At 56.9% G+C, this 56810-nt stretch carries 58 protein-coding genes and 2 tRNA genes (1 of these 60 only partly in view); 18 read left to right on the top strand and 42 right to left on the bottom strand.

Going from position 1 to position 56810, the window contains the following annotated elements; all coding sequences use genetic code 11:
• Window positions 1-178 precede the first annotated feature (178 nt).
• The 9 genes from MDHKLMBL_RS03470 (at window position 179) to MDHKLMBL_RS03430 (ending at window position 8551) form a co-directional block, all read left to right on the top strand.
• Complete coding sequence (locus MDHKLMBL_RS03470; RefSeq protein ID WP_104270109.1) at window positions 179-1459, top strand: ABC transporter substrate-binding protein; 1281 nt, start codon at window positions 179-181, stop codon at window positions 1457-1459.
• 135 nt (window positions 1460-1594) lie between these two features.
• Window positions 1595-2491: a branched-chain amino acid ABC transporter permease gene (locus tag MDHKLMBL_RS03465; protein ID WP_014577369.1), complete on the top strand. Its 897-nt coding sequence runs from the start codon at window positions 1595-1597 to the stop codon at window positions 2489-2491.
• On the top strand, window positions 2491-3441 hold the full coding sequence (locus MDHKLMBL_RS03460; protein WP_104270108.1) for a branched-chain amino acid ABC transporter permease: 951 nt from the start codon (window positions 2491-2493) through the stop codon (window positions 3439-3441). The genes MDHKLMBL_RS03465 and MDHKLMBL_RS03460 overlap by 1 nt, the downstream gene beginning before the upstream one ends.
• A complete protein-coding gene (locus tag MDHKLMBL_RS03455; RefSeq protein WP_104270107.1) occupies window positions 3438-4241 on the top strand; it encodes an ABC transporter ATP-binding protein in 804 nt (267 codons plus the stop codon). The genes MDHKLMBL_RS03460 and MDHKLMBL_RS03455 overlap by 4 nt, the downstream gene beginning before the upstream one ends.
• Entirely contained in the window at window positions 4228-4884 is a 657-nt protein-coding gene (locus tag MDHKLMBL_RS03450) for an ATP-binding cassette domain-containing protein (protein WP_104270106.1), read from the top strand. Before MDHKLMBL_RS03455 ends, MDHKLMBL_RS03450 begins: the two co-directional genes overlap by 14 nt.
• A gap of 9 nt (window positions 4885-4893) precedes the next feature.
• Window positions 4894-6051, top strand: coding sequence for an iron-containing alcohol dehydrogenase (locus tag MDHKLMBL_RS03445; RefSeq protein ID WP_014577373.1), 1158 nt, complete (start codon window positions 4894-4896; stop codon window positions 6049-6051).
• A 33-nt stretch (window positions 6052-6084) separates the two neighbouring features.
• Window positions 6085-7554, top strand: a complete 1470-nt coding sequence (locus tag MDHKLMBL_RS03440; RefSeq protein WP_104270105.1) for an NAD-dependent succinate-semialdehyde dehydrogenase — start codon at window positions 6085-6087, stop codon at window positions 7552-7554.
• A 71-nt stretch (window positions 7555-7625) separates the two neighbouring features.
• On the top strand, window positions 7626-8066 hold the full coding sequence (locus MDHKLMBL_RS03435) for an acyl-CoA thioesterase (RefSeq protein ID WP_115483686.1): 441 nt from the start codon (window positions 7626-7628) through the stop codon (window positions 8064-8066).
• 20 nt (window positions 8067-8086) lie between these two features.
• Window positions 8087-8551, top strand: a complete 465-nt coding sequence (locus MDHKLMBL_RS03430) for a DMT family transporter (RefSeq protein WP_104270103.1) — start codon at window positions 8087-8089, stop codon at window positions 8549-8551.
• Window positions 8552-8907: 356 nt separating this feature from the next.
• Here MDHKLMBL_RS03430 and MDHKLMBL_RS03425 read toward each other — a convergent pair whose 3' ends face one another.
• Genes MDHKLMBL_RS03425 through dapA form a run of 6 tightly spaced genes read right to left on the bottom strand, consistent with a single transcriptional unit; the run spans window position 8908 to window position 14083 of the window.
• Window positions 8908-9447: a lipocalin family protein gene (locus MDHKLMBL_RS03425; RefSeq protein ID WP_104270102.1), complete on the bottom strand. Its 540-nt coding sequence runs from the start codon at window positions 9445-9447 to the stop codon at window positions 8908-8910.
• Between the two features lie 60 nt (window positions 9448-9507).
• Entirely contained in the window at window positions 9508-10515 is a 1008-nt protein-coding gene (locus MDHKLMBL_RS03420) for an NAD-dependent epimerase (RefSeq protein ID WP_104270101.1), read from the bottom strand.
• Window positions 10516-10543: 28 nt separating this feature from the next.
• Entirely contained in the window at window positions 10544-11281 is a 738-nt protein-coding gene (locus MDHKLMBL_RS03415) for a TIGR04219 family outer membrane beta-barrel protein (RefSeq protein WP_014577378.1), read from the bottom strand.
• A gap of 32 nt (window positions 11282-11313) precedes the next feature.
• Window positions 11314-12027 carry a phosphoribosylaminoimidazolesuccinocarboxamide synthase gene (purC, locus tag MDHKLMBL_RS03410; RefSeq protein ID WP_092029755.1) on the bottom strand — a complete coding sequence of 238 codons (714 nt, stop codon included), beginning with the start codon at window positions 12025-12027 and terminating at the stop codon, window positions 11314-11316.
• 44 nt (window positions 12028-12071) lie between these two features.
• On the bottom strand, window positions 12072-13169 hold the full coding sequence (gene bamC / locus MDHKLMBL_RS03405) for an NlpB/DapX family lipoprotein (RefSeq protein ID WP_104270100.1): 1098 nt from the start codon (window positions 13167-13169) through the stop codon (window positions 12072-12074).
• A gap of 35 nt (window positions 13170-13204) precedes the next feature.
• Window positions 13205-14083, bottom strand: a complete 879-nt coding sequence (gene dapA / locus MDHKLMBL_RS03400; RefSeq protein WP_053112172.1) for a 4-hydroxy-tetrahydrodipicolinate synthase — start codon at window positions 14081-14083, stop codon at window positions 13205-13207.
• 74 nt (window positions 14084-14157) lie between these two features.
• Between dapA and MDHKLMBL_RS03395 the strand changes: the two genes are divergently transcribed.
• On the top strand, window positions 14158-14625 hold the full coding sequence (locus tag MDHKLMBL_RS03395; RefSeq protein ID WP_053112173.1) for a peroxiredoxin: 468 nt from the start codon (window positions 14158-14160) through the stop codon (window positions 14623-14625).
• A 7-nt stretch (window positions 14626-14632) separates the two neighbouring features.
• Here the strand turns inward: MDHKLMBL_RS03395 and MDHKLMBL_RS03390 are convergent, their stop codons facing one another.
• Both MDHKLMBL_RS03390 and MDHKLMBL_RS03385 read right to left on the bottom strand, forming a co-directional pair.
• The gene (locus MDHKLMBL_RS03390; protein WP_008169115.1) at window positions 14633-15712 is read right to left on the bottom strand and encodes an AI-2E family transporter; all 1080 of its coding nucleotides are present in this window, start codon (window positions 15710-15712) and stop codon (window positions 14633-14635) included.
• A 16-nt stretch (window positions 15713-15728) separates the two neighbouring features.
• The gene (locus tag MDHKLMBL_RS03385; RefSeq protein WP_008169116.1) at window positions 15729-15956 is read right to left on the bottom strand and encodes a sulfurtransferase TusA family protein; all 228 of its coding nucleotides are present in this window, start codon (window positions 15954-15956) and stop codon (window positions 15729-15731) included.
• Between the two features lie 203 nt (window positions 15957-16159).
• On the opposite strand from MDHKLMBL_RS03385, the gene MDHKLMBL_RS03380 reads away from it, so the two are divergent.
• Complete coding sequence (locus MDHKLMBL_RS03380) at window positions 16160-17593, top strand: M48 family metalloprotease (protein WP_104270144.1); 1434 nt, start codon at window positions 16160-16162, stop codon at window positions 17591-17593.
• Here the strand turns inward: MDHKLMBL_RS03380 and nadA are convergent, their stop codons facing one another.
• From nadA to aspS, 15 genes are all read right to left on the bottom strand, one after another.
• Window positions 17594-18655: a quinolinate synthase NadA gene (gene nadA / locus MDHKLMBL_RS03375; RefSeq protein ID WP_014577384.1), complete on the bottom strand. Its 1062-nt coding sequence runs from the start codon at window positions 18653-18655 to the stop codon at window positions 17594-17596. It abuts the gene before it with no gap.
• 191 nt (window positions 18656-18846) lie between these two features.
• Window positions 18847-18922 (bottom strand) — tRNA-Lys (locus MDHKLMBL_RS03370).
• 68 nt (window positions 18923-18990) lie between these two features.
• Window positions 18991-19066, bottom strand: a tRNA-Lys gene (locus MDHKLMBL_RS03365).
• Between the two features lie 85 nt (window positions 19067-19151).
• Window positions 19152-19898 (bottom strand): tol-pal system protein YbgF, encoded by a 747-nt coding sequence (gene ybgF, locus MDHKLMBL_RS03360; protein ID WP_104270099.1) that lies wholly within the window; start codon window positions 19896-19898, stop codon window positions 19152-19154.
• A gap of 16 nt (window positions 19899-19914) precedes the next feature.
• The gene (gene pal, locus MDHKLMBL_RS03355) at window positions 19915-20487 is read right to left on the bottom strand and encodes a peptidoglycan-associated lipoprotein Pal (protein WP_008169120.1); all 573 of its coding nucleotides are present in this window, start codon (window positions 20485-20487) and stop codon (window positions 19915-19917) included.
• A 67-nt stretch (window positions 20488-20554) separates the two neighbouring features.
• Window positions 20555-21868, bottom strand: coding sequence for a Tol-Pal system beta propeller repeat protein TolB (tolB, locus tag MDHKLMBL_RS03350; RefSeq protein WP_104270098.1), 1314 nt, complete (start codon window positions 21866-21868; stop codon window positions 20555-20557).
• Between the two features lie 16 nt (window positions 21869-21884).
• Window positions 21885-22865 carry a cell envelope integrity protein TolA gene (tolA, locus tag MDHKLMBL_RS03345; protein WP_104270097.1) on the bottom strand — a complete coding sequence of 327 codons (981 nt, stop codon included), beginning with the start codon at window positions 22863-22865 and terminating at the stop codon, window positions 21885-21887.
• A 79-nt stretch (window positions 22866-22944) separates the two neighbouring features.
• Complete coding sequence (gene tolR, locus MDHKLMBL_RS03340) at window positions 22945-23391, bottom strand: protein TolR (RefSeq protein WP_104270096.1); 447 nt, start codon at window positions 23389-23391, stop codon at window positions 22945-22947.
• A gap of 46 nt (window positions 23392-23437) precedes the next feature.
• On the bottom strand, window positions 23438-24127 hold the full coding sequence (gene tolQ / locus MDHKLMBL_RS03335; RefSeq protein ID WP_014577389.1) for a protein TolQ: 690 nt from the start codon (window positions 24125-24127) through the stop codon (window positions 23438-23440).
• Between the two features lie 3 nt (window positions 24128-24130).
• A complete protein-coding gene (locus MDHKLMBL_RS03330) occupies window positions 24131-24592 on the bottom strand; it encodes a YbgC/FadM family acyl-CoA thioesterase (protein WP_014577390.1) in 462 nt (153 codons plus the stop codon).
• Window positions 24585-25616 (bottom strand): Holliday junction branch migration DNA helicase RuvB, encoded by a 1032-nt coding sequence (ruvB, locus tag MDHKLMBL_RS03325; protein WP_008169131.1) that lies wholly within the window; start codon window positions 25614-25616, stop codon window positions 24585-24587. The genes MDHKLMBL_RS03330 and ruvB overlap by 8 nt, the downstream gene beginning before the upstream one ends.
• 132 nt (window positions 25617-25748) lie before the next feature.
• Window positions 25749-26378 (bottom strand): Holliday junction branch migration protein RuvA, encoded by a 630-nt coding sequence (gene ruvA / locus MDHKLMBL_RS03320; protein WP_104270095.1) that lies wholly within the window; start codon window positions 26376-26378, stop codon window positions 25749-25751.
• A 30-nt stretch (window positions 26379-26408) separates the two neighbouring features.
• Entirely contained in the window at window positions 26409-26936 is a 528-nt protein-coding gene (gene ruvC, locus MDHKLMBL_RS03315) for a crossover junction endodeoxyribonuclease RuvC (RefSeq protein WP_014577393.1), read from the bottom strand.
• An 18-nt stretch (window positions 26937-26954) separates the two neighbouring features.
• A complete protein-coding gene (locus MDHKLMBL_RS03310; RefSeq protein WP_104270094.1) occupies window positions 26955-27698 on the bottom strand; it encodes a YebC/PmpR family DNA-binding transcriptional regulator in 744 nt (247 codons plus the stop codon).
• A gap of 25 nt (window positions 27699-27723) precedes the next feature.
• Window positions 27724-29532 (bottom strand): aspartate--tRNA ligase, encoded by a 1809-nt coding sequence (gene aspS, locus MDHKLMBL_RS03305; RefSeq protein WP_104270093.1) that lies wholly within the window; start codon window positions 29530-29532, stop codon window positions 27724-27726.
• 208 nt (window positions 29533-29740) lie between these two features.
• Here aspS and fabR point away from each other — a divergent pair, with 208 nt between their 5' ends.
• A complete protein-coding gene (gene fabR / locus MDHKLMBL_RS03300) occupies window positions 29741-30358 on the top strand; it encodes an HTH-type transcriptional repressor FabR (protein ID WP_008169141.1) in 618 nt (205 codons plus the stop codon).
• Window positions 30359-30371: 13 nt separating this feature from the next.
• Here the strand turns inward: fabR and MDHKLMBL_RS03295 are convergent, their stop codons facing one another.
• From MDHKLMBL_RS03295 to guaB, 6 genes are all read right to left on the bottom strand, one after another.
• A complete protein-coding gene (locus MDHKLMBL_RS03295; RefSeq protein ID WP_104270092.1) occupies window positions 30372-30812 on the bottom strand; it encodes an HIT domain-containing protein in 441 nt (146 codons plus the stop codon).
• Window positions 30813-30829: 17 nt separating this feature from the next.
• Complete coding sequence (locus MDHKLMBL_RS03290; RefSeq protein WP_104270091.1) at window positions 30830-32173, bottom strand: UDP-glucose dehydrogenase family protein; 1344 nt, start codon at window positions 32171-32173, stop codon at window positions 30830-30832.
• A 30-nt stretch (window positions 32174-32203) separates the two neighbouring features.
• Window positions 32204-33199, bottom strand: coding sequence for a UDP-glucose 4-epimerase GalE (gene galE, locus MDHKLMBL_RS03285; RefSeq protein ID WP_104270090.1), 996 nt, complete (start codon window positions 33197-33199; stop codon window positions 32204-32206).
• 9 nt (window positions 33200-33208) lie between these two features.
• A complete protein-coding gene (tadA, locus tag MDHKLMBL_RS03280; protein ID WP_008169147.1) occupies window positions 33209-33712 on the bottom strand; it encodes a tRNA adenosine(34) deaminase TadA in 504 nt (167 codons plus the stop codon).
• A gap of 20 nt (window positions 33713-33732) precedes the next feature.
• Complete coding sequence (gene guaA, locus MDHKLMBL_RS03275; protein ID WP_053112197.1) at window positions 33733-35310, bottom strand: glutamine-hydrolyzing GMP synthase; 1578 nt, start codon at window positions 35308-35310, stop codon at window positions 33733-33735.
• 62 nt (window positions 35311-35372) lie between these two features.
• Entirely contained in the window at window positions 35373-36836 is a 1464-nt protein-coding gene (gene guaB, locus MDHKLMBL_RS03270; protein ID WP_008169151.1) for an IMP dehydrogenase, read from the bottom strand.
• 192 nt (window positions 36837-37028) lie between these two features.
• On the opposite strand from guaB, the gene xseA reads away from it, so the two are divergent.
• The 3 genes from xseA to MDHKLMBL_RS03255 all read left to right on the top strand — a co-directional run bounded on the left by xseA (window position 37029) and on the right by MDHKLMBL_RS03255 (window position 40921).
• Window positions 37029-38417, top strand: a complete 1389-nt coding sequence (gene xseA / locus MDHKLMBL_RS03265) for an exodeoxyribonuclease VII large subunit (RefSeq protein WP_104270089.1) — start codon at window positions 37029-37031, stop codon at window positions 38415-38417.
• Between the two features lie 94 nt (window positions 38418-38511).
• Window positions 38512-40395: a propionyl-CoA synthetase gene (locus MDHKLMBL_RS03260; protein ID WP_338063629.1), complete on the top strand. Its 1884-nt coding sequence runs from the start codon at window positions 38512-38514 to the stop codon at window positions 40393-40395.
• 316 nt (window positions 40396-40711) lie between these two features.
• Complete coding sequence (locus tag MDHKLMBL_RS03255) at window positions 40712-40921, top strand: cold-shock protein (protein WP_008169155.1); 210 nt, start codon at window positions 40712-40714, stop codon at window positions 40919-40921.
• A gap of 92 nt (window positions 40922-41013) precedes the next feature.
• Here MDHKLMBL_RS03255 and leuA read toward each other — a convergent pair whose 3' ends face one another.
• Window positions 41014-42708: a 2-isopropylmalate synthase gene (leuA, locus tag MDHKLMBL_RS03250; protein WP_104270087.1), complete on the bottom strand. Its 1695-nt coding sequence runs from the start codon at window positions 42706-42708 to the stop codon at window positions 41014-41016.
• Window positions 42709-42853: 145 nt separating this feature from the next.
• Here leuA and MDHKLMBL_RS03245 point away from each other — a divergent pair, with 145 nt between their 5' ends.
• Window positions 42854-43351, top strand: a complete 498-nt coding sequence (locus MDHKLMBL_RS03245; RefSeq protein ID WP_008169158.1) for an Lrp/AsnC family transcriptional regulator — start codon at window positions 42854-42856, stop codon at window positions 43349-43351.
• 1 nt (window position 43352) lies between these two features.
• Here MDHKLMBL_RS03245 and MDHKLMBL_RS03240 read toward each other — a convergent pair whose 3' ends face one another.
• Window positions 43353-43967: a TetR/AcrR family transcriptional regulator gene (locus tag MDHKLMBL_RS03240; protein WP_041646252.1), complete on the bottom strand. Its 615-nt coding sequence runs from the start codon at window positions 43965-43967 to the stop codon at window positions 43353-43355.
• 127 nt (window positions 43968-44094) lie between these two features.
• On the opposite strand from MDHKLMBL_RS03240, the gene MDHKLMBL_RS03235 reads away from it, so the two are divergent.
• The gene (locus MDHKLMBL_RS03235) at window positions 44095-45828 is read left to right on the top strand and encodes a proline--tRNA ligase (protein ID WP_104270086.1); all 1734 of its coding nucleotides are present in this window, start codon (window positions 44095-44097) and stop codon (window positions 45826-45828) included.
• 55 nt (window positions 45829-45883) lie between these two features.
• Here MDHKLMBL_RS03235 and murB read toward each other — a convergent pair whose 3' ends face one another.
• The 9 genes from murB to MDHKLMBL_RS03190 all read right to left on the bottom strand — a co-directional run bounded on the left by murB (window position 45884) and on the right by MDHKLMBL_RS03190 (window position 54808).
• Window positions 45884-46930 (bottom strand): UDP-N-acetylmuramate dehydrogenase, encoded by a 1047-nt coding sequence (gene murB, locus MDHKLMBL_RS03230; protein ID WP_104270085.1) that lies wholly within the window; start codon window positions 46928-46930, stop codon window positions 45884-45886.
• Window positions 46927-47406 carry a low molecular weight protein-tyrosine-phosphatase gene (locus tag MDHKLMBL_RS03225; RefSeq protein ID WP_053112211.1) on the bottom strand — a complete coding sequence of 160 codons (480 nt, stop codon included), beginning with the start codon at window positions 47404-47406 and terminating at the stop codon, window positions 46927-46929. The genes murB and MDHKLMBL_RS03225 overlap by 4 nt, the downstream gene beginning before the upstream one ends.
• Entirely contained in the window at window positions 47399-48193 is a 795-nt protein-coding gene (gene kdsB / locus MDHKLMBL_RS03220) for a 3-deoxy-manno-octulosonate cytidylyltransferase (RefSeq protein ID WP_104270084.1), read from the bottom strand. The genes MDHKLMBL_RS03225 and kdsB overlap by 8 nt, the downstream gene beginning before the upstream one ends.
• 26 nt (window positions 48194-48219) lie before the next feature.
• Window positions 48220-48408, bottom strand: coding sequence for a Trm112 family protein (locus MDHKLMBL_RS03215; protein ID WP_008169170.1), 189 nt, complete (start codon window positions 48406-48408; stop codon window positions 48220-48222).
• A gap of 19 nt (window positions 48409-48427) precedes the next feature.
• Window positions 48428-49474: a tetraacyldisaccharide 4'-kinase gene (gene lpxK / locus MDHKLMBL_RS03210; protein ID WP_104270083.1), complete on the bottom strand. Its 1047-nt coding sequence runs from the start codon at window positions 49472-49474 to the stop codon at window positions 48428-48430.
• Window positions 49471-51249 carry a lipid A export permease/ATP-binding protein MsbA gene (gene msbA, locus MDHKLMBL_RS03205; protein WP_082220527.1) on the bottom strand — a complete coding sequence of 593 codons (1779 nt, stop codon included), beginning with the start codon at window positions 51247-51249 and terminating at the stop codon, window positions 49471-49473. The genes lpxK and msbA overlap by 4 nt, the downstream gene beginning before the upstream one ends.
• Window positions 51246-51671 carry an ExbD/TolR family protein gene (locus MDHKLMBL_RS03200; RefSeq protein ID WP_014577411.1) on the bottom strand — a complete coding sequence of 142 codons (426 nt, stop codon included), beginning with the start codon at window positions 51669-51671 and terminating at the stop codon, window positions 51246-51248. The genes msbA and MDHKLMBL_RS03200 overlap by 4 nt, the downstream gene beginning before the upstream one ends.
• 5 nt (window positions 51672-51676) lie before the next feature.
• Window positions 51677-52303 carry a flagellar polar localization protein PocA gene (gene pocA / locus MDHKLMBL_RS03195; protein WP_008169179.1) on the bottom strand — a complete coding sequence of 209 codons (627 nt, stop codon included), beginning with the start codon at window positions 52301-52303 and terminating at the stop codon, window positions 51677-51679.
• Between the two features lie 72 nt (window positions 52304-52375).
• The gene (locus tag MDHKLMBL_RS03190; RefSeq protein ID WP_241956162.1) at window positions 52376-54808 is read right to left on the bottom strand and encodes a DNA internalization-related competence protein ComEC/Rec2; all 2433 of its coding nucleotides are present in this window, start codon (window positions 54806-54808) and stop codon (window positions 52376-52378) included.
• A gap of 81 nt (window positions 54809-54889) precedes the next feature.
• Between MDHKLMBL_RS03190 and MDHKLMBL_RS03185 the strand changes: the two genes are divergently transcribed.
• Window positions 54890-55435, top strand: a complete 546-nt coding sequence (locus MDHKLMBL_RS03185; protein WP_008169186.1) for a DUF2062 domain-containing protein — start codon at window positions 54890-54892, stop codon at window positions 55433-55435.
• Here MDHKLMBL_RS03185 and MDHKLMBL_RS03180 read toward each other — a convergent pair.
• Window positions 55423-56112 (bottom strand): ABC transporter ATP-binding protein, encoded by a 690-nt coding sequence (locus MDHKLMBL_RS03180; RefSeq protein WP_008169187.1) that lies wholly within the window; start codon window positions 56110-56112, stop codon window positions 55423-55425. The two genes, MDHKLMBL_RS03185 and MDHKLMBL_RS03180, sit on opposite strands and share 13 nt — an antisense overlap.
• Window positions 56113-56125: 13 nt before the next feature.
• On the bottom strand, window positions 56126-56810 hold the 3' portion of the coding sequence (locus MDHKLMBL_RS03175; protein WP_014577414.1) for a lipoprotein-releasing ABC transporter permease subunit. It continues 557 nt past the right edge of the window; 685 of the gene's 1242 nt are visible here — the last part of the coding sequence; the start codon falls outside the window, past its right edge — the gene reads right to left on this strand; the stop codon is at window positions 56126-56128.

Below are 56810 nucleotides of genomic sequence, written 5' to 3'. Positions count from 1 at the left end.
AAACCTTACGCAAAAATATATATTTATAAAAAACAGCTAGTTAGGAATGTAGAATTTCTGGCATAGGGCGTGCATTTAGACACAGGCCGGCTTGAAAAGCCATCGGGCAGGACACCGGAAAAAAATAACACTGGTTGTCCAACCAAATGACACAAGAACAACAGTCTGGAGATCTGATATGAAACGTCCCCTGCTTACTGCAGCGACGGTTGCCTGTGCAATGACGACAGGTGCCATGAGCCTCAACGTCTACGCCAATGAAGAGTACAAACTGGGCCTTGTAACCTTTCTCTCAGGCGCAGCTTCCGGGCCTTTCGGAATTCCTGCAAAGAACGCTGCTGACCTGGTAATCGATGCTATAAATGACGGCACCCTGCCGGCCCCAATTGAAGGCAAGGGAATTGACGGTCGAATGATCACGCCTGTCTACGTTGACGAGGCTGGCGGTGCGACAAAACAAACCTCAGAATTTCGAAATCTTGTTGAGCGCGACGGCGTCGATGCGGTCGTAGGTTACATCTCTTCCGGCGACTGTCTTGCCATCCCGGCTGTCGCTGAAGAACTCAAGATGCTGACCGTTTTGTTCGACTGTGGCACGCCTCGGGTCTTCGAGGAAGCTGATTACGAGTATGTTTTCCGCACCCACTCTACCGCCAGCATGGACAACATCGCGGCGGCCCGCTATGTTCACGAAAACGTTCCCAACCTGGAATCTGTCGCAGGCATAAACCAGAACTACTCTTGGGGTCACGACAGCTGGCGCGATTTTACCGAGACTTTAAAGGTCCTTCGCGGCGGGGATATTGAAATCACTACGGAACAGTTCCCCAAATTGTTCGCGGGCCAGTACGGTGCCGAAATTTCTGCCCTGCAAGTGAACTCCGCAGACGTTATTCACACATCTTTCTGGGGTGGTGACACAGACGCATTCGTACTCCAGGCAGCCGCTCGTGGTCTGCTGGCGGACAACCAGGTAATCTTCACTGCTGGCGAGACTGCACTCAACAGTCTTGGCGAACACCTGCCCGACGGTGCCATCATCGGTGCCCGTGGTCCCTTCGGTCCATTCGCTCCGGAAAGTGAACTGAACACTTGGTTCCAGACCGAATTCACCGAGCGTTTCGGCACACCGCCGACTTTCCCTGCCTACCACATGGCTCATGCGCTAATTGGCCTAAAGCTGGCTCAAGATAAGGCTGGTGTTGGTGCGTCTACCGAGGAGGTAATCACCGCCTTTGAAGGTCTCGAATTTGACGGCCCGGGCGGCCGGGTTGAAATGAGTCGCGGTAAGGGCCATCAGGCTGCAACAGAGATGGTCTATGGTCGCCTCAAACGTGTGGACGGTGAAATCACCTTTACCGACATTACCCGCTACCCGGCAGATTGCGTCAACCCGCCGGAAGGCGCAGAGACTGTAGAGTGGATCAAAGCCGGCATGCCAGGTGCCGAGTGTAACTGAGCCCACTGACCCAGCAACATGCTCATCGGGATCATCCGGTCCCGGTGAGACTTTCCAACGATCTTTCACCCCTCCCCGACCGGAAGATGGCCCGGTCGGCAGGCAAGGTCTGTGCAAAGCATCGGGAGTCTTACAATGAAACAACTTCTTGCAATACTGGTGGATGGCTCGGTCTACGCCTCATGGCTCTTCATCATTTCCGCCGGTCTGACCCTAATTTACGGGGTCATGCGAATCCTCAATATGTCTCATGGTAGCTTTTACGCCCTTGGCGCGTACTCTGGTGCTGCCATGGTTGGCTGGTATTTTTCTACCGGCTCTGTTCCCTGGTTCAGCTTCGTCGCGCTAATCGCCGCCGCCCTTGTCGCCGGTATTTCCGTGGGGCTCCTGGTTGAGCGCGGCCTTCTGCGATTCATGTATGGCCGGGACGAGGTCGTCATGATTCTGGTCACTTACGGCGTCCTACTCATCATGGAAGATGCCATCAAGCTAATATGGGGTGTTGAGCCCTACTTTGCTTACCAACCCTACACCCTACTGGGTCGAACCAAGTTCGCTGGATTATCCTTCGCTAATTACGATTTCATGCTTATCGGCGTGAGCATACTGATCGGTCTCGCACTCTGGTATGGCCTGAACCGCACACGCAACGGAAAACTGCTTCGAGTAGTCATTCACGATCGTGAGATAGCCAGCGCACTCGGCATCAACGTTGCCCGAATCTTCACCATTACATTTCTGATTGGAGCCGGTATCGGATCACTCGCTGGAGCCCTGACTGCTCCAGGTCTGTCTGTTGTACCGGGGATGGGTATTGAGGTGATTGTTCTTGCATTCGCCGTGGTAGTTATTGGCGGTCTTGGCAGCATCACTGGCGCCCTTGTCGGCGCTCTGATCGTGGGTATGTCCCGAGCTGCAGCTGTCCACCTTTATCCCGATGTTGAGCTGTTCGTTATCTACGCGGTCATGGGACTTGTGCTGGCATTTCGTCCGCAAGGCCTGTTTGCCGTTGCCAACGCGAGGAAAATCTAATGAAAACGAGATCCCTAGCGCTCTTATTTGTTTTCGGGTTGGTAGTCATTGCTGGCGGCCTCCTGCTTCCGCAGTGGATGTCTTACCTATTTACCATCGCGATGGGCAAAGGCCTTGTGGTGCTCGGTCTAGTCCTTCTTATGCGGGCTGGCCTGGTTTCCTTTGGCCAGGGCCTGTACTACTGCGTAGGCGCCTACGTTGCCGGCATGCTGACCCAGTTCGTGGGAGTCACTGACATTCTGGTCATCATGCTTGCTTCCGTCGCCGTCAGCGTTGCCATAGCAGCCATCATTGGCCTGCTACTGTGTCGGTATCGAGAGATCTTCTTCGCAATGTTTTCGATGGCGTTCTCGATGATTCTTTATGGCTTGCTGGTGCGCAATCAGTTCCTTGGATCTACCGATGGTTTTAACGTTGCCAATCCGAGCTTATTGGGTTGGACTCCGGGTGCTGAAGCTTCATCAGACCTGGTTCTGATTGTCGCAGTATTCCTTGTAATCGTTCTCGGAGCTGTCGCATGGCGGTATCTGAAATCTCTATCAGGTTACGCAGGTGAGGCTGTTCGAGAAAATGAAATTCGGTTGGAGTATCTGGGCGGGTCTGTGTTCCGTGTGGTGTACGTAAAGTACATAATCGCGGCGGGCCTGGCGGCTATTGGTGGCACTATCACCGCTCTGGTAAGCGGTCACGTTGATCCAGAAATGGCGTATTGGACCACTTCTGGCGAGTTTGTATTTATAGCCCTAATGGGCGGGACTGCTCATGTTGCAGCCCCGATCGTTGCAGCCGTTCTATTCGAAGCTCTGCGCACTTATGCGTTCGCCGTTTCGCCCTACACCTGGCAAATGATTCTGGGTTTTGCACTGCTGGCAATCATTCTGTTCATGCCGTCCGGTCTGTGGTCCCTGGTTGAACGATTCCAAAACAAGAAAGCGAGGAAAACGTCATGAGCGCTTTGTTGAAAACGGTCAATCTGGAACGAACATTTGGTGCAGTCACTGCCGCCACTGACATCAATGTTGAACTGAATACAGGCGAGGTAGTTGGAGTTATCGGCTCCAACGGGGCTGGCAAAACCACCTTTATCAATATGGTAACGGGCTATATCCAGCCGTCCAGTGGCGACATTCTCGTGCGTGGTAAATCCATCATAGGGAAGTCTCCCAGGGACGTCTCGTTGGCGGGCGTTGGTCGCTCCTTTCAGGTGCCTCAACTATTCCAGGAACTGACGGTTTTGGAGAATATGCTGATTGCGTTCGGTTTCTCCGTCGACCGCAAATTGAGCTTTCTGAAGCCTCTCAGATCCAAGGAAAAAGTCGAAAAAGCCCATGCTGTACTCCGCGAATATGAAATCGAGCAGTACGCGGAGGAGGTTGTATCTACTCTGCCCCAGGGAGTTCGCAAGCTGTTGGACATTGCAATGGCAATGCTCGCTGAGCCCGGGCTGATGCTGCTGGATGAGCCAACCTCAGGAGTTGCCATCGAGGATAAATTCTTACTGATGGATACCGTCATGGCGGCTGTCCGGAAAAGTGATGCTGCAACAATGTTCGTCGAGCACGATATGGAAGTCGTTCTGCGTTACGCCGACCGAGTTCTCGCGTTTTACGATGGCCGGGTCCTCGCGGATGGTCCGACCCAAACCGTTTTGTCTGACGCCAAAGTCCAGGAATTGGTGGTTGGGCATCACCTCGATCTTAGCGAAAACGAGGCCAGCACCAGCAAGGAGTCTGCCCATGTTAGAACTTAAAAATGTCACTACGGAGATTGCAGGTACCACTATTCTCCGTGACGTCAGCTTTTCCGTCAGCAAGGGTTCCATGGTCGGGCTGATTGGGCGCAACGGCGCCGGAAAGACGACCTCACTCCGATCAATTATGGGCCTCATCAAGCCGAAAGCGGGCCAGGTACTGATCAATGGCGAGGACATGACCAATCAGGGTTCTTATGAGCGCGCAGGTATGTCCATTGGCTATATGCCAGAGGATCGTCGTCTCGTACCTGATCTGACGGTCGAAGAAAACATCATGGCACCAGCATGGGCCTGCCAACTCGGTAACGCAGAAGCCAGACTTGCCTGGATCTACGAAATGATGCCCGAGGTAGAGTCTTTCTCTGATCGCCGTGCACTGCAGTTATCTGGCGGTCAGCAAAAGCTCGTTGCTCTGGCCCGAGCAATGATGACTGGAACCAACTTGCTGCTACTGGACGAACCATTCGAGGGAGTGGCACCCGCACTTTCCAGACGACTCGCCAGTGTTTTGAGCACACTTAAAGATGAAGGCCTGACAGTCTTGCTGTCTGAATCAGACCAATCTCATTCCGCAGATCTAGTCGACAAAGCCTTTCAGATCGAACGTGGCAGCGTCGAACCGATTGCGTCGCTGACCTAGGAGGTACAAATGACTGCATTTACGTTTAACACAACCAAAAGCGTTATTTGCGAACCCGGCGTAACCCATCGTCTTGGGCAAATCGTGAAAGAGCACATGGGTAAAAAGGTACTGCTCGTTACAGATCCCGGGCTCGTCAAGGCTGGATTGCTTGACGTGGCTACAAATTCCCTCAACGAGGCAGGCGTTAAGTACGAGTTATTCGATGGCGTCGTTGCCGATCCGCCTGTGTCAGTCGTAGAAGCCGCGTTAGCCGACGCACGAGAAGCCGGAGTGGATGGTGTTATCGGATTTGGTGGCGGTTCATCCATGGATGTTGCCAAGTTGATTGCACTTCTTATTGGCGGAGAGGAAAAGTTAGACGACGTTTACGGTGTTGGACAAGCCAAAGGCAAACGTTTACCTCTGATCCAGATTCCAACGACAGCAGGAACGGGCTCAGAGGTCACACCGATATCGATCATTACTGTTGGTGAAACCGAGAAAAAAGGCGTTGTTGCGCCTCAGCTGCTTCCCGACATCGCCTTGCTCGATGCCGAGTTGACTCTCGGGCTGCCAGCTCACGTGACCGCGGCTACCGGCATTGATGCCATGGTTCATGCTATTGAAAGCTATACGTCAGCTTCCGCAAATAACAATCCGGTTTCAAAGGCCCTGGCTCGCGAAGCGCTGCGATTGCTCGGCGCTAATATTGAGACAGCCGTAAAGGATGGCAGTAATGTCAAAGCTCGCTCTGACATGCTGCTCGGAGCCATGCTAGCAGGTCAGGCTTTTGCTAACTCACCCGTAGCGGCAGTGCATGCTCTTGCCTACCCAATCGGCGGAATTTTCCATGTACCCCATGGTCTTTCCAACGCATTGGTGCTGCCTCATGTCATGCGGTTTAACACGGAGATCTGCGGTGAAGCCTATTCAATTCTGGCTACCGATGTTTTCCCAGACCTGGCAGGCACACCTGCCGCTAAGAGGGCCAATCAATTCATCGACCGTCTTGAAGCCCTGAGTGCTGATCTGGGGCTTGAACAAACCCTGCGTGAAGTCGGAATTGGTGAGGCCGATCTGGCCACCCTGGCTTCGGATTCCATGAAGCAAACTCGACTGCTTGTAAACAACCCCCGGGAAGTGTCTGAAACTGACGCTCTGGCAATCTACAAGGCCGCTTTCTAATTTGGCCATGCTCTTATTTGATTGAGGTTACTCATGTCTCTTGAATTGAAGAATCGCGAACTTCTGCGCGAACAGGCGTATATCAACGGCCAATGGATAACGGCGAAGTCGGGAAAGACGTTTGCCGTGACCGATCCGGCCAGCGGTGAGCAGTTGGCAACGGTGCCAGACATGGATGACACCGACGCTCGTGCAGCGATTGAGGCCGCGTCAGCCGCCTGGCCAGCATGGCGTTCTACTCCCGCCAAAGAGCGCGCTAACATTCTGCGCAAATGGTTCAATCTACTCATGGCCAACCAGGAGGATCTTGCTCGTCTGATGACCGCTGAGCAGGGAAAGCCATTGGCCGAATCGCGCGGTGAAGTTGGCTACGGTGCCAGCTTTATCGAATGGTTCGCCGAAGAGGCCAAGAGAGCCTACGGTGATGTCATACCAGGCCATGGAAAGGACAAACGCATCGTTGTGATCAAACAACCGGTTGGCGTAGTTGCGGCTATCACCCCTTGGAACTTTCCGATAGCAATGATTACTCGTAAAGTTGCTCCGGCGCTCGCAGCAGGCTGCCCGGTCGTGGTCAAACCCGCCGAAGATACACCTCTCTCCGCATTGGCCATCACCGCACTGGCAGAGGAAGCCGGCGTACCGGCAGGTCTAATCAACATCATCACCTGCTCCAAACCCAACGCTGTCTCTGTCGGTAATGAGCTGACGGGCAATCCCATCGTGCGGAAAGTTTCGTTTACCGGATCTACGCCGGTCGGGAAGCTTCTGATGCGACAAGCGAGCGATACCGTCAAAAAGGTCAGTTTGGAACTCGGAGGTAATGCACCCTTCATTGTTTTCGATGACGCGGATCTAGATGCAGCTGTTGCCGGCCTTATGGCCTCCAAGTACCGCAATACCGGCCAGACCTGCGTCTGCGCAAACAGAGTCTACGTTCAAGCAGGCGTGTACGACGCCTTTACCGAAAAGCTGAAGGCTGCTGTCAGCAAAATGGTGGTTGGTCCCGGCCTCGAAGGCGAAACCCAGCAGGGCCCCCTTATCAACGATGCGGCGCTCACGAAGGTGAAGCGGCACATTGAAGACGCTACATCAAAAGGTGCAAAGGTTGCCTTGGGTGGCCGAGCTCACTCCCTAGGCGGAACCTTCTTTGAACCAACAATTCTCACTCACGCTACTCAGGAAATGCTGATCGCCCGAGAGGAGACCTTCGGGCCGGTTGCGCCGTTGTTTAAGTTTGAAACCGACGACGAGGCAATCGCTATGGCAAATGATTCAGAGTTCGGCTTATCGGCCTATTTCTATAGCCGGGATATCCATCGGGTATGGCGCGTAGCGGAAGAACTGGAATCAGGAATGATTGGCGTCAACGAAGGCATTATCTCTACAGAAGTGGCTCCCTTTGGCGGGGTAAAGGAAAGCGGCCTTGGCCGGGAAGGCTCCCACTACGGTCTGGACGAGTACATGGAGCTTAAATACCTGTGCCTGGGCGGAATGAAATAAATCTCACATAAACCAAGGCGCCCCGATGTCAGGAATCGAGGCGCTTAAAGTCATACTCTTGGAGGGCCAAGGTGAATCGACAGGACTTCTCGGTTTTCTACCCCGTCTACACCCGCTGGATGGACAACGATGTATACGGACACGTGAACAACGTTACTTATTACTCCTATTTCGACTCAACGATTAATCGATACCTCATTGAACAAGGTGGCCTCGATATTCATTCGGCCAACATAGTGGGCTATGTCGTTAGCTCATCCTGCCAATTCCGACGTCCCGTTGCATATCCCGATTCAATTTCGGTCGGTCTCAGGGTCTCGAAGCTTGGAAACAGCTCCGTTACTTATGAGTTAGGTATTTTCAGAGAATCGGAAGAAGAAGCCGCAGCCCATGGTCAAGTGGTGCACGTTTTCGTGGACCGTGACCAAAATCGCTCTGTACCCATGCCTGCACAAATTCGCCACTGTCTTGAGGAAATCATCATCCCTCAAGTTAGTGCTGAAGAAATTTAGAATTTTGCTGAGGATCAAAAATGAACAGTTCATTCGCCTATGCCCTGCTCATGTTGGTCGCAGGAATCGGAATACCTGTGATGGCAACGCTTAACGGCGGACTCGGCGCGAGACTTCAGAGCCCGGCCTTGGCCGCTGCGATTCTCTTTTTCGTTGCCCTGGTTCTGGCAATTTCTTATTTGATCACCACGGAGGGTTTTCCCGAAAAAATTTTTCGGGCCAATGTTCCCGTGTACTTCTACTTCGGAGGCTTCTTTGTCCTCTTCTATATTCTGACAATTACCTGGGTAGCGCCTAGATTCGGCATATCCAATGCAATTGCTTTCGTTTTACTGGGACAGCTCATCGCAATGAGCCTCATCGACCACTTTGGCTTGATGGGCGTACAAAAGTTCACCCTGAGCCTGAGGCGGCTCGCCGGGTTAAGTGTGATGACAGTCGGTGTTTTCTTGGTGCTAAATAAAGTTCCAGGCGGAGCTAAGTGAATAGCAGATTTAGCCTCTTCAATCCGGCTTCCAAACGAAGATGCGGCAAGCCCTTCAGCTCATACTAAAACTGAAATTACCAATCCGGCGGATTCCAATAACTATCCTTCTCAATATACAGTATTTAAGTTATTGATTTCGTGTGGCCACGTTGGGTGCGGTAAATACGTCGCACTTTCGCGCTTTTTCATGAAATTTAAGGTATTTATGTACCCTAAATCGCGATTTTGACATGGTAGAGGTCCCCAGTTCGAATCTGGGTGGTCCTACCACTCCTGCCGAAAGAGTCAGTTGCTTACTCCCTGTAAGAACTGGCTTTGTTTGTGCCCGCTCATCATCCTCAGGCACTTCAATCGCTACGAACGATTCTTGCCCTGCTCCACTATGATCAGCTCTTCCAGATCAAAGCCCTCTGCCTTTGCGCGTCTCCTGAACGCCTCAATCGCCTCCTCACTGACCTCGGGGGTACGCGAGAGAAACCAGAGATAGTCACGGTTGTATCCCGTCACAAAGGCGTATGAATAGTGTTCCTTGTCGAGTTCAAACACCACATAAGAGGCGTAGAAAGGTCCGAAGAAAGACACCTTCAGGTGGCCTGTGCTCTCATCCTCGACAAACACCGCTCGGCCGTCAGCTTCCTCCCATGTTTCTTTTACGACGTTATAACCCCGATTGATTACCCCGATGCTGCCGTCGTCGTTACGGCTGTATTCCGCGCGAACATTGGTGAGACCGCGCTCAAAGGAATGGTCCAGGCGGGCGATTTCGTACCAGGTACCGAGGTAACGGTCACTCTCAAAACCGGAGACTGGCTCAATACCCTCTGGAAGAGCGGTGCAGCCGGCCATGCCGATAAGCGCGGCTACCAGAAACCATCTTTTTAACACTGCCATCATCTACAATGCTCCATTGTCGAGTCCCAGATACGAGAAGGGCCAGCAGTTGCTGGCCCTCTTTTATACGTTGTAGAAGTCCCGGTACCAGTCCACAAACCGCGCAATACCCTCCTCTACGGGGGTAGCTGGCTTATAGCCCACATCGTCGATCAGATCATCAACATTGGCGTAGGTGGCCGGCACGTCGCCCGGCTGCAACGGAAGCAGGTTTTTCTGGGCTTTCTTCCCGACTCGCTCCTCGATAATCTCGATAAAGCGAGATAGCTCAACCGGGTTGTTACTCCCGATGTTGTAAAGGCGATAAGGCGCCTTGCTGGTGCCGGGATCCGGGGTTGATCCGCTCCACTCCCCGTTTGGTTCGGCGACATGGTCCAGGGTCCGGATCACGCCTTCGACGATGTCGTCGATGTAGGTAAAGTCCCGGCGGTGGTGGCCATGGTTGAAGACGTCGATGGGCTCCCCGGCAAGGATCTTTTTGGTAAAGATAAACAAGGCCATATCCGGACGACCCCAGGGACCATAGACAGTAAAAAACCGCAGGCCTGTGGTCGGCAGGTTATACAGGTGGCTGTACGTGTGGGCCATGAGCTCGTTGGCCTTCTTGGAGGCCGCGTAGAGACTCAGCGGATGATCCACGTTGTCGTGCACCGAGAACGGCATGGTCTCGTTGGCACCGTACACCGAGCTGCTGGACGCATAGACCAGGTGCTTGACCTTATTGTGCCTGCACCCTTCAAGGATGTTCATGAAACCAACGAGGTTGGCGTCCACATAGGCGTGAGGATTCTCGATGGAATACCGGACACCCGCCTGGGCCGCCAGGTGCACTACCCGCTCGGGTTTATGCTCGGCGAACAGCGCTTCCATGGCGGCGCGGTCAGCCACATCCTGCCGGACTTCGGTGAAACCGGCTTTGTCGGTCAGGCGTTTCAGCCGCGCTTCCTTCAGGTTCACATCGTAGTAATCATTGACGTTATCAACGCCAATGACTTCATCGCCCCGATCAAGCAGGCGATGAGCCAGGTGTGAGCCGATAAAACCGGCCGTTCCGGTAACAAGAATCTTCACGTGTCTCTCCCTGAAAAGACTGCCAGTCTCAGAACGATACCCCGGCACTCACGAACGGTCCGCCTATCTCGACATCAAGCCGGTCATTGCCGTCTTCGTAATCAATAGACATCTGACGATAGCCTGCGCGGAACTGGATCAATGAGATCTCGTACTGGCCGTAGGCGTTGAAATCGTGCAGAGAGTCACCGTCGAAGCTGATGAAGTTGCCCTCAGCACCTACGGAAACACCCGTTAGTGGCAGGTCGAAACGAGCGGCGAGGTAGCCCATGGGTATGACCGCATCGACCGTGGTTTCGTTCGAAGGCGTGCCTGTTAAGGCCTCTTTAACAATAAGCTCTCCGGACAGATCCCGTGCGGTAAGGCCAAGATCCAGGTTCACCCAGTTATCAAGCACCTCGTAGTAAAGAGTCAGATCCAGTTGCTCCAAATCGAGATCAGACTGAACATCAAGGCCACCAAAATTCACGCCGCCAAAGTTACCATTTACCTGGCCACGACCACTCTGCTGTACCAGAGTGTAGTTCAATCGAACATTGGGAAGCACCGGAATCGGATGCTCAAGATACAGGGACGCATTCGCATTCGAATCGCTGTCTAGGTTGAGGTCATTTTCTACATCAACCACATCACCGTTGTCAGCAGCCTGGCCGGACAGATCCGAATCCCAGTAACTTACACTGGCTCCAAGACCAACCACATCTGCCTGTGACACAGGCGCCACCAGAAACAGTGAACCACCTACAGCAAGCATCAGTTTACGCATGACACACCTTTTGAATTTGTTGTCAGTTTCAGTCAGTCGAACTGGATTCCCAGACGGCGCCCGACTTCTTCGTACGTTTCGATCACTTCGCCAAGCCCCTGACGGAAACGATCCTTATCCATTTTCCTGCGGGTTTCCTTGTCCCAGATCCGGCAACCGTCCGGACTGAATTCGTCACCCAGAACGATCTTGCCCTCGCAGCGACCAAACTCCAGCTTGTAATCCACAAGCAGCATGCCTGCCTCATCAAACAGGGCCTTGAGCACGTCGTTAACCCGATAGGTCAACGATTTCATCTGCTCCAGCTCATCCGCCGCGGCCCAGCCAAAACTGACGGCCAGGGATTCGTTGACCATCGGATCGTGGAGTGCGTCGTTCTTGAGGAACAGTTCGTAGGTGGGCGGATTCAGTTCCTGCCCCTCCGCCACGCCAAGACGACGGCAGAGACTGCCGGCGGAAACATTGCGAACCACGCATTCAACCGGAATCATATCCAGCTTCTTGACGAGCGATTCGGTGGACGACAGCAACCCTTCAAAATGGGTCGGCACACCTGCCGCTTCCAGCTTCTCCATGATGAACGCATTGAACTTGTTGTTCACCATGCCCTTGCGATTGAGCTGTTCCTTTTTCTCACCATCGAAGGCGGATGTGTCGTCACGGAATACCAGCACGAAACGTTCGGGGTTGTCGGTACGGTAGACGGATTTTGCCTTGCCGGCGTAGAGTTCTTCGCGTTTTTCCATTGGGGTCTCCGAAAAGCGGCCGCCTCTGGCGGCCTCTTCCTGAATCAGTATAGGTAATCGAACAGTTGCTCGAGCAGATCCGGCGTCGTCCGGCTGCCAGTGTAACCCGGAACGTCCTCGGCAGAGATGACAATGGCGTCGCTCTGCTGGCTAAGGCTGACTGTGTGGGTATGCTGGGGTGCGTCCTTGTCACTGAACCAGCTGAACCAGCCCGGATCCCGCTCTTCTTCGGTGCGGAAATCGACATGGAACCAGCCTTCACTGCGGTTCAGATCGACAACGGGAATGCCGGAATCTGTAAGTGCCCGACTTACTTCCGCCCAGGAACGACCATAATCAAGCTCCATGCGGATCGCGACGGCTTCATCGTTTTCCGAGATCAGGCGAACCAACGGATCGCTGACCATCCCGGATGCCGCCCGGGAAAAGGACTTGGTTTCTTCACGCGCCCGGAGAAAGTCACCCAGATCGGACAGCAGGCGTCTCTGCAATTCCAGAGCCTGCTCGGAGGGATCAGAAACGCCAGTCCAGGGGATCAGCTCATCCGGCTGACCTTCAACATCAAGCCGGCGTACCTGCACCTCTGTGGTCTTGCGTCGCACACCGGGAGCCATCCGAACTTGAAGAACGACTTTCTGTTCGCCGGCAGATGGGTTATCCGACAGCTCTACAAGGTTTCGGGCACGCTTGCTGAAATTGGCAAGTTCGGTCTGCAGGATGCCCAACTGGGGACTGTCGAAGCCGACGCCAAGACCCCGCTCGGACAGATAGCTGTTTACCGCAGGCCAGATTCTGCCCGGCACGTCGTTGACCAGGAGCCAGAGCCGACCATCCAGCTCTTCGATAACGTAGTTTTCATCAAGGATGTCCGATGTCATGTCCGGCGGACGCGGAATATCGGACGGATACATTTTGCTGGCGTCGGCCGGCTGGACATCACGGATGGGCATGGTCTGACTGAAACGGGAATCGTCGGCGGTCTCCGGCAATTCCAGTGGTTTTCCTTCCGTGGCATTCACATAGCGTTCGGAGCGGTCTTCAACCAGACTGCAGCCCGAGGCTGCTGCCAGAAGCAACAGCCCGGATGCGACAACAACGGGTTTGAACATCAGGGTACTACCGGTTCCTTTTAGAACCTGCATCAGGTTACTCCGGTGATGGGATGATTTAAGCAAACTCAGAGAACACCTGAGGCCTTGAGGGCATCTTCCACTTCGCCATGGAACTTTTCGCTGAGCACGGTCAGCGGCAGGCGGATGCCTTCCCCAATCATTCCCATATGATGGAGCGCCCATTTCACCGGGATAGGATTCGCTTCGAGGAACAGCTTCCGGTTAAGAGGCATGAGCAGTTCGTTCAAACGCTCGGTTTCTTCACGATTTCCGGCAACAGCGGCTTCGCACAGCTGGGACATTGCCTTCGGGGCGACGTTCGCGGTGACGGACACGTTGCCCTTGGCACCGGCCAGCATCAGTTCCGCTGCCGTTGCGTCATCACCTGAATAGACAGCCAGACGGCCGTCCAGCGCTTCAATCAGTTCGGCACCCCGGGGAATGTTGCCGGTGGCGTCTTTGATGCCCACGATATTCGGAATATCGGCAAGCCGGAGCACGGTCTCGTTCAGCATGTCGCACGCTGTCCTGCCGGGCACGTTGTACAGCATCTGGTTCATGCCGGGGACGGCTTCGGCAATCGCCTTGAAGTGCTGATACAGGCCTTCCTGGGTCGGCTTGTTGTAGTAGGGAACAACGAGCAGGCAGGCATCTGCGCCAAGCTTATGGGCCTCGGCCGTCAGTTCAATGGCCTCACGGGTGCTGTTGCCGCCGGTGCCCGCAATAACCGGGATGCGACCATTAACACGTTTGATGATGTGGCCAATGGTCTGGCAATGCTCTTCCGGGTCGAGCGTTGCGGATTCGCCGGTGGTGCCCACAGCAACGATGCCGTGTGTGCCGTTTTCAATATGAAAGTCTACCAGCTTGTCCAGATCCTCCCAGTGGATGTCACCGTTTGGATGCATGGGCGTGACCAGTGCGACAAGGCTACCCGTAATCATAAAAGCTCCGTCCGAATAAAACCGATATGGTAATGTTGGGCACGAACTGACACAAGGGAATTAAAGGAGATGTCATGCCATCCGTTGAGTTAAACAAACCCGTACCGGATTTTGAAGCACCCGCTACCGGAGACCAGACTGTTCGCCTGGACGATCTGAAAGGTCAGAACGTGGTGATTTATTTCTATCCGAAAGACAACACCCCTGGCTGTACTACTGAGGGACAGGACTTCCGGGACCGGATGAAGCAGTTTGAGGAGCTTGATACGGTGATTCTCGGCGTATCAAGGGACGGCCTGAAAGCCCATGAGAATTTCCGGGCCAAGCATGAGTTTCCCTTTCACCTGATTTCAGACAAGGACGAGGCCCTGTGCACCCTCTTCGACGTGATCAAGCTGAAAAAGCTTTACGGGAAGGAGTACATGGGCGTTGACCGGAGCACCTTCCTGATCGACAAGGATGGCGTGCTGCGGGCTGAATGGCGCGGCGTCAAAGTGAAAGGCCACGCCGACGAGGTGCTAGAGGCTGTCAAGGCACTTTAAGCGCCTGTCAGGCGCTTCCGGGTTCCGCCGGCGGCGCCGACTCCTTCACTGGCCAGGCAGCAAACACCGCCTTGAGCATGGTAGCCAGTGGAATTGCGAAGAAAACACCCCACAAGCCCCAGATTCCCCCGAAGAACAGCACCGCGACGATAATGGCCACCGGGTGCAGATTGTTCACCTCCGAGAACAGAATGGGCACCAGAACATTGCCGTCAAGCGCCTGAATGACACCGTAGATGACCATCACCCAGATGAACTGGCTGCCCCAGCCGAAGGCGAACAGGGCAATCACCGCAACAGGGATGGTAACGACGGCCGCGCCAATGTAGGGAATCACTACACTCAGCCCCACCAACAGCGAGAGCAGCGCAGCGTAAGGCATGCCCAGCAGCTTGAAGGCAATGTAGGTGGCGCCGCCCACAATCAGGATCTCGACGGCTTTGCCGCGCACGTAGTTGGCGCACTGGAGGTTCACCTCGTGCCAGATCTGCAGCATCATCGGGCGCTGGGGTGGCAGCAGCCGGGCGATTGAGTTGAGCAGCACCTCCCTGTCCTTCAGGAAAAAGAACACCAGGATAGGCACCAGCACCATGTAGATCAGCAACGCCACGAGATCTGGAATACTGGACAGCGAGAACGACACCAGCCATTGGGTCATGTGCCCCACTTCCGTACTCACCTGGCTGTAAACGGTGCTGACAGCTTCTCCGGAAATCAGGTGGGGATACTGCTGTGGCAGCAGCTCAAGATAGGATTGCAGCTCCCGGATAATGCGTGGCGCCTCGCCGGCCAGGTTGCTCAACTGCGTCCAGATCAGCGGAAGCAGGCCAAACAGGAAGCCAACAAGCACGCCGAGGAAAACCAGGAAAACCCCAATAATGGAAACCGTCTCCGGCACGCCCAGCTTGTTGAGCTTGGTGACCAGACCCTGCAGAATAAAGGCCACAATCAGCGAGGCAATGGCCGGCGCAAGCATGGCACCGAACCAGATAACAAAAATGGTTCCTGTCACCAGTATCAGGAACAGGATGACCGCTTCTTCATCCGAGAAGTATTTGTGCGCGAGACCGCGTAATGTCCTGATCATTTACAGCTCCGAAATCTTAACCGCCGCACTTTATCACAAACCGGTACTGCCCGGCGGTTTCAGAACTGCTCATCAACTTGTGATCGGACATCTGCAGAAAGGCTGGAATATCCCGGGCAGAACCTGCGTCTGTAGCAATCACCTCGAGTTCTTCACCGGGCGCCATGCTGTTCAGTTCCAGCTTTGTCTTCAGCAGCGGCATCGGGCAGCGCAACCCTGAGGCATCAAGCGTTCGATCAACCATACTAGCGATACACCATCACAAAATAATAAGCGGATTTAACAAGCAGGCATTATGCCGACAGTGATAATGTATTGCATCACAATCCTCGTTAACCAGAGGATCAGAACTTTTTATCGCAAACCGCTGTCAAACCGGCGATTCAGACCACAGGCACCCGGCTTTACATGATTGCTATCCAACCCAGATCCCGAACGCTACCGGCCATGGCCATCACCGCCCTGCTGGCCCTGCTGCTTTTTTCAATGCCGGGCCACGCTCAGGAGAGCAGGCTGCCGAGCATTGGCGGTTCCGGTGGGGGCCTGATCGCGGGCCAGCAGGAATCGGATATTGGCCAGCAGGTAATGGTATCTATCCGCCGATCCGCGCCGAGGATCAGCGACCCCCTGGTGTATGACTACCTCAGCGCCATTACCTATCGCCTGGTGCCCTCGGCCCCACTCCAGAATCGGGACCTGACCCTGGCATTGATCGACAGTCCTGCTATCAACGCATTTGCGGTGCCCGGTGGCATTGTAGGCGTTAACGGCGGTCTGTTTCTCAATGCTGCGACCGAGCAACAATTTGCGTCCGTTCTCGCCCACGAACTTGCTCACCTCAGCCAGCGGCATTTTGCACGGCGCATGGAGCAGCAGGAAACCAGCGCTCCGCTCACACTCGCCGGTATGATTGCCGGCATTGTCCTGTCGGCGGTCACCCAGTCTGACATCGGTTTTGCCGCCATTGCCGGGACCCAGGCCCTGGCCGCCCAGAACATGCTCGCCTACAGCCGCTCCCACGAACAGGAAGCCGACCGGGTCGGTCTGGACATTCTGGCCAGCGCCGGGATGGACCCTCGTGGCATGCCGGAAATGTTTGAAATCATGATGCGCCAGAACCGCATGCAGGGAAATCGACTGCCAGAGTATCTGTCTACGCACCCGTTAACCCAGAGCCGCGTGGCCGACACCCGGAATCGTGCCGAACAGTATCCAGATGAAAACATCCGGGACGGCCAGGAATACCATCTGATGCGCAGCCGGCTGCAAGTGCATTACGCGCCCTCCCCCGACGTAGCCGTCGAAACCTTTGAAGCCTACCTCGATCGGCCGGATGCCCAGAGAAACGAAGCCATCCGGTATGGCTTGTCCGTGGCCTACCTCGAGGACCGGCAATACGAGAAGGCAGTGGATATACTGAACGATCTGCTGGCCACGAATCCGGGCCGAATCACCTTCCAGGTAACCCTCGCAGAGGTCAGGCTTGCACAAGATCGTGTGGACGAGGCTCGATCCATTCTGAAAGACGCACTGGCGAGGAATCCGGGGAACTATCCAATCACCCACACCCTCGCCCTCACGGAAATAGCCGATGGTAATGGCGCCGCTGCGGCGGAGCATCTCAAACAGCTGACCCGTCAGCTACCGGGACAGGAGCATCTCTGGCTGAAACTGGCCGAGGCGGAGGGCATGGCAAGGAATATTGTGGGCGTGCATCGTGCCCGGGCAGAGTACGATGTTCTGATGGGCGATCTGGAGTCTGCCCAGCGTCAGCTAAGGCAGGCTCAGGAGAAGTTGCCGGCCGGGGCGCCACAGAGGCAGATTGTGACCGAGCGGCTGGCAGAAATCACCAGCCGCCTGCACGCCAGGGCCAACAGCTGATCAGGCGTTGCCAGCAGCCTTGAGATTCATGTTGGCGGTAAAATCCAACATGCGCTGCAGAGGCTGCAGCGCTTTCTCTCTCAGTTCCGGATCCACAAACACTTCCTGATCACCCCGCTCCAGTACCTGTAGCAGATTCTGAAGGCCGTTCATCGCCATCCAGGGGCAATGGGCGCAGCTACGACAGGTAGCTCCATTGCCTGCGGTGGGCGCTTCAATCAGCGTTTTGTTCGGAGCCAGTTGCTGCATCTTGTAAAAAATGCCGTTGTCAGTGGCAACGATGAACTTTTCGTTAGGCATGGTCTGGACAGCATGAATCAGCTGCGAGGTTGAACCCACAACATCCGCCATCTCAACAACGGCATCGGGCGATTCCGGGTGGACCAGTACCGCCGCGTCCGGATAAAGGGCCTTCAGATCCTCCAGCCCGCGGGATTTGAATTCCTCATGAACGATGCAGGAACCGTCCCAGAGCAGCATATCAGCACCCGTCGTTTTCTGGACGTAGTGCCCGAGGTGCTTATCCGGCGCCCAGAGGATTTTTTCGCCGCGGGCATCCAGATCTTCAACAATAGCCTGGGCACAGCTTGAGGTAACCACCCAGTCCGCCCTCGCCTTCACAGCCGCAGACGTATTGGCGTAGACCACGACCGTGCGATCCGGGTGCTGGTCACAAAACTCGGCGAACTCATCGGCAGGACAGCCCACATCCAGGGAACAGGTCGCCTCAAGCGTTGGCATCAGAACGCGCTTTTCAGGATTCAGGATCTTGGCGGTTTCGCCCATGAACCTCACGCCGGCAACAACGATTGTGGAGGCCGAATGTTGGTTGCCAAAACGGGCCATCTCGAGGGAGTCCGCAACACAGCCACCGGTTTCCTCGGCAAGCCGCTGGATATCGGGATCGGTGTAATAGTGAGCCACAAGCACCGCATCCTGCTCCTTCAGAGCCGATTTTATACGAGCCTCCAGGTCGGACTTTTCGTCCGCACTGAGCGGCTTCGGCTCGGCAGCATGCGCCAGGTGCTCTTGAACAAGGATACGGTCTTCAGCGTAAGTCATTACTGCGTCTCTGTATTGCGTGAACCCGGACATTATAACATTCATGCCCCAGGCTTAATGTTTCTGAAACAGTGCGATCATACACTTGTGATCGCTTTGCCTGTTCCCTGTTTACCTAGGTAGGAACGTATACGCAAAAAAAAAGAGCCCGGAGGCTCTTTTTTCACAAAAACCCGCAGGCTTCTGTTATTTGGTGGGTCGTGAAGGATTCGAACCTTCGACCAATTGGTTAAAAGCCAACTGCTCTACCAACTGAGCTAACGACCCGTAACTGGCGACCGAAGCCTTGACCTCAATCTATACCGAATGACTCAGCCCACCCGGTATTTCGTGTTTGGTGGGTCGTGAAGGATTCGAACCTTCGACCAATTGGTTAAAAGCCAACTGCTCTACCAACTGAGCTAACGACCCAAACGAGGCGCATATAGTAATGATTTTTGGCCGTTGATCAACCCCTTTTTCTCAGGTTTCTCAACATTTTTGCCGCGCCAGACAATCAGCCGTTCTGGGACTCGAGAAACTTCCGTGCGAGGTCAGCAGCACTGCTGGACGGGTAATCATCAATCACAGTTTGCATGCTGCGCCGAGCCTGCTCCTTTTCGCCCAGGCGATCATGAGTTACGCCCAGCTTATAGACCGCATCCGGAGCCTTGCGATGGTCGGCAAAACGGGTAGCGACAATCGTAAACGCCTGTTTTGCCTGTTCGAGCTGCGGCTTGACCAGATAGACCTCACCGAGCCAGTAATAGGCGTTGACCGTCAGATCACCTTCCGGATATTCATCTATAAATTCGTATATCCGACTAATGGCCTCATCGTATTTTTTCTGATTACGAATCAGGTCCTGGATCTGCTCGTAGGCCTTTCGTTCTTCCGCATCGGGTTGGCGGTATACCCTGGCCTCCCGGGCTTGGCCTGAGGCAGCAGAGCCACCACCTTCGCTGGCTTCGGGAGCCGGCTGTGATGCGACCTTTTCCGAGAGATCCAGAATACGCTGATCCAGATCGATATAACGGTCGCGCCCTTGCTGCTGCAGGCGGTTAATCAGGTGCCGCTGCTCCTCCACTTCGCCCTGGAGCCGTCTGACTTCACCCTGAAGCTGCTGGATCATGTAGAACAGTTCCGACGTCGCCTGACTGCTGTTGGCGTTACGCTGACTGTCCTGGGCTGATTGCGCCAGGGCCACTCCCGCCTGCCCGAGGGCAAGCGGAAGCACCACTGTCGCCATGAGGATTTTTCTCATGGTCGTTCCTGTGTGATTACTCAAATACGAGTTCTACACGACGATTCTGGGCCCAGGCGCTCTCGCTGGAACCCATCACGGCCGGCTTCTCTTCGCCATAGCTTACGGTCTCGAGCTGGCCACGTGAAGCACCGTTTACAATCAGGAAACGCTGAACGGCGTTAGCACGACGCTCGCCAAGGGCCAGGTTGTATTCCTTGGTACCGCGCTCGTCGGCGTGACCCTCAATGCGGACGTTCTGACCCGGGTTGTTGGCGAGGAAACGGGCATGTGCCACCAGGACATCGCGGGCTTCCTGCTTGATTTCAGCCGTATCGAAATCAAAGTAGAAGGTGGTGATTTCACGCAGGGCCTGTTGTTCGGCCTGCTTGCGAGCTTCCATACGCTCTTCTTCGGTCATGGCTGAAGAAGAAACACCGCCCTGGTCGTCACCTCCGTAAACAGTGGATCCACCTTCCTGGTCTACAGCAGCCACATCGGAACCATACTCGCCGCCTTCTTCGGAGGTACCACCGGTAGAGCTACAGCCCGCTACCAGACCGACGGACAACAACAGTGCGAACGCTTTTGATTGAGCTGAAAAATTCATGTTTTCTTCCTTTCAGTTGAGTGACGTTATTGCTTGAACAATGGCCAACACCGGAAAGCTCCGGGAGTCAGCGAACCAAAGGTCCCCAGGCGGGCTCACGAACATCGCCTTCGGATGCCGGCAAGCTGTACGCTGCTCCACCATCCGCGGAAATAACCGTGAGCACGTTGCTGCCATTCTGCCGGGTAGCGTAGATCAGCATCCGGCCATTGGGCGCAACACTGGGAGACTCATCAGACTCGGTGCGGGTTAGGATCGTTTCCTCCCCGGTTTTCAGTTCGGTACGGGCAATGTGAAATGCCCGATCGCGCTGGTGAACGTAATACACATAGTTACCGTCATTGTCGGGCCTTGGCCGAGCGTTGTAACGGCTGCCGAAGGTGATACGACGAGGCTCCGCACCCGGTGTATCCATGTGGTAAATCTGCGGACCTCCGGACCGGTCCGACGTAAAGAAAATGCCCTTGCCAGTGGCGTCATAGCTCGGCTCGGTATCAATAGCCCAGTGGTTCGTAAGCTTGGTCAACTGCCGGGTATCCAGGTTCATCCGGTAGATCTCGGCATTTCCGTCTTTCGAGAGGGTCATCAACAACGATCGGCCATCGTCGGACCAGGCCGGCGCCGAGTTGAGCCCCTGAAAGTCGGCCACTTTGGTGCGATTGCCGGTTGCAAGCTCATGAACAAAAATCACCGGTTTCCCTGTTTCGAACGACACATAGGCCAGCTTTTCCCCGTCTGGCGACCATGCCGGTGACAGGATGGGTTCCTGGCTTTCAAGACGGATTCTGGCGCGCTTGCCGTCCACGTCACTGACCTGCAGTCGGTAACGGGGTTTGCCGTTGGCGGTATCAAGCGTGATATAGGCAAGCTTTGTTGAGAAGGCACCCGGCACGCCTGTGATGGCCTCATATACCTTGTCGCTGATGTGGTGAGCGAGCGAGCGCATATTGGAGGCAGGTGCCGCCGCAGTTTCACCGAGAATCCGTTCCTCGCGGTTTACATCGAACAACTCATACCGGGCCTGAACACGGTCACCACTTCGGCTGAGGGCCCCCACAAGGACATAGCGCTGGCCCAGCAGGCGCCAGTCCCGGAAATACACTTCCTCCCGCCTGGATGGCAGGCTCAGCATCTTCTCGGGAGGCAGAGTCCGGAATTCGCCCGTCATGGTCAGATCCGCCTGAACAATGCTGCTGACCTTGTCGCCAGCGGGCATCTGTCCAGACTCGGCGAAAGGCACCACTGCAACAGGAATGGCCGAATCCGCGCCTTCAGTAATCCGGATCAACAGCTCAGCCCGGGCTGCCGAAACCGCGAAAAAGATCAGTGCCGTGGCGGCAAGAAGCGTTCTGGACGGTTTGTGCCAAATCCGATGTGTCATGGTGTTATCCGCATCCTTATCTCAACCGGCGTGGGTTGAATTCAATCGTAAACTGTCGGAAATACCGTTCAAAGGTATCCCGATCATTGGGTATCGGGTAACGACTCAGGGAACGCACCGCCCCCAGAGCGGAGTTATCGAACGCTGTATTCCCGCTGCTACTGACCAGCCGCACCCCGGCAAGCTCACCCGTCGGTAACAGCGTAATCTGGAGCCGCGCGGTCATCTCTTCAGTAGCCGAACTGGGCGGATACCACGCTTGGCTCAAACGCTCACGGATCAGAGCCTGGTACTTCTCACTCTCCGACAGCATCTGGGCTTCTCGCGCTTTCGCAGCGGCCGCCTCTCTCTGGCGACGGGCTTCCTCTTCCCGGGCCCTCTGAGCCGCCTCCGCCTGGGCTTCAAGCTGCTGTTCCCGGAGCTTGCGCTCTGCCTCGAGGCGCTTGCGCTCAGCTTCCTGGCGAGCCAGTTCCTCCTGGCGCTTTCGTTCGGCCTCTTCCCGCTTCTGCTGCTCTTCCTGGCGCCGCTTCTCTTCTTCGGCTTTTCGTTTTGCCTCTTCCTGACGGCGTTTTTCTTCCTCAGCTTTCTGCCTGGCCCGCTCCTTGGCTTCCGCTTCCGCCTTTTGACGGGCAGACTCCGCTTCACGGGCTTTCCGGGCTTCGCGTTCTTTCGCCTCTGCTTCCTGTCGCTCCTGCTCTTTCTGCTGCTGGAGCCGTTTTTGTTCTTCCTGTCGCTTCTGCTCTGCAATGCGACGGGCTTCTTCTTCCTGCCTCTGTCGTTCAGCTTCTTCCTTGCGACGCTGCTCTTCGGCCCGGCGTTCTTCGTCCCGCTTTTGCTGATCGACCGGCTCTACCACCGGGCTCGGTTCCGGCTCCTGCTGGGTAATCAGCCGGGCCGATATGCTCCTGGGTGGCGGCTCATGATCGGTGCTGGTCCAAGACCAACCCGCAAGCGCAATGCCCAGAATCAACAGGTGCAACGTGACCGAGAGCGCCACCGGTGATTTCCATGGTGGCACGCCTGTTGTGGTTACTTCGCGCTGGTGATCTCTCACAACACTCCTGCCCGCAACACTATCAATTGTCGTCCCGCGGTGATTCGGTGATCAGGCCGATACTGCTCGCCCCGGCACCCTGCAACTCGGCCATCAACCGAACCACTGTGCCGTAAGTAACATTCTCATCGCCGCGAACCAGAATCTCACTGGAGGCCCGTTGCGAGAGGATCTTGGAAACCTGGGCACGCAGGTCGGACAGCGTCATGGGGTCACTACCTTCCTCTCCGATCTCGACGTAGTACGCTCCATTTGCATCAACCGAAACAATGATGGACTCAACATCCTTGTCAGACTGAATAGGATCGGAAGTGGTCTGGGGCAGATCAACCTTCACCCCTTGCGTCAGCATCGGGGCGGTTACCATGAAGATGATCAGCAGCACCAGCATTACATCAATGTACGGAACCACGTTGATCTCCGACATTGGCTTGCGCCGGTTTTCCGGCATCATTCCCATGCCTTTCATAGAACTGTGCTCCAGGGCTGATTCCTGCCTCTAATTACCAACCACATCATGCGGCGCCCTTGTCGCTCTGATGGACGCGGCGATGGAGGATGCTGGAAAACTCATCCGCAAAGGTTTCGTAGTTCTTCAACAGGGCATCGGACATGGCGGAAAAACGGTTATAGGCAATAACCGCCGGTATTGCGGCGAACAGACCCATGGCGGTTGCGATGAGGGCCTCGGAGATGCCGGGCGCCACCGTCGCCAGTGTCGCCTGCTGAACCTGTGCCAGCCCCCGGAACGAGTTCATGATGCCCCAGACGGTACCAAACAGACCCACATAAGGGCTGGTGGAGCCGACCGTCGCCAGAAAAGGCAGGCTGGCCTCCAGCCGCTCGTGCTCCCGGGAAAAGGCCACCCGCATTGCGCGCTGGGTACCTTCCATGACCGCATCGGCATCCCGGCTTTGCTGGCGCAACCGGGAAAACTCCTTGAAACCGGCCCGGAACAGGGATTCCATGCCGGAAAACGGTGTTGGATCGGCGTTCACCTCCCGGTACAACTGCCCCAGATCCATGCCTGACCAGAAACGCTCCTCGAACGCCAATTGCGCCCTCTTGGCCTTCCGGAACACCTGCAGGCGCTGGAAAATCAAGGCCCAGGACATGATTGACGCCAGGGCCAGCAAAAGCATGACCAGCTGAACCAAGACACCGGCATTGGCAATGAGGTACCAGACTGAAAGTTCTGAATCCACTTCTTACTCCTGGCTCGTTCTGTTTATCGTTTCGGTGGGCTGGACATTCCTGGCCAGCAATTCCTGCATATTCGTCGGTAACCGGCGGGGACGACCGGAATCAAGCGCTACGCAGGCTACCCGCACATCACTGTCACTCAGCAACTTTCGGTCTTCGGCCCGCATCACACGCTGACGGAAATCCATCCAGACTCTACCAAAAGCCACGGGTTCCGCAGTAACCAGCAGTTCGTCATCAAGCTTGGCCGGTACCGCATAATGAATGGTCAGCCGCTGCACTACATAACTGATATTGTCCGCCAGCCCCGCCCTGAGGCCAACGCCGCAACTGCGCACCCATTCGGTTCGGGCCCGCTCCATGTAATGGAGATATTTGGCATGAAATACGATGCCACCAGCGTCGGTGTCCTCGATATAGACCCGAATCGGCAGTTCGAACCTTCCCTCTGGCGCCTGTTCAACCAAAAAGATCGTCCTCCCTGCCCGACTTCGGCGGAATCACGCCGAAATGCTGATAGGCGTTGGAGGTCACCATCCGCCCTCTGGGAGTCCGGACCATATAACCCTGCTGGATCAGGAAGGGCTCAAGCACATCCTCAATGGTGCCGCGCTCTTCACTGATCGCGGCAGCAAGGCTCTCGACCCCAACAGGGCCACCGTCGAATTTCTCGATCATGGCCAGCAGCAGGCGCCGATCCATGTGATCGAAACCCTGGTTATCCACTTTCAGCATGTTCAGTGCCTGATCGGCGATATCAGAGGTTATACGACCGTCTGAGCGGACTTCCGCAAAATCGCGGACACGGCGCAACAGGCGATTGGCGATACGCGGGGTACCCCGGGACCGGCGGGCAATTTCGAACGCGCCTGCCTCATCGACGGCTACCGAAGACAATCGCGCGGAGCGCAGAATGATGCTGGTAAGATCTTCGGTGTTATAGAACTCCAGCCGCTGCACGATGCCGAAGCGGTCACGCAGCGGCGAAGTCAGCAAGCCTGCCCGGGTGGTCGCCCCGACGAGGGTGAACGGCGGCAGGTCCAGCTTGATGGAGCGGGCGGCCGGGCCCTCACCGATCATGATGTCGAGCTGGTAATCTTCCATCGCCGGATACAGCACTTCTTCCACTGCCGCGCTGAGACGGTGGATCTCGTCAATGAAGAGAACGTCACCTTCTTCGAGATTAGTCAGCATGGCGGCCAGATCGCCGGCTTTTTCAAGCACTGGACCAGACGTTGTCTTGATGGATACGCCCATCTCATTGGCGATGATATTGGCAAGGGTTGTTTTGCCCAGACCGGGCGGGCCAAAGATCAGAACGTGGTCCAGCGCTTCCTGACGACCCCGGGCCGCGGATATGAAAATATCCATCTGCTCACGGACCGTGGGCTGGCCAACATATTCGGCCAGCAGGGTCGGGCGAATGGCCCTGTCCTGTACTTCCTCATATTCACCGGCCCGGGCCGAGATCAACCGGTCGGATTCGATCATGGCATCACCCATAGTGTGGGAATCAACATCGTGCCTCACGTTTGCCCGCTATTCCAGCGCAGCCCCAATTGTACAAAGGGGTTAGCAGGTGTCACGTTACGCTCTCTACAGGTTCGCGACAGGTTCTGACGATCAGGCCGGAATCATGTTTCGCAGGGCCAGACGGATGAGCGTTTCACTACTCATCCCCTCCTCGGCCACTTTGCTGATGGCCTTGGCAGCCTCCTGGGGCTTGTAACCCAAAGAGATCAGTGCGGCTTCCGCCTCTTCAGTGGCCGCCGGCCCGCCAGCGGGGCCTTGTCCGCCCGGCTGCCCCACGCCTGTCGCCTCGGGCGACGTTGGCACAAATTGACCTTCAAGTTGCCCTATCCGGTCCGCCATTTCAATAAGAAGCCGTTCTGCTGTCTTCTTGCCAACGCCGGGGAGCTTGACCAGTGAGGCGGAGTCACGATTCTCAACGCAGCGAATGAACTGCTGTGCGTCCAATCCGGAAAGAATGCCAACGGCCAGCTTAGGGCCAACCCCATTGACCTTGATCAGCAGGCGGAAGAGGTCCCGGTCCAGGCTGGAAGCAAAGCCGTAGAGGCTCTGGGCGTCTTCTCGGACGGCAAAATGGGTGTGCAGGGTGACTTCATCGCCGGTCTCCGGCAGATGAAAGAAGGTGGTATAGGGGATGTCGACTTCATAGCCCAGGCCCGCGCACTCAACCAGCGCCTGGCCCGGAGCCTTTTCGACCAGAATACCTCGGATACGACCAATCAAGCTGAATCTCCTGTCGCTCCTGGGAGCGGTTTATTGTTGTCGCACACGACCGCTTCGGACTTTTCCCGCGCCACTGGCCACCCGCAGGATACTCTGACTCATGTGGGCATGGCACATGGCGATGGCGAGCGCATCGGCCGCGTCTGCCTGGGGTTTGCGTGAAAGCGAAAGCAACACCTGAACCATGTGCTGAACCTGGGATTTGTCAGCGCCGCCCTTGCCGACCACCGCCTGCTTTACCTGCCTCGCCGAGTATTCATGAACCGCCAAGCCACTGTTGGCGGCACTGACGATGGCCGCGCCGCGGGCCTGACCGAGCTTCAGAGCCGAGTCAGGATTGCGGGCCATGAACACCTGCTCGATGGCAAATTCTTCCGGCCGATACTCTCCGATCAGGGTGGCAAGGCTCTGGAATATGGTCTGAAGGCGTTCAGCCATGGGCTTCTCGCCCACCCGGATACAACCACTGTCGATGTACTCGATGTGTCGACCATCTGCCCGAATGACGCCGTAACCGGTAATTCGTGACCCCGGATCAACGCCCAGAATTATCGCCACATCAATGCTCCTGACTGGTCAAAGCGATTCCATGATGTCGCCGGAGATATCCGCGTTATGGTAGACATTCTGAACATCGTCCAGATCTTCGAGCATATCAATAAGCTTGAGGATGGTTTCCGCGCCGTCCCGATCCAGCTCAACCCGCGTGGATGGAACCATGGTTACTTCAGCATTGTCCGGCACCAGTCCCGCATTGACCAGAGATTCCTTGACGTCCAGAAACTGCTCGGGTGTGGTTACGATTTCCCAGGAACCGTCGTCCTGGGCCGCAAGGTCTTCGGCACCGGCGCTGAGTACGGCTTCCACCAGCCTGTCCTCTTCCCACTCCGGACCGTAGCTGATAATTCCCTGCTTGCTGAACAGGTAGGCAACCGATCCGTCGGTACCGAGATTGCCACCCATCTTGTTGAACGCGTGGCGGATTTCAGCCACAGACCGGTTTTTGTTGTCGGTCATGACTTCCACGAATATCGCCACACCACCGGGGCCATAGCCTTCGTAGGTCAGCTCTTCGTAGTTGTCATCATCGCCACCACCGGCGCCACGTTCAACCGCGCGCTCGATGGTGTCTTTTTTCATATTGGCGGTGAGCGCCTTGTCGATGACGGCGCGCAGGCGGGGATTATCATCGGGATTCCCCCCGCCCTGGCGCGCGGCCACGGTCAGCTCACGAATGATTTTGGTGAAGATCTTGCCCCGCTTGGCATCTTGTTCCGCCTTGCGGTGCTTGATGTTGGCCCACTTACTGTGACCCGCCATACAGCTCCTCCCTTAAATCACTGACTTACTCGTTGCCCTCACCGGCTTCCGCCTTGTTGCCTTCAACCGGCTTTGACGGCTTGCGCAGACGGATATGCAACTCACGCAGCTGCTTCTCATCCACTTCGCCCGGCGCCTGGGTCATCAGACAGGTGGCACTCTGGGTTTTCGGGAATGCGATAACGTCACGGATGGACGAAGCGCCGGTCATCAGCATGACCAGGCGATCCAGGCCGAACGCCAGACCACCATGGGGCGGGCAACCAAACTTCAGGGCATCCAGCAGGAAGCCGAACTTGGCGCGGGCTTCCTCTTCACCGATACCCAGAATACGGAACACCGCTTCCTGCATTTTCTCATCGTGAATACGGATAGAACCGCCGCCCAATTCAGTGCCGTTCAACACCATATCGTAGGCGCGGGACAACGCGTTGGCGGGGTCTGCGGCCAGATCTTCCGGACTACAGGACGGCGCGGTGAACGGGTGGTGAATCGCGGTCAGGCCGCCGTCCGGAGTTTCCTCGAACATCGGGAAATCGACAACCCAGAGCGGCGCCCACTCGGAAGTCAGCATGTCGAGATCGTGACCGATCTTGATCCGCAGTGCGCCGAGGGCTTCATTGACTACGTTGGTCTTGTCCGCGCCGAAGAACACGATGTCGCCGTCTTCGGCACCCACACGCTCCATGATAGCCAGAGCAACATCATCACCCAGGAACTTGATGATCGGGGACTGCAGACCTTCAACGCCCTTGGACAGGTCATTGACCTTGATATAGGCAAGACCTTTGGCACCGTAGATACTAACAAACTTGGTGTAGTCGTCAATCTGCTTGCGCGTCAGCTCGCCGCCTTTCGGCACACGCAGAGCCGCCACACGACCTTTCGGATCCTTGGCAGGACCTGCGAAGACCTTGAAGTCCACGCCTTCAACCAGATCATTTACATCCAGCAGCTCCAGCGGGATACGCAGATCCGGCTTGTCGCTGCCGTAACGTTGCATTGCCTCGGCATACGGCATTTGCGGGAAGGACGGCAGTTCAACCTCCAGCACGTCCTTGAACAGCGCCCGGATCATGTCCTCGTTCAGCTTCATCAGGGTCTCTTCATCAATGAAAGAGGCCTCGATGTCTACCTGGGTGAACTCCGGCTGACGATCCGCACGCAGGTCTTCATCCCGGAAACACTTGGCGATCTGGTAGTAGCGGTCAACACCAGACACCATCAGCAGCTGCTTGAACAGCTGGGGAGACTGGGGAAGCGCGAAGAAGGAGCCTTCATGGGTACGGCTCGGCACCAGGTAATCCCGCGCGCCTTCCGGCGTGGCACGGGTCAGGATAGGAGTTTCCACATCCATGAAGCCGTTGCTGTCGAGGTAGTTACGGATATAACTGGTTACACGGGAACGGAAACGCAGGCGGTTGATCATCTCCGGACGACGCAGGTCCACAAACCGGTAGCGCAGACGCACGTCCTCGCCAACGTCGACATGCTCATCCAGCGGGAACGGCGGCGTTGCCGCGGCGTTCAGGATACTCAGCTCCTTGCCCAGAAGCTCAACCTGCCCGGTCGGCATGTTGTTGTTCTCGGTTCCGGCAGGACGACGACGCACCCGGCCGGTGACCTTGATCACGAACTCGCTACGGACTTTTTCCGCAAGCGCAAAGCTCTCAGGGGTATCAGGATCCACAACCACCTGAGACATACCATCCCGATCCCGCAGATCCAGGAAGATAACCCCACCGTGGTCACGACGGCGGTGTACCCATCCGCAAAGTGTGACTTCCTGATCGATGTGGGATTCGTTGATCCCACCGCAATAATGACTGCGCATACCGGTTCCCGTTACGTTTAATGTGTTCAAATATGGTGCGTGTTCTGGATCGCTTGAAAAATGGTGCGACCATAGCGGAAAAGCCGCCCATTATAAACACAATGGCGGTGAAAATCAGGCGTGCGAGCACGCAAATCAAGCGGTCGGATGACTGCAGGTTGGCAGCCGGCTAGAATGCTTCTTTTTTACCAGCAGATGGAGTCTGAACTTGGCCACCAGAGCGGAGCAAAAACAGAAAACCCGGCGGGCACTGATGGATGCGGCGCTCTCGCAACTGAGTGCGGACCGGGGCTTTGGCAGTCTGAGTTTGCGGGAGGTTGCTCGGGAAGCCGGCATCGCCCCCACGTCTTTTTACCGGCACTTTGCCGAGCTTGATGAACTGGGCCTGGCTCTGGTAGACGAAGGCGGCGTTGCCCTGAGACAACTAATGCGTCAGGCCCGCAAGCGGATTGCCCGCGATGGTGGCAGCGCCATCTCCACTTCTGTAGAAACCTTCATGGAGTACCTCGGCAACAATGCCAACCTGTTCCGGCTGATGCTTCGGGAAAGAACCGGAGTCTCCAAGCCTTTTCGGACAGCCGTAAAGGCCGAGATTGACCACTTTGTGACCGAACTGGCCGATGACCTGCGGCGGATCGCCGACGAGCAGAACAAGCCCCTCTCAGAAGCCAGGCTGGTGGCTGAGGCCATGGTAACGCTCGTATTCAACCAGGGGGCAGAAGCGCTGGATGCAACCGCTTCCGAACGTGATGAGCTGAAGGCCAAGCTGAAAACCGAGCTAAGAATGATCCTGGTCGGCTCCCAGACTCTGGCGAAACGCAACTGACCTCACTTTCGAACTAGACACCGGCCTCAAGCTCAGTAAGAACCGGGGCCAGTCTTGAGCGAACCTGCTCCAGCTCCTCATCGGAATAAGCAACCGGCGCCTGCTTGCCCCACACAGGGCCCGGCCAGGCCGGGTCGCCTTCGAACCGCACGATATGATGAAGATGAAGCTGGGGCACCATGTTGCCAAGGGCTGCGACGTTCATCTTGTCGCCGCCGAAGACATCCATCATGGCTCCGCTGAGCGCGGAGGACTCGCGGACCAGCTGGTGCTGCTGGTCCGCCGACAACTGGTAGATCTCACGGATGCCGGTGACAGCTGGTACCAACAGCACCCAGGGCCAGGTGCTGTCATTCATCAGTCGGATTTCACAAAGCGAGGTGCTTCCAAGGCCAATCGTGTCAGCCTTCAGTCGCTCGTGTAACCGGAAAACTGCCGGTTCGCTCATACTCATCCTTCGATTATCTGGGTTTACTCGGAGTGGAACTGGGTGCGGCCACGGCCAATGGCGTAGTAAATGAGGCCGTAGCGATCCAGCATTTCCGGCTCGTAGAGATTGCGGCCATCAAAGACCACAGGTTCACGAATGGTCGCAGCAATGGATTCGAAGTCTGGGGACCGGAACTCTTTCCACTCGGTGCAGATAGCGAGAACGTCTGCCCCTTTAAGCGCCTGCTCTTTCGTGCCGCACAGAGTCAGGCCTTCCTGATCACCGTAGATTCGCTGGGTTTCCTCCATAGCCTCCGGGTCGAAAGCCTGCACTCTGGCGCCGGCTTTCCAGAGATCTTCCATCAATGTGCGGGAAGAAGCTTCGCGCATATCGTCGGTATTCGGCTTGAACGCCAGCCCCCAAAGCGCAACGACCTTGCCATTGAGATCACCACCAAAATAGTGGCTGATCTTGTCGAACAACACGTGTTTCTGGGCGTAGTTAACCGATTCAACCGCATTCAGCAAGCGTGCTTCGTAACCGCAGTCGCTGGCAGTTCGGGCCAGGGCCTGAACATCTTTCGGGAAGCAGGAACCGCCGTAACCGCAACCAGGGTAGATGAAGTGATAACCAATCCGCGGGTCGGAACCAATGCCCCGGCGCACGGCTTCGATATCAGCGCCCAGTCGCTCTGCCAGGTTGGCGATTTCGTTCATAAAGCTGATCTTGGTGGCCAGCATGGAGTTGGCCGCGTACTTGGTGAGCTCGGCAGACCGCAGGTCCATAAAGATCATGCGGTCATGATTCCGGTTGAACGGGTAGTAGACCTCCCGCAGCAGTTCCGCAGCCCGCTCGCTGTCGGTACCGACAACAATGCGGTCAGGCTTCATGAAATCGTTGATAGCCGCCCCTTCCTTGAGAAACTCGGGGTTGGACACCACGTCGAAATCCAGTTCCAGGCCACGACGGTCGAGCTGGGCACGAACCGCAGTCCGGACCTTGTCGCCGGTGCCGACCGGCACCGTGGACTTGTCGACGACTACCTTGTAGTCCTCCATGAACTCTCCGATGGAACGGGCTACCGCGGTTACATACTGGAGGTCGGCAGAACCGTCTTCGTCCGGGGGCGTGCCCACGGCGATAAATTGGAGTGTGCCGTGACGAACGGCCTCTTCGGTATCGGTTGTGAAGGACAGGCGGCCTGCCTCAACGGTGTGCTTTACGATATTGTCGAGGCCCGGCTCATAGATGGGAATCTGGCCATTCTTGAGCTTTTCAATTTTGCCCTGGTCCACGTCCATACAGAGAACGTCGTGGCCAACATCCGCCAGGCAAGCACCAGTAACCAGGCCAACATAACCGGTTCCAAAAATCGTTATTTTCATCCTTTAAATCCCGATACAAGTAAAGAAAAGTTATGGGGTGTCGTCAGCTTTTTTCTTCTGCCAGATCGCTTCCCAAGCCAGAGCTGTGCCGACAATGGTATCCAGATTGTCGTAGTCCGGCTGCCAGCCCAGGGTCTGGCGGATAAGTGTGTTGTCAGCCATCAATGCTGCCGGGTCGCCGGCGCGGCGGCCGGTTTCGGTGACCGGAAAATCAACGCCGGATTGCGACTTGACCACATCAATCACTTCCCGGACCGTAAAGCCGCGACCATAACCGCAGTTCATGACCTTCGAATGACCACCATCTGCCATGTAGTCCAGCGCCATCACGTGGGCCTTGGCCAGGTCCTCCACGTGGATGTAGTCGCGAATGCAGGTGCCGTCCCGGGTATCGTAATCGGTGCCGAAGACACTCATGCCTTCCCGCTGTTCCGTCACGCACTCACAGGCGACCTTGATCAGATGCGTGGCTTCAGGTGTGGCCTGCCCCAGCAGCCCTTCCGTATTCGCGCCTGCTACATTGAAGTAACGGAGAATCACATAATTGAGGCTGGAGGCTGCGGCCAGATCCATGATCATCCGCTCGCTCATCATCTTGGACGCGCCGTAGGGGTTGATCGGGGCCAGCGGCAGATCCTCAGTGAGCACCGTCTGCTCGGGCATACCATAGACGGCCGCGGTGGAGGAAAACACCATGTACGGCACTTCGTGCTTTTCGACCGCTTTCAGGAGGTTCAGGGTATTGCGGGTATTGTTGCTGTAGTACTTCAGGGGGTTGGCGACAGACTCCGGCACCACAATATTGGCAGCGAAATGCAGAACCGCCTCAAACCGGTGACGGGAGAACAGATCTTCGATTGCCGCTTCATCGGCCAGATCCCCGACCACCAGTTCGCCGGCGGTGACCGCCCAGCGGTAGCCAGTGGAGAGGTTATCGAAAACAACGATATCGTGACCGGCCCGGCCCAGCTGACGGACCACGTGACTGCCAATATATCCGGCTCCGCCGGTAACGAGGACTTTCATAGGCGAAAACTACTCCTTCCCTGAATTCTGTTTGCGCAGACGCCGGATCTCTGCCCGTCGCCGACTGAAAAACTCACTGATCACCTGGCTGCACTGATCTGACAACACGCCGCCAACGGCGGTCACGTCCCAGTTCAGATGGGGCTCTTCGAGTGTCCGGCGTGCAGATTCTATTGCACCGGCCTTGGGCTCACGAGCCCCATAGACAAGCCGACTGATTCTGCCGTGGACGATAGCACCCACGCACATGGTACAGGGCTCCAGAGTAACGTAAAGCGTGGCATCCGGCAGCCGATAATTGCCCACCCGGGCGGCGGCATCGCGCAGCGCCCTGATTTCGGCATGGGCCGTGGGATCGCAACCGGAAATGGGCGCGTTAAAACCCGCGCCGATTTCCTTGCCATCCAGAACCACCACGGCACCGACAGGCACTTCGCCCTTTGCTGCAGCCTCACCAGCCAGCTGGAGCGCGCGATTCATCCAGCGCTTGTCTTCCGGCGTCGCCTCAGACATCGGACCGGCTCACCCGTCGATTATTCCCACTCGATGGTTGCGGGCGGCTTGGACGAAACATCGTAGGTTACCCGGGATACACCGGTGATCTCATTGATGATCCGGTTGGAAACGGTCTCAAGGAGATCGTAAGGCAGATGCGCCCAGCGGGCGGTCATGAAATCGATGGTTTCAACAGCACGAAGAGCCACCACGTATTCATAGCGACGGGCGTCACCTACCACGCCAACCGACTTGACCGGCAGGAATACTGCAAAGGCCTGGCTCGTCTTGTGGTAGAAATCCGCACGGTGGAGTTCCTCCAGGAAAATGGCGTCGGCGCGGCGCAGGATATCGGCATATTCCTTTTTAACTTCACCGAGAATACGTACGCCCAGACCCGGCCCCGGGAACGGGTGACGGTACACCATGTCGTATGGCAAACCGAGCTCAAGGCCGATCCGGCGCACCTCATCCTTGAACAGCTCACGCAAGGGTTCCACCAGCTTCATTTTCATGGTTTCCGGCAGGCCGCCCACATTGTGGTGGGACTTAATAACGTGCGCCTTGCCGGTCTTGGACGCAGCAGACTCGATCACGTCCGGATAGATCGTGCCCTGTGCCAGCCAGTTCACGTCCTTGATATTGGCCGCTTCATCGTCGAACACGTCGATAAAGGTATTGCCGATGATCTTGCGTTTCTGCTCTGGATCATTGACCCCTTTTAGCTTCGACAGGAACAGGTCTTCGGCATCAACCCGAATCACTTTTACGCCCATGTTGCTGGCGAACATGTCCATCACCTGGTCGCCTTCATGAAGACGCAAGAGACCGTTGTCCACAAACACACAAGTGAGCTGATCACCGATTGCCCGGTGCAGCAATGCTGCCGTCACCGAGGAATCGACGCCACCCGACAAGCCCAGCAATACCTTGTCGCTGCCGACTTGCTCGCGAATTTGCTGAACCGCATCATCGACGATCTTGGCCGGCGTCCAGAGGGCTTCGCATTTGCAGATAGTCAGGATGAAATGCTCGAGAATCCGCTTGCCCTGAAGGGTGTGGGTTACTTCGGGGTGGAACTGGACGCCGTAAAGGTTCCGGCTGAGATCCTGCATCGCGGAAATTGGCGCGCTCTCGGTGGAGGCCAGTAACTCGAAGCCTTCAGGCATCGCCACCACCTTGTCACCGTGGCTCATCCACACGTCCAGCAGCGACTCACCAGCCGGCGTCAGATGATCGGTAATATCCGCCAGCAGCGGACCCTTGGCGCGAACCTTCACCTGGGCATAACCGAACTCGCGTTTCTCGGAACTGGCAACGCGGCCTCCAAGCTGCTCCGCCATAGTCTGCATGCCGTAGCAGATGCCGAGAATCGGGATACCGCGGTCAAACAGCCCTTCCGGCGCCCGGGGACCGCCCAGCTGAGTTACCGACTCCGGACCGCCAGCAAGAATAATCCCCTTCGGATTGAACTCATTAAGCTCGTCATCGGTGATATCGAACGCTTTGATCTCACAGTAAACGCCGATCTCGCGAACACGGCGGGCAATCAGCTGGGTGTACTGGGAACCGAAATCGAGAATCAGGATGCGGTGGTCGTGGATGTTCTGGGCCATGGAGTCCTCGGGGCTGAATAAACAACGCGGCCCTCTGGGGGCCGCGTCTGGTAGGGCAATGGTTAACCGATACGGTAGTTGGGCGATTCTTTAGTGATGGTCACGTCGTGCACATGGCTCTCACGCATACCCGCGTTGGTGATGCGCACGAATTCAGGCTTGGTGCGCATTTCTTCCATGGTGGCGCTACCGGTGTAGCCCATGGCAGCCCGCAGGCCACCAACCAGCTGGTGAACGATGTTACGCATCGGACCTTTGCAGGCAACGCGGCCTTCGATGCCTTCAGGAACCAGTTTCTCGATACCCTTACTGGCGTCCTGGAAGTAACGATCGCTGGAGCCCTGCCCCATGGCGCCGATGGAACCCATGCCACGATAGGCCTTGTAACTGCGGCCCTGGAACAGCTCCACTTCGCCAGGTGCCTCATCGGTACCTGCCAAAAGGCTACCGATCATGACGCTATGGGCGCCTGCGGCAATGGCTTTGGCAATATCACCGGAGAAACGGATACCGCCATCAGCGATTACCGGGACTCCATGCTCTTTCAACGCTGCGGCCACGTTGGAAACCGCAGAAATCTGGGGCACACCAATACCCGCCACAATACGGGTGGTGCAGATGGAACCGGGGCCAATGCCTACCTTTACTGCATCCGCGCCGGCTTCCGCCAGGGCGAGCGCCGCGTGTGACGTGGCGATGTTGCCGCCAATCACCTGCACATCGGGGAAATTCTTCTTGATAAAGCGCACGCGCTCCATCACACCACGGGAATGACCGTGAGCGGTATCCACCACGATCACGTCGACCCCGGCTTCGGCCAGTGCGGTAATGCGGGCTTCGGTGTCGCCACCGGTGCTCACGGCCGCGCCAACTCTCAAACGACCCTGATCGTCTTTACACGCCAGCGGGTAATCTTTCGCCTTCTGGATATCCTTGACCGTGATCAGGCCGCGCAGCTCGAAGTTATCGTTAACGACCAGAACCTTCTCGATCCGATGGCGATGCAGCAGCTCTTTCACTTCCTCGAGACAGGCGCCTTCCTTGACCGTAACCAGCTTTTCCTTCGGCGTCATGATATCCCGAACCAGCGTGTCCATCCGGCTTTCAAAACGGATGTCGCGGCCAGTGACGATACCGATCAGGTCGTGGCCGTCCACCACCGGAAGACCGGAGATGCTGTTCGCCATGGTGATATCTACCAGTTCGCGAACCGTTGTCTCGGGCGAAACTGTAATCGGATCCTTCACCACGCCACTCTCGAACTTCTTGACCTTGCGGACGGCTGCCGCCTGTTGCTCAACGGTCATGTTCTTGTGCATGATGCCGATACCGCCTTCCTGAGCCATGGCGATAGCCAATTCTGCCTCGGTAACGGTATCCATGGCGGAAGACAGAAGAGGAATGTTGAGGGTGATACCCTTGGTCAGTTGGGTTTGCAGGCTAACCTCGTGGGGCAGCACTTCTGAATATCCGGGAACCAGCAGAACGTCATCAAATGTGAGGGCTTCTTCGGCAATTCGCAGCATTGGGATCCGCCTTTTGATCGTGCTAAGTTGGGAATTTCCGTGCCGTACCCGCGGCGGTACGACAAAGCAAAATCCTTAATCGATCTATTATAATGGGGCTCTCGAAGACAGTAAACCGGCCCTTTTTTAAGGTTCGATTGCATCTTTTTGAAATTTCGCTATTTTTACCCTCCCTCTTTTCGGCTATTGCGTATGTATAACGACGGATCAGGACCGGCGACGCCGCATCTTCAGGACACCCGCCCCCGGGCACTCAGCGTCAGCGAGCTCAACCACCAGGCCAGACATCTTCTGGAATCGAGCTTTATGCAGGTGTGGGTGGAAGGTGAACTCTCCGGATTTTCTCGCCCCTCGTCCGGCCACTGGTATTTTTCCCTGAAAGACCGGAAATGCCAGGTGCGATGCGCCATGTTCCGGGGCATGAACCAGCGCATCCGCACACCACCGAAAGAGGGCGATCAGGTCCGGATCCGCGGCAAGGTCACTCTTTACGAGAACCGCGGCGACTTCCAGATTATCGTTGAACACGTCGAACCTGCGGGGCTCGGCGCCCTCCAACAGGCCTTCGAGGAGCTCAAGCGGAAATTGCTGGCCGAAGGACTGTTTGAACAGGCCAGCAAGAAACCGCTGCCCTCACTGCCCAGGCACATCGGTGTCGTCACCTCACCCACCGGCGCCGCGATCCACGACATACTCACCGTTCTCGCCCGGCGGTGCCCCGCTATACCCGTAACGCTCTACCCCACTGCCGTTCAGGGCAAGGCGGCGACCGCTGACATCGTACGAGCCATCGAAGCCGCACAGAACCACGGCGTTGCCGATGTCCTGATTATCGGCCGTGGCGGTGGCTCTCTGGAGGATCTCTGGTGCTTCAATGAAGAAGCGGTCGCCCGCGCGATTGCCGCTTGCCGGATCCCCACGGTCAGTGCGGTTGGTCACGAGGTCGATGTAACCATTGCCGATTTCGTGGCTGATCTTCGGGCCCCGACGCCCTCCGCGGCCGCCGAAAAGATTTCGCCGGACCAGTCAGACTGGCTTAAACAGCTAAGAGACCGGGAATTCCGCCTGTCCAACGCCATGGGCCTGGCCCTGAAGCGCCTGGGCACCCAGCTCGGACATCTGAGCGCCCGGTTGCGCGACCCAAGAAGGGAGCTTCTGGAGAAAGCCCAGCGAATGGATGAGCTCGAACTGCGCCTCCGAAAAGCTATTCGACAGCGCCTGACAACCGTTGGCGTGCGCAATGATCACCTGCGCCAGAGACTGGTCATGCAGTCGCCACACCGCCAGCTCTCGGATAGCCAGGACGCGCTGCGGCGCGTGAGCGAGCGATTGGTTTCGGTCATGCAGCAGGACCTGAAACAGCGTCGCGACAACCTGGAACATGCGGCGCAGACTCTGAATGTGGTCAGCCCCCTTGCGACCCTTGGACGGGGTTATTCCATCGTGCGCGACAACAACGGAAACATTATTAGGGATGCCACAAACGTTAATCCCGGCGACACCATCTCAGCCCACGTTGCACGGGGTGAAATGACTGCGAAGGTGACTTCGGTCAAATCTGCAGAAGAAACTGGCCCCTAGAGCCCCAAGACTAAGCCAATGGTCTACTAGTCCATGATTTAAAACGGCCTAAAGTTGTCAGGAAACGTATTAAAACAACAACAGGCAGGATGAGGTGGAATGTATGGACTACCACTCAGAGTTCCGGCGGTCGATAGACAAACCGGACGAATTCTGGCGTGAACAGGCGGAAAAAATTGACTGGATCGAACCGCCGAAAACCATCTGGCAGCCAACCGACAATGGGCACGGGCAGTGGTTCCCCGACGGCACTCTGAACACTTGCGATGTGGCACTGGATGCCAACATCCGTGCAGGGCGTGGCGACCAGAAAGCCCTGATCTACGATTCTCCGGTTACCAATACCCAGCGCTCCTACACCTACAACGAGCTGACCGATGAAGTGGCCCGGTTCGCTGGAGCCCTCAAAGACCGTGGCATCACCAAGGGCGACCGGGTCATCATCTACATGCCGATGATTCCGGAAGCCGTCATTGCAATGCTCGGCTGCGCGCGAATTGGCGCCATTCATTCTGTGGTCTTCGGCGGCTTTGCAGCCCATGAGCTTGCGGTTCGCATCGATGACGCCAAACCGAAGGCTGTGATTACCGCTTCCTGTGGCATCGAAGTCACCCGTGTGATCGAGTACAAGCCCCTGGTCGACAAGGCCATTGATCAGGCCAGCCACAAGCCGGAAACCTGCATCGTTTACCAGCGCCAACAGGTACAGGCCGAACTTCAGGCTGGCCGTGACCACGACTGGAACGAATTGATGGAAACGGCCGAACCAGCCGACCCGGTGCCCGTCAAATCAACAGACCCGCTCTATATTCTTTACACTTCAGGCACCACCGGTAAACCCAAAGGTGTGGTGCGCGACAACGGTGGTCATGCGGTTGCGCTGAACTACAGCATGAAGCTGGTCTACGACGCCAAACCCGGCGATGTTTACTGGGCTGCCTCTGACGTTGGCTGGGTCGTCGGCCACAGCTACATCGTCTACGCGCCATTGTTTGCGGGTTGCACGACCATCATGTACGAGGGCAAGCCGGTGAAAACACCGGATGCCGGCGCCTTCTGGCGAGTGGTTCAGGATCACAAAGTGAACATGCTGTTCACTGCCCCGACCGCATTCCGGGCCGTCCGCAAGGAAGATCCGGAAGCAGACCAACTTTCACGCTACGACATCAGTTCACTGAAAAGACTGTTCCTGGCCGGCGAGCGACTCGATCCCGCCACCTATGAGTGGCTGAAAGAGCACACTGGCCTGCCGGTTCTCGACCACTGGTGGCAGACCGAAACCGGTTGGGCCATTTGCTGTAATCCGGTGGGAATAGAGTTAATGGCGACCAAACCAGGTTCGGCAACCGTTCCCTCCCCTGGCTACAACGTGCAGGTAGTGGACATGAACGGCAGCCAGATGCCCGCCGGCGAGCAGGGTCAGATTGCTGTAAAACTGCCACTGCCACCCGGCTGTATGATAACAGTCTGGGGCGACGATGAGCGATTCCGCAAAACCTACCTGGAACCGATATCGGGATTCTACAGCTCCGGCGACGGCGGCTTTATTGACGATGACGGGTACGTGTTCGTTATGGGTCGTACCGATGACGTTATCAATGTCGCTGGCCACCGGCTCTCTACCGGTGAGATGGAGGAAGTCGTCGCTTCCCACCCGGCCATAGCAGAGTGCTGCGTCGTGGGTGCGCACGATGATATGAAAGGGCAGATCCCCATAGGGCTGGTTCTGATCAAGGACGGCGCAACCATCGACCATGACGAACTGGAAGACGAGCTGGTGGAGATGGTTCGAGACAAGATTGGCGCCATCGCCTGTTTCCGCCGCGCCCTGGTGGTTGATCGCCTGCCCAAGACCCGTTCCGGCAAGATCCTCAGACGGGTCATCCGCCAGATTGCCGATGGCGAGGAATACTCGGTGCCCAGCACCATTGATGACCCTGCCATTCTGGAAGAAATCAGCGAGCAGTTCCGCCGCTGACAGAGCCACCGTGAATGCTGCCCGCCCCGCCCGAACCGGGGGCGGGCAATTTTTACCCAATCAAATCCCAACCTGTTGTTTTTGCCGGCAATAAAACCTTCACGAAAGCTGCAAAAATTTCGTTGACGCCCCCCAAAGTCGGTCTATACTGAAATTGCTGTGAAAATACAGCGGTATTTGGTGAATGCGTTTCAACGTCCTGCCGAAGTGCTCTTCGTTGCCCCTTCCTCAGTACTCTCTGGATTTCTCAGCAACGATTCCATGTGGAATTTTGAAGGTCCCGTGAGGGCAAATTACAGAAAGACAGGAAAGATCAATGTCCGATACTAAAACCGGCCACGTTAAGTGGTTTAACGAGTCCAAAGGCTTTGGCTTCATTGCTCAGGACGGTGGCAGCGACGTGTTTGTTCACTACAGCGCAATCAATGCAAGCGGTTTCCGCACCCTGACCGAAGGCCAGCAGGTGCAGTTCACCGTAACACAGGGCCCGAAAGGCCCGCAGGCGGAAAACGTTACCCCGGTCTAAGGGTATACGCTCCGTCCTTTGCCCCTCACGGGCATCGGAAAACCAACAAGCCGGCATTCGTGCCGGCTTGTGTCGTCAGGACGGCAGGTTTTTCAGGCACCCGCCGTTTCAGGTTCCGCTTCCGTCTCAGGCATTTCGATACCCACTGCCTGGGCGACTGCCGAGAACAAGGCCTGCAAGGTAGCAGATGTTGTGTCTTCGGCCAGTGCCGCAGCGCTGCAATGCATACCGCTTGCGGTCAAGCGAATACAGGCCAGTGCGTTGGCATTGGTGCCCTCACCCAGCGCAAACTCGTCGTAAGCCTCGACAGCAATGGAGATACCAAAGCGCTTCTCCAGCGCCTCAGATACAGCCTCCACTGCGCCCAGCCCATGGCCATCCAGACGAACCGGCGATGCATCGCGACCCACCGACACCTCGGCATGCACACCCTCTTCGTCCCGGTGCAGGTCGTAGGAGCGCAGCGCCCAGTCGGCGTGGACTTTCAGATAGCGATCCTCGAACAGGCGATGAATGGTCAGCGAGTCAATCTCGCCACCGTTGGTTTCCGCCTCTCTTTGGACCACCTTGCTGAACTCGATCTGCAACCAGCGAGGCAGACTGATGTTGTAATCCCGCTCCAGTACATAGGCGACACCGCCCTTACCAGACTGGCTGTTGATGCGAACCACTTCCTCATAGCGGCGACCAACATCGAACGGGTCGATGGGCAGATACGCCACATTCCAGGTTTCGCCATCCTTGCGGCGCGCCAGACACTTGCGAATGGCATCCTGATGGCTGCCGGAGAACGCGGTGAACACCAGTTCGCCGGCGTAGGGATGGCGTGGATGAGTGGAAATCTCCGTACAGGCCTCAACCACTTCGGTGATCTCCGCCATGCCCGACAGATCCAGCGTGGGATCAATGCCCTGGGAGTAAAGGTTCATGGCCATGGTCACCAGATCCATGTTGCCGGTGCGCTCACCGTTCCCCATCAATGTGCCCTCGACCCGATCGGCCCCTGCCATTACCGCCAGTTCGGCGGCGGCTACGGCACAGCCGCGATCATTGTGGGTATGCACGCTGATACTGATATGTTCACGGCGCTGGATGTGGTCGCAGATCCACTCGATCTGGTCGGCGAACACATTCGGTGTCGCCATCTCAACGGTGGCAGGCAGGTTGATAATCATTGGCTGCCCTTCCTCCGGCCGCCAGACCTCGCTCACGGCATCAATCACCTCCGCGGCAAAATCCAGCTCGGTACCGGTAAAGCTCTCCGGTGAATACTGGAACGTCCACTCGGTCTCCGGGTGGCGCGCGGCGATGTCGCGAACCAGTTTGGCTCCGTTGACGGCAATGTCCCTGATACCGTCACGATCCAAACCAAACACCTGCTCCCGCTGAACCGTGGAAGTAGAATTGTAGACATGCACGATTGCCTTTCGGGCGCCGGCCAATGCTTCATAGGTACGCTCGATCAGCTCAGGACGGGCCTGGGTCAGCACCTGTATCTTCACATCCTCGGGAATGCGATTTTCTTCAATCAGCTTGCGGCAGAAATCGAAATCCGGCTGGCTGGCAGCGGGAAAGCCAATCTCGATTTCCTTGAAACCCAACTTCACCAGCAATTCGAACATCCGCGTTTTCTGGGCAACAGACATGGGCTTCACCAGTGCCTGATTACCATCCCGAAGATCTACGGCACACCAGGTTGGCGCCTTCTCGATGACCTTGACCGGCCAGCGACGATCGGTTTTGGCAACAGGTTTGAACGCAACGTATTTGCGATGATCGAAAGCCATGCGTGTAATTCCTTGCGGTTTCAGAAGTGAATTCTTTGATGGGTACAGGTTAACGCGAAAAAGCTGGTATTTGATTGCGAACTTGAGCGAGGAAGCGTATTTTCTAACCTATAAATTGCCTGATAAACGCCATTCTTGGAATTTTATGACCGAAAACAAGAAAACCCTCGCCAAAATTGACAAGATGGACCGCCGAATCCTCGAACAGATCCAGCAGGATGGCTCCCTGACCAACCAGGAGCTGGCTGAGAAAGTCGGGCTATCCCCTTCGCCCTGTCTCCGTCGTGTACGGGCCCTTGAGGATGCCGGTATCATCGTCAGAACCGTCACCATTCTGGACCACAAGAAACTTGGCCTTTCTCTGACGGCAATCATCCTGATTGGCATGGATCGGCATACACCCGAGCGTTTCGCGGCGTTTGAAGAGCAGGTTGCCGAGTACCCGGAGGTGCAGGAGTGCTACCTAATTACCGGCCAGGACGCCGATTACATGCTGAAGGTGGTGGTACCGGACATGGACCATTACCACCATTTCCTGCTGAACCGCATTACCCGCATTCAGGGCGTCAGCGGCGTGCACTCCAGCTTCGTGCTCCGGCGAGTGATCGACAGTACTGCCCTGCCATTGGGGTACCTTTCCTGACTCAGGCGACGAGCTCGCGGACGTAAGCCCTTGCCATGCATTTGAGCTCCTCCACCAGTTGTCGACCCTGGGCGTCGGGCAGAGTTACCGCCAGCCGGAGGACAGTGCCGGCGGACCTTGGCAGCAAAAGGCTTGCGGTCCAGCGCCGATCATCAGGAATCCGGGGACACTCCTCTTTGAGTTTCCGGTCCAGATCGCGGGCGTTGGTGTACAGCTCTCTCAGATCCAGCTCCCTCAGCTCAGGCATTGCCTCTACACCACTCCAGATCGCCGAGTAGGCAGGCTCGTGGCGATAGAACTCATAAAACTGATCGATGAGAACGTCTACCGCATCGCTGAGGTTCAGTTCCTGCAACCGCTCCCGCAGAGCCCGCTCCATCTTCTCCACGTGCTGTTCGGCAATGGCATGGACGATGGCCGCCTTGTTGGGAAAGTAGCGGTAGAGAGAAGCCAGCGACATGCCCGATTGTCGGGCAATGGCTGACATGCTCGCAGCATCGACACCAGTCTCATGAAAAATGGCGGCGGCATGGCGAAGGATGGTGTTGACGCGCTCCCGGCTGCGGGCCTGAACCGGCCGGCGCCGCGGGGCGACATCAATAGATTCGTCGGTCATCATCTGTACCTTGTGCAACAGGCTCCGTACAATAATGGCCACTTTACGACAAATAAAGGCTCCGGCGGGCCAACCGCCGCCTGTCCATTAGTCTAACACTTCAGATTTATTACAAACGGAAGACACGATGCGAGCAAGCCGCTACCTGATTGCCACCCAGAAAGAGACCCCCGCCGACGCCGAGATCATCAGTCATCAGTTGATGTTGCGTGCCGGCATGATTCGCAAACTGGCCGCCGGGCTATACACCTGGTTGCCAATGGGCCTGCGTACCCTGCGCAAGGTCGAGCGAATCGTTCGCGAAGAAATGGACAAGAGTGGCGCTCAGGAAGTGTTGATGCCTGCGGTCCAGCCGGCCGAACTCTGGGAGGAATCCGGACGCTGGACCCAGTACGGCGGCGAACTGCTGCGAATGAAAGACCGTCATGGCCGTGATTTCTGTTTCGGACCGACCCACGAAGAGGTCATTACCGACCTGATCCGGAATGAGATCAGCAGCTACAAGGAGTTGCCAGCCAACTTCTACCAGGTTCAGACCAAATTCCGGGACGAGCGTCGCCCCCGGTTTGGCGTGATGCGCGCCCGGGAATTCCTGATGAAGGACGCTTATTCCTTCCATCTGAACGCCGAGTCCCTGAACGAAACCTACGAATTGATGCACCGCACCTACTGCGCCATTTTCGACCGTTTCGGCCTGGATTACCGTGCGGTACAGGCGGACTCCGGGGCCATTGGTGGCAGCGCATCCCACGAGTTTCACGTGCTTGCATCTTCAGGTGAAGATGACATCGTGTTCAGCACCGGGAGCGATTACGCGGCCAACATCGAGAAAGCAGAAACAGTAGCCCCGAGCGGCACCCGCCCTGCTCCGGTCGAGGAAATGAAGGAAGTCGCCACGCCGGACCAGAAAACCATCGACGCGGTATCACAGCTGCTGGGCATTGACGCCACCCGCACGGTCAAAACCCTGCTGGTGAAGGCGGAAGCCGACGAAGACGGCAGCTCCGGGCTGGTTGCACTGGTTCTGCGGGGCGATCACACCCTGAACGAGATCAAGGCCGAAAACCTGGCCGGCGTTGCCGAGCCTCTGACAATGGCCACCGATGAGGAAATCGAACAGGCTGTCGGCTGCAAGCCCGGATCTATCGGACCGGTAAACCTCAACGTGCCCGTCATTGTGGACCGCAGTGCCGCGCATCTGGCGGACTTTGTTTGCGGCGCCAACCGGGAAGGCTTCCACCTTACCGGCGTGAACTGGGAGAGAGATGCTGCGCTTGAACGGGTGGAAGACCTGCGCAACGTGGTTGAGGGCGACCCCAGCCCGGATGGCAAGGGCACTCTGGAGATCCGGCGCGGCATTGAAGTGGGCCACATCTTCAAACTTGGCAACAAGTACAGCACTGCCATGAACGCCACGGTTCTCGATGAAAACGGCAAAACCGTGATTATGGACATGGGCTGTTACGGCCTGGGTGTTTCCCGGGTTGTTGCCGCAGCCATTGAACAGAACCACGATGAAAACGGCATCATCTGGCCCGATGCCATTGCGCCTTTCCAGGTGGCCATTGTTACTCTGAACGCCCATAAGTCACCGACCGTTGCCGAGGCCGGCGAAAAGCTTTATGAACAGCTACGCCAGGCCGGTTACGATGTGCTTCTGGACGACCGCAAAGAGCGCCCGGGCGTGAAGTTTGCCGATATGGAATTGATTGGTATCCCGCACCGGTTCGTGGTTTCCGAGCGTGGTCTGGCAGCCGGAACCCTGGAGTACAAGGGCAGAAAGGATGCGGAAAAACAGGATGTACCTGTGGCTGAAGCGCTGCCATTCCTGGTCAACGCATCGCCCCGAAAAGGGCTTTGATCGCTGTCCGCATGCGCGGACAAGCCTCTGACGGCACTTGCATAAAGCAGTGCCGTCAGGGATTTTCCCTTCCCGAACCACCCACAATCCCTGGCTCCATTTCCAGGGTGACACCGAACCGGTCAACCACTGACTGACGAACTTCTCTGGCGAGCTCCAGTATGTCGGCACCTGTGCCGCCCGAGTGGTTAATCAGAACCAGCGCCTGTCGGTTATGCACGCCCACCCGGGCATTCCGGAAGCCTTTCCAGCCACTCTGATCGATCAGCCAGGCCGCTGCCAATTTAACCCCCTGCTCCTGAGGATAAGCGACAATATCCGGGTGCCGCTCGCTGAGTGCCTCGAATGTTTCTCCGTCAACCACCGGGTTCTTGAAGAAACTTCCGGCGTTCGGAATCATATCCGGGTCCGGCAACTTTCGTCGGCGAATGGCCATTATGGCCTCTGCCACATGCAAAGGGTCGAGGGCGGTTTCCGCTGTATCACCGAGGTACTCCCGGAGATCCCGATATCCGAGCACCAGAGGACGTGAGCGGGACAGGCCCAAACGGATTTCGGTGATCACATAGCGACCCGGCGTCTGTTTGAACAGGCTGTCGCGGTAGGAAAAACGGCACTGGGCGTTATTGAGAACAACCAGCTCACCCGAATTGCGATCCAGTGCGGTGACGGATTCCAGGCAATCGCCGAGCTCAACACCATAGGCACCAATATTCTGGACGGGCGCCGCGCCGGCCGTGCCCGGGATAAGCGCCAGATTCTCGATACCGCGATAACCGGCCCGGGCAGCATATAGGACCGCCTCATGCCAGTTTTCACCCGCACCAAGCACCAGGGTCGCCCTGTGGTCCTCAATGTGCTCCCAACGGCGGCCACGAATCGCCAGACGCACCACCAGCCCCGCAAAGTCACCCGCGAACACCAGGTTACTGCCGCCCCCCAGAATCAGGACTTCCTGATCCTCTGATGAGGCCCAGTCCAGAGACCTGACCAACTCATCTGAGGTGTGAACTTCGACATAAAAACGGGCTTTGGCCGGCACGTGCAGGGTATTCAGCGCCTCCAGCTCTATGTTTTCCCGAATTTCCGGCTGCTGACTCAAGCCAGGCGCCCCCGGATGTCCGCCAGCAGGCCCTCGCCGGCTTCCTGAATCAGGTCAAGCACGGTTTCAAAACCTGCGTCACCACCGTAATAGGGATCTGGCACCTCCTGGTGGGCCGACTGACCGAACTCCAGAAACAGGGCTGGCCGGGTGCCGCCATTCTGATGCCATACGTCCTTGATGTCCGCCAGGTTCTGGCGATCCATCACCAGCACGTAGTCAAAGGTGTCCAGATCCTCCGGACTGAACTGGCGGGCCCGTAATCCACTGATGTCGATACCCCGCCGACGGGCAGCCTCCTGGGCGCGGGCGTCAGGACTCTTGCCAATGTGCCAGTCACCGGTGCCGCAGGAATCGATGTGGACCTGCTCTGCAAGGCCCGCCTGCTCCACCAGTGAGCGAAACACACCTTCAGCACTGGGCGATCGACAGATGTTGCCCAGGCATACGAAAAGAACGTTTACCGGTTCAGCCATTCTCGCTATTCCTCTTCTCCAGCCAGCCTCGGACCCTGTGCAAATCGGCGTCGGTATCAACGCCGCCCGGCGGGTTGACGGCGGCCACATCCACGTGAATACGGGCACCGTTATAGAGCGCCCTCAACTGTTCCAGAGATTCGGTTACCTCGGTCGGCGCAGGCGCCCAGCTGACAAACTCGGCCAGGACGGAAGCACGGTAACCATAGATGCCGATATGCCGGAAATATCCGATATTATCCGGCAAGGCGGTGTCCAGCCCCGTCAGAGGTGTGCCTTCCCGCCACTGATCCCTGGCCCACGGGATCGGCGCACGGCTGAAATAATGGGCGATCCCCCTGTGATCGAACACCACCTTGACCACATTGGGATTGAACACGTGCTCCGGATCGTGGATCCGCTCACACAGTGTGGCAATGGCGGCTTCAGGATAAAACTCCAGATTGTCGGCCACCTGGTTGATCAGTTCGGGCGGGATCAGGGGCTCATCACCCTGCACGTTAACGACCCGATGATCCGGACCGAAACCCAGCACCCGTGCAACCTCCTCAAGGCGGTCTGTGCCGCTAGCGTGATTGGGTGATGTCATGACCACTTCTGCACCAAAGCCTTCGCATGCGGTCCGGATCCGATCATCGTCCGTGGCGACAACGACCCTGTCTGCACGGCTTTCCGCGGCACGCTCACAGACATGCTGGATCATCGGCTTGCCGGCAATGTCTGCCAGTGGCTTGCCCGGAAGGCGGCTGGACGCATAGCGGGCCGGAATCACAACGGTAAAAGACATGTAATAACCACCTGGCTGACTTGGGTTTAGCGCTTGTGCAGACGCTCATCAGTAGAGAGCGTCCGGGCTTCGGTAGCCAACATCACAGGAATCCCCTCGCGGATCGGGAACGCCATGGCGTCCTGGTAACAGACCAGCTCGGTTCTGTCCTCGTTGAGTTTCAGATCGCCCTTACACACCGGACAGGCCAACAGCGCCAACAGTTTTTTATCCATGTTGCTTACTCACTTGATATCAGGAAGTTAACGGCTCGGAACATTGGCGAACCCGGGCCAGAAACGCGTCCCGGAACGGTCCCGGCAATCTGGCCTCAACAGTGAGGCTCCAGGCATTATCGGGTGCAAATTCCCGGCATTTCACCGCGTCTTTTGCCGTCATGACTATCAACTCATCGGTATCACTGTTCAGATCCTCGGGACGGAAACGATGGTGATCCGGAAAGGCCGCTTCGGTAACATCGGCGCCAAGGGTTCTGAGTGTATCGAAAAACCGGGCCGGGTTTCCGATCCCGGCCACAGCCCTCACGGCCTTGCCCCTGAGATCGCCAACGGCTCTCGACTCCCCTGTTTTCAGGTGAACAAGGGTTGCAGGCTCAAGAATCATGGAAAATATCGCAGGGTGGTCAATGCCAACAAAGCTTTCCATGGCCTGCTCTGAAAGCTCTTTGCCATTTACAATAACAAAGTCCACAGAAGCCAGTCGCGAAACCGGCTCTCGAAGCGGGCCAACGGGGATCAAGGCGCCGTTACCGATGCCCCTTTGCCCATCAAATACCGACAGCTCCAGGTCCCTGGGCAACTTGTAGTGTTGAAGGCCGTCGTCACAAATCAGCACATCACCCAGGTTTTTCTCAAGAGCGTAATCGGCGCCCCGTCGGCGGCGCGGATCAACAACAACCGGGCAACCGGTGCTCAGCGCCAGCATGACAGGCTCGTCACCGGCTTCGGAAGGACTGGTCTCCGCCGCAACTTCCAGCGGGTACTGGCCAGCATCGCCACCATAACCCCTGCTGAGAATAACCGGCCGCCAGCCATCGGATGCCAGTGCGGAAACCAGCCAGGCGGTGAGCGGCGATTTGCCGGTTCCACCGGCAGTGATGTTGCCAACCACAATGACCGGAACCGGGAGCGACACATCTCTCGCATCCCAGGCGGCCCGACGGCGGGCTTCCGCGATGCTCCGGTACAGCCAAGACAGCGGTGCCAGAAAAGCCAGAGGGCGCTTCCTTCCATACCAGAGACGCTCAACCAGCGAACTCATGGCAGATTGCACCGCGCTCATGACTGCTCGCTGAACTGCATCTGGTGCAATTGAGCGTAAGCGCCGCCAGCGGCAAGGAGTTCGTCGTGGCGGCCGGATTCGGCGATGCGGCCATTGTCCATCACCAGGATTCGGTCCGCTTTCTCGATGGTGGACAGGCGATGCGCAATAACCAGAGTGGTACGGCCCTGCATAACCGTTTCCAACGCTTCCTGGATATGGCGTTCAGATTCCGTATCCAGCGCCGATGTCGCCTCATCAAGGATCAGAATCGGGGCGTTCTTGAGCAGCGCCCGGGCGATGGCGAGCCGCTGTCGCTGCCCACCGGAAAGCATGACCCCGTTGTCACCGATCATGGTATCCAGCCCCTCGGGCATACGGTCAATAAATTCGAGCGCATGAGCCTTGGCGGCGGCCTCGCGGATTTCCTCCGGTGTGCAGTCTCTCAAAGCACCATAGGCGATATTGGCGGCGATGGTGTCGTTGAACAGGACAACGTTCTGGGTTACCAGAGCGATCTGTTTACGCAGGGCCTTGAGGGAGAAATCGCGCAACGAGTGCCCGTCGATTCGGATATCTCCGCCGGTGTACTCATAGAACCTCGGCAACAGGCTCACCAAGGTGGATTTACCGCTGCCGGAACGCCCAACCAGAGCCACACTTTGCCCGGCAGGAATGCTGAGGGATATGCCTTCCAGCACATTGTCCAACTGGTCACGGTACCGAAACGCCACTTCGTCAAACTCGATGTCGCCTTCAACGCGATCCGGCGAATATGTGCCCGGATCCTGCTCCGGCGACTCGTCGATGGTTTCGAACACATCGTAAGCCGCGGCAACGCCCTTCTGGATCTTGGCGTGAACAGAGGTGACCTGGCGGATGGGCTTGGCCATGGTCGTCGCTGCCGTGATGAATGCCACCAGCTGGCCGGTGGTCATCTCACCACGAATTTCCGGCGCCAGCATCATCCAGACGAGCCCGGCAATCGCGATGGCCACCAGCACCTGAATCACCGGAACACTGATCGCCTGAGTCGACGCCATCTTCAGACTTTGCTTGAGGTTTTTGTTATTAACCTCTTGAAAACGCTGGCGTTCGTAATCCTCACCTCCGAACGTACGAACAACCCGGTAGCCGGTAATGGATTCAGAGGCCACGTGGGTAATATCACCCATGGAGCCCTGGATACGTTTGCTGATCTTGCGGAAGCGCTTGCTGGCATAGCTTACAACCGCGGCAATAAGCGGCCCTACCGCCAGGAAAATCAGCGTGAGTTTCCAGTTGGTGTAGAACATGTAACCCAGCAGACCGACGATGGTCAGACCTTCGCGGAGCGTGATAGTCACGGCGTTGGTTGTCGCCTCCGCCACCTGCTCGACGTTAAAGGTAAGCTTCGACACCAGCCGTCCCGCCGCGTTGTCATCGAAATAGCGGGAAGGCAGTGTCATCAGTCGATCAAACACATCGTTACGGAGCGCATTGATGACCTGGCGACCGACATAGCTGATGAAGTACTGGCTCAGGAAGGTGCCCAGCCCACGGAATGCGAACACGCCAACGATAACCAGCGTCAGCATCAGACGATTCTGCTCGGTCGGATTCTCGATAGCCGCAATAACGTATTCCATGGCCGCCGCCATGCCCGTCGATGCGGCGGCATAGATGATGTTACCGAGGACCGCCAGAGAGAAGGCCAGCAGGAAGGGCTTCACATAGGCGAGCAGGCGTTTGTAGGTTTCCCAGCTGCCCGCCGGCAGGCCGGCCGCAGGGTCTGGTAAAGGCTCGGGTACCTTCACTGGCTCTCAGCCTCCCGCTCAGTGGTGATACTGAGCTTGGCGAACCCCAGGCGTCCGGCAACGTCCATGGCACGAACCACAAATTCATGGGGTGTGCGAGCGTCAGCGGTAATGATGAACGGAAGCGAGTTATTGCCTTCAGCCAGTTCACGGACACCCCGCTCAAGGGTTTCCCGCCGATTATTGACCAATGTGCGGTCGTTCAGGATGTACTGCCCCTCGGCATTAATCACCACGTCGATCTGCTGCACTTCAGATGCCGGCGCAGGCTCGCCACTGGCCTCAGGCAATTCAACCTGCAGATGGCTCTCGCGGGTAAAGGTCGTGGAAACCATAAAGAAAATCAGCAGCAGAAACACCACGTCGATCAGTGGCGTCAGGTCTACCCCGACTTCCTGGCTCCTCTGGCGCTTGAACTTCACGGCGTTCAGGCTCCTTCCACGTCGATTTCGCGGTCTCCGTGCACTACCTCAACCAGCTTGATCGCTTCCTGCTCCATGCCGACGACCAGCTCATCCACTCTCCGGATAAAGTAGCGGTGGCAGATAAGTGCCGGGATGGCGACGCTCAGGCCAGCGGCCGTAGTAATAAGCGCTTCAGAGATACCACCGGCGAGGTTGCCGGCGTTGCCAACCCCGGCCAATTGGATCTCGGCAAATACCTTGATCATGCCAATGACGGTACCAAGCAGTCCCAGCAGAGGGGTGATCGTCGCAACGGTACCCAGCGGGTTAAGGAAACGCTCCAGATCATGGATGACCTGGCTTGCCTCGTGTTCGATGCTTTCTTTCATAATTTCGCGGCCATGCTTGGCGTTAAGCAGGCCACCGGCAAGAATCCGGCCCAGGGGTGATGACCCCTGCAGGGCTTTCAGTTTCCGGCCATTGAGTTCTTTCTTCTTGATCCAGCGCCATAACTCATTGATGGTCTGGGGGGGCGCGACCCTGGAGGCGCGAAGGGTCCAGAAACGCTCCAGAATGATGGCTAGCGCCAGAATGGAGCAGGCAACAATTGGCACCATCAGAATGCCACCGGCTTTCAACAGCTCGAACACGCTTGGTCTCCCTGATTGTTTGCAAGCCGCGCTACTTTAGCATAGCTACCCGTGGAGGCCACACCTGCAATGTCACGGTATTTTACATTGGTCACGGGCAAGCCCCGAACCACCGATCCAGAACGACGAGCCATGCCGCATTTCCTTTAATACCAGCTTTTTATCGACAACGGTCATCTCGACGCTGCCTGAACATGCTGTGTTCAGCGGCACCGCTCCGACCCCCGCGTAACGTGCGGTTACCGTCGGGTGGGGATGACCGTACCGGTGGCGATAGCCAGCGGTATAGATGACCCGATCTGGTCTCAGCACGCGCACCCAGGATTCGGAAGATGAGGTTTGGCTCCCGTGGTGGGGCGCAACGAGCACGCGAGTCGAAGGGACCTGAACGTCCTCTCGGCCAGCCATATAAGCCAGATACTCTGCCTCCACGGGTTCGGTAATATCTCCCGGCAAGAGCCACTCAGCTCCGGAGTCAGGGTGGTAGATACGCAACACACAGGAAGCGTCGTTGCCCTCTTGAGCGCCCTCACCCTGCCAGAACTCGAGGACCAATCCTCCCAGCCTTTCTTCAGCCTGTTTGCAGGCTTGTACAGGCAGTTCGCCAACCTGCTGTCTGACCGCCGCAGGCTCACCAGCAATGACACGGCCGACACTGACGTTCCGGGAAAGCTCCGAGATGCCACCGGCATGATCGCTGTCGGCGTGGCTGATCACGAGGGTGTCAATTCGCTTGATTCCTTCAGCCGCCATATTGGGCAAAAGCGTGGATTCGACGGCCGAAAACACGTCGGGCACGGCAGGACCGGTATCGTAGACAAGAACCTCGCGCCCGTGTCGGACCAGAACCGAAAGACCCTGCCCAACATCCCATACCCTTACAACTGGCTCTGCAGCGTACGAATTCCGTTCGGAAGAAGGGGCCGGATACACCAGCCACAACACCGCAGAAAGGACCGCCACAAGCCGGAACATGGCGAAAGGCATACACAATACCGCGACGCTCAGCAACGCCCAGCCAAACAGCTCCGGGACACCAGCCCGGATGTCCGGCGCCTGCCACTGCGCAAGCCACATGAGCCATTGCCACAGAACACCGAGGGTTAGATCGAATATTGGCAGGAACAGCTGGGCGGCGCCTGGAACTACGGCGGCAAGCAACCCACCCGCGACAAGCACTGGCATAACCACAAGGGATACCCAGGGAATCGCGACCAGGTTGGCCAACAAACCTGCCAGGGGCTGGCCCTGCCCCAGTATTTCGAGGATTGGCCATAATCCGCCAAAAACCGCGAGCTGGGCCAGGACGAGTCCTCTCAGCCAACCGGTTCCAGCCAGTCGCGACGAGAATACAGTGATCAGGGTGGCAACCGCAGCGAACGAAAGCCAGAATCCCTGGTCCAGGGGCGCGAAAGGGTCCAGCACAAGAACGGCAGCCAACGCGGCCTGGAAAACGTTCCAGACCGGGGCCTGACGACTCATCAGTACCAGCCACCCACCGGCCACAACCATCACCAGAGCCCTCTGGGTTGGAACGGTAAATCCCGCCGCCAGGGCATAAACCAGACAGCAGAGGATAACCGCCAGGAAGGCAAACCAACGCCTTGAGCTATCGCTGACTATTTGTGCCGGAACAGTCAGCAACAGTCGCCGGCACAGAAACCCTGCCCCCAGGGCGATCAGACCCAGGTGCAGGCCCGATATGGCAACCAGGTGAATGGTGCCGGTCGCCTTGAGCACATCCCAGTGCTTCTGTTCCATGTGGCCGCGATGCCCTATGAGTAACGAAGAAACCAGCGGAAAATGACGGGCACCGCCAAATTGCTCGATGGTCCATTGGTGAAGCAAACGATGCAGCTTCCTGTACTGGCAATGGACGAAACACCCGACATCCCGGTCAACCTCCACGCTACGAATGCTGCCCGTGGCCCGGTAGCCCTTGCGAAACAGCCAGTCCTCGTAGCGAAAGCCCGCGGGGTTCAGGGAGCCGTGGGGGCGCTTGAGCACGACTTCCAGCCGCAAACGTTGGCCCGGGAGCCGCTCCATTCCGTGACCGTACCAGGACAACCTGAGCAGGTCCGGCATCCTTGCTTCCTCTCGGGTCGGGATGGGAAGGTTGTGCCACTGGGTGACACAGAAACTGAAACGTAAACTGTTGAAGCTACCGGGCGAAGGAATATCACATACGTATCCCGAGACAGAGAGACGCTCGCGTTCCAGGCTTGCCGGCAGAACCGTTGAAAGCCGGTCACTGGCATGCCACGAGGCCCAGGAGAGTCCGACGATGAGGCCAAGAGCAGATACGAATGCGGAGCTGGCAAAGGTCGGGGAAACGCAGATCCGGCCGAAGGCCAGCAGTGGTATCGCGGCTATCAACCACGTGGGAGGTGGCAGTATCGACAACCAATACAGTAAGATAACGCCACAAGAGAAGGCGATAACGCCCAGCGCTGCGGAACCGGAGTCGCCCGAAGGGCCCACCGGTCTGTTGATACTTCCGGACAATCCTTGTCCTCCTGTATGTCACAAACACCGGCAACATCCGATGAGCCGGTCTACTAACTCCGTCTAAAGGCAGAACTTCCAATGCCAAAGAAGTTCATGAAACGCTATCTGCCCTCACCAGAGAAGGTGCAAGCGATGCAGTCGCTGAGCTTTCTGGGCGATATCCTTCATGAACCGAACCTGTGGCACATCAACCGTCATAGTGTTGCGCGGGCCTTTCTCGTCGGCATCTGGTTCTGCTTTATTCCCATGCCCTTCCAGATGCTCGCGGCGGCCTTTTTTGCCATCTGGTTCAATGCCAACCTGCCGCTTTCAGTAGTCCTGGTATGGATCAGCAACCCTGTAACCATGCCGCCGATGTTCTATTTCAACTACAAGATTGGCGCCTGGGCTCTGGATCGGCCTGTACTCAGTTTTGATTTTGAGCTCTCGTGGTCCTGGATCAGCGAGCGGCTGCTGGATATCGGCATTCCCCTCTATCTCGGGTCCCTGGTGGTCGCAACGGTCTCCGCTTGCGTGGCCTACCTGATTATCCAGTATCTGTGGCGCCGGAAAATTCGCTCTGACTGGCAGGTGCGACGCACCGCACGACTCAGACGCCGTCGTGAGGCTGATCAGGCTTCCTGAATCAGGCGACCCTGCTCAAGCCGCATAACACGCCCCAGGCTTCTGGCCATTTTCATGTCATGGGTGACCATGACAAAGGCAATACCCAGCTGATCCCTCAATGACTCGATCAGCGCCTGCACCCCTTCTCCAGTATGTTCATCCAGGTTGCCCGTCGGTTCGTCCATCAGAACACAGTCCGGTTCGTTGACCAGTGCCCGGGCAATGGCCACCCTCTGGCGTTCGCCACCGGACAGCTCACCGGGTTTGTGATCCAGCCGCTCGGCAAGCCCAACCCGCTGCAGCAGGCTGGCTGCCTTTTCCCTCGACCTTGATACCGCCATACCGCCCAACGCACACGGCATCATCACGTTTTCCAGAGCGGTGAACTCCGGCAACAGGTGATGGAACTGATAGACAAACCCGAGATGGGCATTCCGGAACCGGGCACGCCGTCCCTCAGAAAGCCGGTGAATGTCTTCGCCACAAATGGAAATCTGGCCGGAAGACGGCTTGTCGAGCCCGCCCAACAAGTTGAGCAACGTGGTTTTTCCGGCACCACTGCTGCCCACTATGGCAACCGTCTCCCCCTGTGCGACTTCGAGCGAGATATCCGAAAAAATGGTGAGCTTGCCGAGACCTTCGTTATAGGTCCGGGTCACCTGACGGCAGTCTATTACCAGGGCAGAGTGTGCCATTGCGGATTGTTCCTTACTCATAACGAAGCGCCTCCGCCGGATCCACCCTGGAAGCCCGCCAGGCCGGATAAATCGTTGCCAACAGACTCATGGCGAGGCCGGCGCCACTGATGATAAACACGTCCTGCCATTGCAGCTGGGAAGGCAGATAGCTGATGAAGTAAACGTCCGCGCTCAGGAACTGGTGGCCAAGCGCTCCCTCCAGCCAGGAAATAAAGGCACTGATGTTGAGCGCTCCGAAAACGCCCAACGCCGTGCCAACAATGGTTCCGAAGATACCGATGACCGCCCCCTGAACAATAAAGATCCGCATGATGCGTCCCGGTGTTGCCCCCATGGTCCTGAGGATGGCGATGTCACCGGTTTTGTCGGTAACCACCATCACCAGCGTGGACACGATATTGAATGCAGCGACAGCCACGATAAACATCAGCAGCAGGCCGATCATGGTTTTCTCCATGCGGATGGCCTGGAACAGGTTACCGTGGGTTCGGGTCCAGTCGGATACGTAATACCGGCCGCCCAGCGACTCAGCAGCCTGCTGCGACACCTTGGGAGCCGCAAAAAGGTCATCCACCAGCAGGCGAATACCCTCGGCTTTGCCCCCGGTCCGCATGAGCTTGGCGGCATCATCCATGTGAATCAGGGTGTAATTGCCATCCAGTTCTGCCCCGACACTGAAGATGCCTTTGACCGTG

The organism is Marinobacter flavimaris (assembly GCF_002933295.1).
GTDB classification, from domain to species: domain Bacteria; phylum Pseudomonadota; class Gammaproteobacteria; order Pseudomonadales; family Oleiphilaceae; genus Marinobacter; species Marinobacter flavimaris.
Note: the sequence above shows the minus strand (reverse complement) of the source record. Positions and strands in the feature narration are given on the sequence as shown.

Excerpts from the sequence above, each read along its gene's own strand:
- MDHKLMBL_RS03450 (WP_104270106.1), top strand. The coding sequence starts at position 4,228 with ATGTTAGAACTTAAAAATGTCACTACGGAGATTGCAGGTACCACTATT.
- MDHKLMBL_RS03460 (WP_104270108.1), top strand. The coding sequence starts at position 2,491 with ATGAAAACGAGATCCCTAGCGCTCTTATTTGTTTTCGGGTTGGTAGTC.
- MDHKLMBL_RS03215 (WP_008169170.1), bottom strand. The coding sequence starts at position 48,408 with ATGGATAAAAAACTGTTGGCGCTGTTGGCCTGTCCGGTGTGTAAGGGC.
- lpxK (WP_104270083.1), bottom strand. The coding sequence starts at position 49,474 with ATGAGCGCGGTGCAATCTGCCATGAGTTCGCTGGTTGAGCGTCTCTGG.
- MDHKLMBL_RS03415 (WP_014577378.1), bottom strand. The coding sequence starts at position 11,281 with ATGCGTAAACTGATGCTTGCTGTAGGTGGTTCACTGTTTCTGGTGGCG.
- nadA (WP_014577384.1), bottom strand. The coding sequence starts at position 18,655 with ATGACTTACGCTGAAGACCGTATCCTTGTTCAAGAGCACCTGGCGCAT.
- xseA (WP_104270089.1), top strand. The coding sequence starts at position 37,029 with ATGTATAACGACGGATCAGGACCGGCGACGCCGCATCTTCAGGACACC.
- guaB (WP_008169151.1), bottom strand. The coding sequence starts at position 36,836 with ATGCTGCGAATTGCCGAAGAAGCCCTCACATTTGATGACGTTCTGCTG.
- ruvB (WP_008169131.1), bottom strand. The coding sequence starts at position 25,616 with ATGATCGAATCCGACCGGTTGATCTCGGCCCGGGCCGGTGAATATGAG.
- guaA (WP_053112197.1), bottom strand. The coding sequence starts at position 35,310 with ATGGCCCAGAACATCCACGACCACCGCATCCTGATTCTCGATTTCGGT.
- MDHKLMBL_RS03290 (WP_104270091.1), bottom strand. The coding sequence starts at position 32,173 with ATGAAAATAACGATTTTTGGAACCGGTTATGTTGGCCTGGTTACTGGT.
- dapA (WP_053112172.1), bottom strand. The coding sequence starts at position 14,083 with ATGATTACGGGTAGCCTTGTCGCACTGGTCACGCCCATGCATCCAAAC.
- MDHKLMBL_RS03180 (WP_008169187.1), bottom strand. The coding sequence starts at position 56,112 with ATGGCACACTCTGCCCTGGTAATAGACTGCCGTCAGGTGACCCGGACC.
- MDHKLMBL_RS03425 (WP_104270102.1), bottom strand. The coding sequence starts at position 9,447 with ATGATGGCAGTGTTAAAAAGATGGTTTCTGGTAGCCGCGCTTATCGGC.
- leuA (WP_104270087.1), bottom strand. The coding sequence starts at position 42,708 with ATGGCTTTCGATCATCGCAAATACGTTGCGTTCAAACCTGTTGCCAAA.
- MDHKLMBL_RS03390 (WP_008169115.1), bottom strand. The coding sequence starts at position 15,712 with ATGATCAGGACATTACGCGGTCTCGCGCACAAATACTTCTCGGATGAA.
- MDHKLMBL_RS03455 (WP_104270107.1), top strand. The coding sequence starts at position 3,438 with ATGAGCGCTTTGTTGAAAACGGTCAATCTGGAACGAACATTTGGTGCA.
- kdsB (WP_104270084.1), bottom strand. The coding sequence starts at position 48,193 with ATGTCTTTTACCGTTGTGATTCCGGCCCGCTATGCGTCCAGCCGCCTT.
- MDHKLMBL_RS03465 (WP_014577369.1), top strand. The coding sequence starts at position 1,595 with ATGAAACAACTTCTTGCAATACTGGTGGATGGCTCGGTCTACGCCTCA.
- tolR (WP_104270096.1), bottom strand. The coding sequence starts at position 23,391 with ATGAAAGGCATGGGAATGATGCCGGAAAACCGGCGCAAGCCAATGTCG.
- MDHKLMBL_RS03295 (WP_104270092.1), bottom strand. The coding sequence starts at position 30,812 with ATGAGTATGAGCGAACCGGCAGTTTTCCGGTTACACGAGCGACTGAAG.
- pal (WP_008169120.1), bottom strand. The coding sequence starts at position 20,487 with ATGAATTTTTCAGCTCAATCAAAAGCGTTCGCACTGTTGTTGTCCGTC.
- MDHKLMBL_RS03445 (WP_014577373.1), top strand. The coding sequence starts at position 4,894 with ATGACTGCATTTACGTTTAACACAACCAAAAGCGTTATTTGCGAACCC.
- MDHKLMBL_RS03310 (WP_104270094.1), bottom strand. The coding sequence starts at position 27,698 with ATGGCGGGTCACAGTAAGTGGGCCAACATCAAGCACCGCAAGGCGGAA.
- MDHKLMBL_RS03235 (WP_104270086.1), top strand. The coding sequence starts at position 44,095 with ATGCGAGCAAGCCGCTACCTGATTGCCACCCAGAAAGAGACCCCCGCC.
- purC (WP_092029755.1), bottom strand. The coding sequence starts at position 12,027 with ATGGAAAAACGCGAAGAACTCTACGCCGGCAAGGCAAAATCCGTCTAC.
- tolB (WP_104270098.1), bottom strand. The coding sequence starts at position 21,868 with ATGACACATCGGATTTGGCACAAACCGTCCAGAACGCTTCTTGCCGCC.
- MDHKLMBL_RS03380 (WP_104270144.1), top strand. The coding sequence starts at position 16,160 with ATGGCCATCACCGCCCTGCTGGCCCTGCTGCTTTTTTCAATGCCGGGC.
- MDHKLMBL_RS03430 (WP_104270103.1), top strand. The coding sequence starts at position 8,087 with ATGAACAGTTCATTCGCCTATGCCCTGCTCATGTTGGTCGCAGGAATC.
- aspS (WP_104270093.1), bottom strand. The coding sequence starts at position 29,532 with ATGCGCAGTCATTATTGCGGTGGGATCAACGAATCCCACATCGATCAG.
- MDHKLMBL_RS03470 (WP_104270109.1), top strand. The coding sequence starts at position 179 with ATGAAACGTCCCCTGCTTACTGCAGCGACGGTTGCCTGTGCAATGACG.
- MDHKLMBL_RS03240 (WP_041646252.1), bottom strand. The coding sequence starts at position 43,967 with ATGACCGACGAATCTATTGATGTCGCCCCGCGGCGCCGGCCGGTTCAG.
- MDHKLMBL_RS03395 (WP_053112173.1), top strand. The coding sequence starts at position 14,158 with ATGCCATCCGTTGAGTTAAACAAACCCGTACCGGATTTTGAAGCACCC.
- MDHKLMBL_RS03245 (WP_008169158.1), top strand. The coding sequence starts at position 42,854 with ATGACCGAAAACAAGAAAACCCTCGCCAAAATTGACAAGATGGACCGC.
- MDHKLMBL_RS03385 (WP_008169116.1), bottom strand. The coding sequence starts at position 15,956 with ATGGTTGATCGAACGCTTGATGCCTCAGGGTTGCGCTGCCCGATGCCG.
- MDHKLMBL_RS03255 (WP_008169155.1), top strand. The coding sequence starts at position 40,712 with ATGTCCGATACTAAAACCGGCCACGTTAAGTGGTTTAACGAGTCCAAA.
- bamC (WP_104270100.1), bottom strand. The coding sequence starts at position 13,169 with ATGCAGGTTCTAAAAGGAACCGGTAGTACCCTGATGTTCAAACCCGTT.
- galE (WP_104270090.1), bottom strand. The coding sequence starts at position 33,199 with ATGAAAGTCCTCGTTACCGGCGGAGCCGGATATATTGGCAGTCACGTG.
- MDHKLMBL_RS03225 (WP_053112211.1), bottom strand. The coding sequence starts at position 47,406 with ATGGCTGAACCGGTAAACGTTCTTTTCGTATGCCTGGGCAACATCTGT.
- MDHKLMBL_RS03440 (WP_104270105.1), top strand. The coding sequence starts at position 6,085 with ATGTCTCTTGAATTGAAGAATCGCGAACTTCTGCGCGAACAGGCGTAT.
- ybgF (WP_104270099.1), bottom strand. The coding sequence starts at position 19,898 with ATGAGAAAAATCCTCATGGCGACAGTGGTGCTTCCGCTTGCCCTCGGG.
- tadA (WP_008169147.1), bottom strand. The coding sequence starts at position 33,712 with ATGTCTGAGGCGACGCCGGAAGACAAGCGCTGGATGAATCGCGCGCTC.
- MDHKLMBL_RS03185 (WP_008169186.1), top strand. The coding sequence starts at position 54,890 with ATGCCAAAGAAGTTCATGAAACGCTATCTGCCCTCACCAGAGAAGGTG.